This window comes from Streptomyces sp. NPDC043861, from assembly GCF_056435905.1.
This window is the reverse complement of sequence record NZ_JBWKDP010000011.1, coordinates 1-41,240: the sequence shown is the minus strand read 5'-3', so window position 1 is coordinate 41,240 and position 41,240 is coordinate 1. Positions and strand designations below refer to the sequence as shown.

Sequence of the window (41,240 nt, the reverse complement as noted above, 5' to 3'; positions counted from 1 at the left end):
CCGGTGCCACGGGTCCTACCGGAGCGACCGGAGCCGGCGGAGCAACCGTGCGAGCCGTCGTGGCAGCCGACGGCACCCTGATTGCAGGGCAAAGCTTCGGGGCCACAACGGTGACGCGCGTGAGTCCCACCACCGGCACCTATGAGGTCTGCTTCAATGTGCCGATCACCAGCGGCACCTATCTCGCAACCATCGGCCTTCCCGGCGCCAGCGGCTCGTCAGCGCCCGGTGAGATCACCGCGCAGGGTCGGGTTACGACCACTAATTGTCTGTACGTTCAGACGTTCAACTCGGCAGGGCTACTAGCAGACCGCAGCTTCCATGTGGCCGTGTTCTTGTAACCGCGACAGGAGATGTCGGCCTGGGCAGGGGGCTTGTTCTGAGGCCGATCGCTGTCAGGCGTCGGGCCCGGATGCACAGCGCCCCCTGTGAAGATCACTGGACGCTCGGCGCAGCACGGCACCAGAGTCAGGCTCAGCGGCATCAAGTGCCAACTGACCATGTAGGCCACGGCCTTACTATCGTCTCAGAATGAAGTTCTGCTTGAGACGACTCCGAGCCTCATTCTGAAACGATCATTTACTGATCTTTTCGTCTGAGGACGGGGTCTTCGCGTATGTGCAGGCGTATGCCGCTCGGAGCGGCTACATGTCGGGGTCCGTGGACTATTCGTGGACAGGATCTTGCGGCATCGGCGCAGGTCAGCCCCGGGAACGACGAAGACCCTCGGACGGGTTCAAGCGGTAGGGTGCCGGCTCTCAATGGATGGTTGGGGGCTTCGTGTCACTGTTCTACGAGGATCTACGTCATGAGGATCTCGTCGACTGGGCCGGTGAGAGGAACGTCGAGCGGGCAGAAGTCGGGACCGTCTCACGCTGGCGCCTACCGGAGCAGGACAGGACCGTCCTCGTCAGCATCGGCGTGCCGATCGTTGACCACGGTTTGATCTCTCACGTCTGCTTCCAGCCCGAAGCAGAGCCGACTCTGCGAACCGGCGACGGCGAGCTTCTCTATTTGCTGGCCGAGAAGCGGAGCCCCTTCCCGTCAGGGACCATGACATGGTCCTTCGGTGCAGAGCCGGGTACTGGCGTCGTCTATTACGTCATGCCAGACGGCGATGCCTGGTTCGCCAACTCCTCAATCACCTTGTGGGTGCAGTGCCTGCACCACTACGGCCTGCGCGTCGACACCTGTGATCTCCTCCTTAATCCGGATTGCCACGAGGAGGAAGCCGTCCTAGCTGAACTCAACAAGCTTGCTGCCGAACTGGAGGAATTCGACTCAGCCGCATTCGAGGGCTACCGCGGTTCCATCTGGGCGGAGTTCCTCAGCCGCTGGCTCTGGTAGACCCCGCTGCGCAACACGGATCACTCGTACTCTCGCAGCAGTTCTTCGATCCGCCGATTTGCAACTTCCTGCCTGCCGTCGATGCACTTCGCGTACCGGCTGAGCAGGACCTCAACACTGTTGCCCGCGCGCTCGGCCACCTCGGTCACGTCCACCCCGGCGTTGAGCCACGTGGAGAGCGCAGAGAGCCGTAGGTCGTACGGGCGGCGGGCGAGCGGCGAGGCGACCGCGGCCGGCGGAAACGCCAGCATGCACGCTTCCTGCCAGGCCCGGAAATGGGTCGAGGACGAGACCACTCCCCCGTTCTCGCTGAAGAACAGGCGGCTGTCGTCGGCGGTCCCGAAGGTGTCGATGTGCTCGCGGAACATGCTCATGAGCTGGGGAGGAATGGGCGCCCGCCAGACGTCCTCGTTCGGGCGGTTCTTCAGCCCGCGGTCGTCGTGGCAATCCCGGAGTCCGTCCACTGCTTGCCCACGCTTGAACGCTCTCCCCATGCGAGGAATGACGACGAACCTCACGATCGGCGAACGAGTCGCGTGATACCGCCGGAGGCGCGGGATGTCCCAGGAAGTGCTGGCCGGACTCGTCGGCCGCACCGTCAACTGGCTGAGCAAGGCCGAGAACAACCGGTTGGAGCTGGACAGGCTCTCAGTCATCAAGTCGCTCGCCGACGCCCTGGACGTCACCCTTGGCGACCTGCTCGCCGAGCCGACGCTCATGGACTGGAGTGCCGACAGCGGTACTCGAACCGTGCCAGCACTGCGTACAGCCCTGATGAACTACCGCCAGCTCACTCCCCTGTTACAAGTCACCACCAAAGGCGAACCGACGTCTCTCAACGAGCTGCGCAGTAACGTCGCCGAAGTCTGGGACACCTACCAAGACTCCCGGTACGGGTTCGCCACCAGGCGTCTGCCCCTCCTGCTCGCGGACGCCTTCATCTCGACCCAGGCCTACGCTGGCCACGAGCGCGAGAAGGCACACGGACTGATGGCGATGACCGAAGTCCCTCAGCCAGTGGCCTTGGCGATGATGCGGTCCATCAGCTCCCGGCCGAAGGCTCGCAGGGTCGTACTGCGAACGTTGCCCAACGCGCCGGTCTCCAGGAGCACTGCGGTGGCAGTCTCGTCGTCGGATGCCTCTACGACAGCCACGATGTCGTACGGACCGACGGTCCAGTAGAGGTTCAGGACCTTCACCCCGAGCTTCTGTGCCGTTGCGGTGAAGGCTTCGGCGCGTTCCGGAGTGGCCTTGTAGCCGCGGATCCCCTGGTCGGTCCAGTTCAGCAGCGCAACAAACGTGGGCGTGATCTTTATCCCTGTAAATAGACACGACAAGTCGTGGTCAATCGTGGGCATCATGCGGGCAATGCGCATGAGAGGCGCATCTGAAGGAGTGATCGGAGCCGCCACATGCTGCCTCGAGCGGCGGGCAGCCCGTCGACGCGAATGAAGGTGACACGGCAGCGAACGCGGACGGCAAAGGCATTCAGCAGTGCCCCCGGTGACCCTCGGCCGTCGGCCTGACTTCATGGCTTTGCCCGACATACACGCCCAGTGCTTCGGCATAGTCGAGCGGCGTCCGATTTGTACTCAAGCGATGCCCACTTCGACAAGATCAAGCCGGCTTGCCCAACCGCCATGCCATGCGAGAGGCGGCGGCGTCCCGCCCTGGTGCGGGCCCGCCGCCCCACCCTCCTCCCCGACCCTTGCTTTACCTATCGATATTCGATAGATTCCCATCGCAACTCGATGGAAGGGTGGGTCATGGGAAAGCTGACAGTGCGTGCGCTGCGCGCCGTGCTCGCGGTGGTGCTCGCCGGCACCGTGTTCGTGCAGGCATTGATGGTGTGGGCGTTGGCCACCGACCCGGAGGACGGGCCGCTCCCGCTGACCCCGCTGCGCGTGATCACGATCCTGGGCATGGTGTCGGCGCAGGTCGCCCTGGTCAGCGTATGGCGGCTGGTGACGATGGTGCGACGCGGAACCGTGTTCTCCCACGCCGCCTTCCGGTACGTGGACATGGTGATCGGCGCGATCATGGCGGCTGCCCTCCTGTGGTTCGCGGTCACGGTCCTCAATGCGCCGGGCCAGCGGGACGACCCGGGCGTCACCGTCATCATGGGCGGGGTCGGCGTGGCCATCCTGGGGGTCGCGCTCATCGTGCTCGTGCTGCGGATGCTGCTCGCCCAGGCCGTCGCGCGCGACGTCGAAGCGGCGCAGATGCAGGCCGAGTTGGACGAGGTGATCTGATGCCGATCGCCGTGGACATCGACGTGATGCTGGCCAGGCGGAAGATGTCCGTCGGCGAGCTCGCGGACCGCGTAGGGATCACGCCCGCCAACCTGGCGGTACTCAAGAACGGCCGTGCCAAGGCGGTACGCTTCGCGACGCTCGCCGCGCTCTGCGAGGTGCTCAAGTGCCAGCCGGGCGACCTGCTGCGCTGGGAGGCCGAGGACGCCGCCGGCGGATGACGTGCCCCAGGACTGGCGTGAAAACGCCTGGCACCACCGGCCCGTGACACGACACGTGGACCGTTCGCCTTCCTCGGACCACCCCCGGAGCCACCGGCGCGGAGTTCCTGGCCAGGAACGCCGGTCTCGGCCAATGGCGATGCCCTCGGACAATTCCGGGGGCATCGGAGCTACCGTCGCCTGCGGTCACTCGTACTCGCGCAACAGATCCTCAATGCGGCGGTGGGTGACCTCTTGGCGGCCGTCGAGGCACTTGGCATAGCTACTGAGAAGGACCTCCATGCCGTTGCCCGCACGCTCTGCCACCTCGGTCGCGTCCACCCTGGCGTTGAGCCATGTGGAGAGCGCGGAGTGCCGTAGGCTGCTCGATGCACTGGACGGCCAAGGCCCTCATGTCCGGAGCCACGACGGTAGGCGGCTCATCCATGCCGGCTGAGGAAGCCCTGTCAAGCGTCCAGCCAGGTCCGTCGATCACGGGCGACGCTGAACACCCGTTCTATCTGCGGTGCGTCGAGCACGCCGGCCAGCGGTCCGAGGGCCGCGACTTGGCGCTCCTGGTAGACCCGCACTTCTAGTTGCGTGGCTACGACTTCCAGCCTGGCCACTCCGACGAAGACGAGGACCGACTCGACCGGCACCGTGAAGTCACAGTGCGTTTCAAGTACTCGTCGAACTCGCTTCGCCTCGGCGCGGCTCTTCAGCGCACGCGGGGCTGCGGCTTCCCATGATTGATCCTTTCCATGTCGTCCCCGGCCCACACCGCCTTGTCGAATGCGCATGACCGACCGGCAGACCCGGCTCTGGGTGGGGACCCTGGGCGCCGAGTTCATCGTCGCCGCCGGTGACCTGGCCGCCTACCCCGACGCAGGCCACCTCGCCTCCGCCGCCGGCCTCGTGCCCGTCCCCAGAGACTCCGGACACCGCACCGGCAACCTCCACCGCCCCAAGCGCTACAGCCGACGACTGCGCCGGGTCTTCCACCTGTCCGCCCAGACCAGCGTCATCCGCGCAGGCCCCCAACCGCGACCAACCGCGACCAACCGCGACTACTACCTGAAGAAGCGAGCCGAGGGCTGCAAACACGTCCACGCCGTCATCGCCCTCGCCCGCCGACGCGTCAACGTTCTCTGCGCCCTGCTCCGGGACGGAAGGCCCTTCCCCACGCAGCCACCATCCGTCCGCCCGGCCTGAGAAGGGCCTCAGTAAGCAGCCATCCGACCAGGAGGAACACCAGAGCCGGGGTCGCAGGGGTGAGTGAGGACCTACCCGTCGACGGGCACCATGACGTGTCCTTCGGCGCAGCAGCCGGTACTGGCGTCGTCCATTACGCCACGCCGGACGGTGATGCCTGGTTCGCGAGTTCGTCGGTCACCCTGTGGGTGCCGTGTCTGCGCCACTACGGCCTGCGTGTGGACACCTGCGACCTCCTCCTCAATCCGGATCTGTACGAGGAGGAAGCTGTACTGGCTGAACTCAATGAACTTGCTGAGGAGTTGGAGGAGTCCGACCCAGCCCCTTTCGAGGGTTACCTCGGCTTCATCCGGGCAGATTTCCTCGTCCGCTCGCTGTGGCAACTCTCGCCACATCACGCTGCTTGGCACTCACTCCCTCAGCAAGTCCTCAATCCGTCGATTCTGCAACTTCCGCCAGACGTCGAGGCACTTGGCGTACCGACCGAGAAGGGTGGAGCAGCAGCGCGAGTCGGTGGTCAAGTGGCCGCGGAAGCCCCGCGCGTGGGTCCAGGCCGTGAGCCTCCGGTCGAGCGGAGCGCAGTACGGCCGAGACGGGCAGGCTGTCCGACCATTCGCCTGATTGTTTTCGACCCGCCCGGTCCAGGCGGTGCGGTGTGGGGGTGCGGCTTCGGTCCGGACGGGGCGGAACGGGTAGTACCGGGGGCGGCCGTCCGGGATGGGACAGGGGCTGGATCCATTTGAGCCGGAGCGGAATGACACAGACCTCGTTCCGCCCGAAATGTGCGATACGAATGGACTGGACCTGAATTACGCCCCCATCGTCTGATCGCCAGTCCGTGATGCGCCACCCCGGGACCGTAGATCCCAGGAGCCTCCTCGCGCGAGGATTCCCAGGTAGTAATCGATTCGGGAGGCGACTTGTCCGCTCACTCTGCAAGCAGGGTTCTCCATGCCTGCTCGATGCGGACTGCGCCTTGGAACTCCGGTGCTGTGATGTACGGCTCCTCGGCGGCGCACATGACGACCCGTGTGCCGTTGCCGAAGACCACATGCGCAGGCGCTGCATCCTCGGCGGCAAGGGCCGGCTCGAATGCACACGTCTCCGTTTTCTTCGCGCCAAGTTCCAGGAAAGCATGAGCCCGACCGAACCATGGTGCGGCCCGCGGCATGATGCGGATCCGCGCGTGGAGAGGCAGCACGTCATCACTGCGGACGAGGGCCGTGGGTCGCGGACGTGAAGTGCTTGCGTCTCACACATCGCGATCGGGCCCGCAGGCCGCGCACCAGCGTGCGCTTGCGGTCCTGCAGACCCCGGCAATGCCGGGTTCGCCGCGGATGACTTCACTTACCGGCCGGCGGCACGTTGCCCTGGCCCCATTGATCGATGGGGCCAGGCCCTGAATCTCCGGGCGTTGTTCGGGGACGTCATGACCTACGACGTCGCCGAGGCCGAACAGTACGACACTCAGGTTCATGGGGGGTGGACCCTGGCATGGCACGATTCGCTGTGATCTCCGACCTGCACGGAGACTACGGGAATTTTCAGGCCATTCTGACGTCAGTCGAGGGACGCGTCGACGCGGTCGTCATGACGGGCGACTATCTCGAGGCAAAAGTATCCAAGAGGGATATGCATCGCGGCCTGGAATGGTCGCTGGAAGACGTCGTGGACCACGATCCGATTCTGTGGGAATCCCTCTCTTCCTGCGTCCTCGTGCGCGGTAATCAGGAGGAACGCATCGCCACCGTGCTCGGCAACCGGGAAATCCCGGGGCTGTTGGCACCGCTGCTGGCCGCGCCGCCGGAGTGGGCGACCCCCGTCACCCGGTTCGTCCACGGCCACGGCTTCGAGTGGGCCCGGGCGGGGGAGCAACTGCAGCATCCGGTGCTCCGCGAGCCTCCCGACAGGCCGGTCGTGCTCCATGGCCACAGCCACCGGAGGTCGCTCACCTTCGGCCCCGGCAGTCCCGGGCATCCGCCCCGCATGCAGACCGTGCCGGTCACCGGGCAGCCCTATCAGCTCCCACGCCCCGACACCTGCTTGATCAACGCAGGTGCCGCGAGGGACACCGCAGCGCACTGGGTGCTCTACGACGAGGACGCCCGCACGGTCACGTTCGAAACAGCCCGCACGACAGGAGTTCGGTGATGAAGAAGAAAGACGGCCGCAAGCAGCGGGTGCTGGTGATCGCCGGACGGGCGGGCAAACTCAAAGTGGCCGCGGACGCCGGCTACGAGGTCGTGTACCTCCAGTCCCCGCAGTCGTTCACCGACGCGCACCGCGACGCTGTCGGCGAGGCGCTCCTGATGGACTACGAGCAGACCGACCGCGTGCTGCCCGTCGTGGCCGGTCTGCACGCGGCCGACCCCCTCGACCTCGTCGTCTCCTTCACGGATCCCGGTCTTGAACCAGCCGGGGTCATCGGTGAGCGGCTCGGGCTGCCGGGCAACCCGGCCTCCGTGTCCGCAGTGCTCCGCGACAAGTACGCGCTGCGCCGACGGCTCGCCGATGCGGGTGTCGAGGCCCACCCCTGCGCGCAGGTCCGTACGGCGACCGAGCTGCGGGACTTCTGCGACACTCACGGCTACCCGGCCATCCTCAAGCCCCAGGACGGCACCGGCAGTCAGGGCGTGCGGCGTGTCGACTCCCTCGAGGACGTCGAGCGTGCCTTCGAAGGCCATTCCCCGGAGCAGCCGCTTCTCGCCGAGCGGTTCCTCTCCGGTACTGAGATCAGCGTCGAGACGATCTCGCAGCACGGACGCCACCAGGTCATTGCCATCACGGAGAAGTTCATCGACGAGAACTTCGTGGAGCGCGGCCATGTGGTGCCCGGCCGGATCGGCGCGGAGCACCGCCCCGCCGTCGAGAAGCTCGTACTCAGCGTGCTCGACGCGATCGGACTCGTCGAGGGCTGCGCCCACACCGAGGTGATGCTCACCGACGACGGGCCGGTGGTCATCGAGTCGCACAACCGCATGGGCGGGGACCGGATCTACGAGCTCGTACGGCTGTCCCACGGTACGGACTTGGAGAAACTGAGCTACACCCTGCCGCTGGACGCGGACGTCCTGCCCGCCGCCCCCACGCCTGACGGAGCCGCCGCGATCTGGTTCGTGAAGGCCGATCCGGGCCGGGTCGTGGCGGTCGAGGGTGCGGAGGCGGCAGAGGCCGTCCCGGGCGTGTGCGAGGTCGTCGTCACAGCAGCCCCCGGCGCCGAGGTGCGTTCGGTGCGCTCCAGCGCCGACCGGATGGGCTACGTCATCGCCACCGGCACCAATCCTGACGAGGCCCTCGCCCGCGCCCGGCAGGCGGCGGAAGGGATATGCGTCCGCACCGAGCCCGTGCCTGCCGGTGCGACCGCGACGGTCGGCGAGGGTGCGTCGTGAGCGCACACCGCACCAGCATCCCGGAGACCGTCACCCATGTCATGGTCGGTTTCGGCGCCGCCCTGCTGCCGGACCTGGACCGGCTGTTGCCTCCCCGGTCGCTGCTCGTCATCGAGGAGCCGGACGTCGTAGCGGCGCGGGGCCTCGACACCCGGGCCGCCGTTCACCCCTGCTTCGCCGCCCTGCTGACCGCGCCGATCCACGACGAGGACGATCTGTCCGGCGTACTCGCCGCGGTGCCCCGGCCGTCGCACGTACGGGCCGTTCTGCCCGGCGTCGAGTACGGCGTCTCGGGCGCCGCTGCACTTGCCGACCACTGGGGCCTGCCCGGTGCGAGCCCTGCCGCCGCCACGATCCTGCGTGACAAGGCGCTCCTTCGGGAGGCCGCCGATCAGGCCGGGATCCCCCAGCCGGCGTGGCAACGGGTCACCGGGTCCGCCGAAGTCCGGGACTTCCGCGACCGGTTCGGCGGCAGATGCGTGCTCAAACCCGCGAACCGGCAGGGCAGCCTGGGCGTGCAACTCCTCGATGCCGATGACGATCTCTTCGAGGCCTGGGAGCGTACGGTGGAGGCCGACGAGCCCCGGCTGCGGGCCAGGCGCCGGCTGCCGGCGTCCTTCCTCGCCGAGGAGCGGCTCGTCGGCCCCGAAGTCAGCGTCGAATGCGTGGTCGTCAAGGGGCAGGTGCTGTTCCACAACGTGACCGGCAAGCTCGTACGGCCGGGTCGCCATCCCGTGGAGGTGGGCCACCAGGTGCCCGCCGGTCTGCCGACCGGCGTCCACGCGCGGATCGTGACGGTCATGGAACGGCTGGTCGCGGCCACGGGGTTCCGGACCGGCGTCCTGCACGCGGAGTGGATCCTGCGGGACGGTGAGCACCCGTACCTGGTCGAGTGCGCGGGCCGTGTCCCCGGCGACAGCATCCACGAACTCGTCGACCTCGCCCACGGCGGCTCGCTCGTCGCCGATTTCCTCACTGTTCTGACCGGCTCCGGCGACGTGGCCCCGCGCACCATTCACCGGCACGCCGCGATCCGCTTCCTCGACTGCCCGCCCGGGACTGTGGAATCGGTTGAGGGCACCGGGGAGGCCGGAGCCCTGCCCGGGGTGGTGAAGGTCCACATCGCCACGTCATCCGGCCGACGCGTCGGAGCGGTCTCGAACTCCCACGAACGCGCCGGATACATCGTGGTGACCGGTGACAGCGCTGCGCAGACCGCCGAACGGCTCGAGTCGGCTGCGGCTCGGATCCGTTTCTCCGTACGGCCGGCGACGGACGCGCATGACGGCGAGGAACGCGTATGACCGAGCACGTCCTCGTCGTCGGCAGCGGGCGCGACCTGCCCGGCCGGGTCCGCGCCACCGCTCCCGGCACCCGTACCTCGGTGATCTGCCGCGTCGACTACCTCTCCCGGCTGCAGGAACGCACCGAGCACAGCAGGATCCTCGCGGTACGCCACGACGCGCCCGACACGGAGTGGGTGGCGCTCGCCGCCGCCGCGCACGCAGTCGACCCCTTCACCCGGATAGCCACCTTCGGTGAGCGGGACCAGGACCGGTGCGCCGAGATCGGGCGCGCGCTGGGCCTGCGCACACACAGCCCGCAGACGGTCGCGCTGGTGCACGACAAGGCGGCCATGCGCACCCGGTTGCGCGAGACCGGGGTGGACCCCACGCCCGCGGCCGTTGTGACGGACGTGGAGTCGCTGAACGCCTTCGTGCAGAAGTACGGTCTCCCGTGCATGGTGAAGCCTGCCCACGGCTCGGCCAGCGTCGGCATCGCCGTCGTCCGTACGGCGGCCGAGGCCGAGCTGGCCGCAGCCTTCGAGCGAGCGAGCGGGGACTTCTACGGGCTCGCCGGCACCGGAGTGCTGGTCGAACTCTTCCACGAAGGACCGCAGTTCAGCGTCGAGGCTTTCTCGGAGGACAGCGAGCACGAGATCGTGGCGATCACCCGCAAGTACTCCGACCCGGAGCACTTTGTGGAACTGGGTCACGTCGTGCCCGCCGGGCTGTCATCGGAACTGCAGGACGGCTTCCACCACTACGTGACCGGGCTCCTCGACGCGCTGGGCATCGAGTCGGGCGCCACGCACACCGAACTCGTCCTGACGGACTCCGGCCCGCGCGTGATCGAGACACATCTGCGCATGGGCGGCGATGAGATACCCGCTCTGGTGCTGGCGGCCACGGGAGTGGACCTCGGCGACTGCGCGGCCCGGCAGGCGGCCGGCGACATCGTCCTGCCCGGTCTGCGCAAGACTCTCGCCGCCGCGCGGACGCCGGAAGACGGCAGGCCGCGGCAGAGCGCGGCGATCTGGTTCGCCGCGCCCCCGGTCGCGGGCGTGCTCATCTCCGTCGAGGGGGTGGAGCAGGCCCGGCGGTCCCCGGGAACCGACGAAGTCGGGGTGCTGGCCGAGCCGGGCACGGTGTGCGCCGGGTTGCAGTCCTCCGACTCGCGGCTCGCCTTCGCCCGCGCCCGCGGCGCGACCGCCGAGGAGGCAGTGCGTTCCGCGCGGACCGCGCTCGCCGCTCTCGCATTCCATGTCAGGACCGGCCCAATGGCCGAGGAGGCAGTGTGACGTACGCAGAGCAGGGCGGGGGCGCGCTGCGCACCGCCGCTGCCGAACTTGCAGCAGAGATGCGCCGCCGGGCCCCGCAGGGCGCCCGGCCGTCCTCCGGAGCCGTGCAGTCCTGGCAGCGGGTGAGCGGGCGGTTCGCCGAGGGCCGGGTCAGCGACCTGAGCCTCCAGGAGGGACAGGCGACCTCGGCCCGCTACCTGCTGCGCCAGGGGTTCCGGCACCGGGCCGTGTCCGGCCTCGATCCCACGGCCGCGCGGCTGGACGGATACTCCGGCACCACCGCACTCCGCTCCGGCGCCTACACTGCCGAGACTCCGGCCTGGCTGCAGATCCCGGCCGTCCTGCACACGCTGCAGGCACTGGAGGAGGCGGCCCGCAGCCATGACCCGAGCATCGCCCAGGTGGTCGTCGACTTCGAGCTCAGCGAGCAGGACATGTGCCTGGTGGCCGGGGACGATGTCGGGATCATGCGCGACGAGCGCCGTTTGCTGAGCTATCTCTCCGTACGGGTCATCGCGCGCCGCGGGGGCCGGGTGTCCACCGGCTTCTACACACCCGGGGTCAGCGGCCGGCTCGACGGCATGGACGCCCGTGCCTGCGGTGTGGAGGTGGCCCGCCGGGCCGTCACCGGGCTCGACGCCCGTCCCGCCCCGGTCGGCCGGATGCCGGTCGTCGTGGCGGGCGGCCGGGGCATGGTCCTGCTGCACGAGGCCTGCTGTCACCCCCTGGAGGGAGACGAGGTCGTGCGCGGCTCGGTCTACGCGGGGCGGCTGGGCGAGCGGATCGGTTCGCCGCTGGTCAACGTGCGCGACGACGCCACGGTCCCGGGCGCGGTCGGCTCGTACGGCTGCGACGACGAGGGTGTTCCCGGCGGGTCCACCGCGGTCATCGAGGAGGGCCGGCTCACCGGCTATCTGACGGACCAGGACTCGGCGGCCAGACTCGGCACGCTCTCCAGCGGCAACGGCCGGTGCACGACCGTGCTGCAACCGCCGCTCCCCCGGATGACCAACACCTGTCTGGAGGCCGGGACTTCGAGCGTCGACGACATCATCGCCGACACTCCCTTCGGGATCTATGCCGAGCACGTGGGCGGCGGTGAAGTCATCGAGGCCACCGGCGAGTTCACGTTCCGGGTGACCAACGGCCGGCTGATCGAGAACGGCAGGGTCACCGATCCGATCGAAGAGACGACCATCGCGGGGCTCGGTACGCAGGTGCTGCGGGACATCGATGCCGTGGCGGACGACGTGACAGTCGGGGCGGCCAAGTGCGGCAAGTTCGGCCAGTGGGTGCCCGTCGGGGTGATCGGGCCGACACTGCGAGTCGGCTCCCTGCTGGTGGGAGGAACGCAGCGATGAGCGAGGGTATGCGGGTGCTGATCGACGCGGCGGCGCGCGAGGGCGCCGACTGCGAGGTGTGGTCTGCCCACCGGGAGACCGAGGAGGCCGTTTGTCGGGGCGGGGCCGTCGAGCGGCGCAGCGACGTCGACTCGGGGGTCACCGCCGTCACGGTGTGGCAGGAGGGCAGCGAAGGGTACGCGGTACAGGCCCTTCCGGACTCCGCCGACCCCTCACTGGTGCGGACCGCACTGGCGATCGGCCGTGCGCTGCCCGGCCGGGTCCCGTCCCCGCCGCGCCCCGGTCCGGCGTCAGCCACCGCCCCGGAGCAGGCGGCTGAGCGGCCCGCACTGGACGACGAGACCGTACGGACCGTGCAGCGGCTCAGCGAGGGCCGCCCGGGACTGGACATCGAGCTGCGCGCCAGGGCCGAGCGGGCCTCGGTGCGCATGCAGCGCGCGGGCTGCGAGCCCCGCACGTACCGCACCGGCCTCTTCCAACTGCAGGCCCGGGTGACCGCCACAGCGACCGGCACCGGATTCGTCGCACACCAGATGTACGGCGACTCGGCGGGCGCGCTGCTCGACCGTGCGGCCCGCGAGGACCTGCCCGAAGTATGTGCCCTGGCCGATGTTCTGGCCGGCGTCCCGGTGGACGCACTGGACCACGACGACGTCCTCGTCACCGGCTGGGTGATGGTGAAGCTGCTCTCGCTCGTCGTACCCGCCTTCCAACTGGACACCGTGCTCGAGGGGCGGTCCCCGCTGGCTGGACTGATGGGGCAACAGGTCTGCGCGACCGGCGTGGACATCGTCGACGATCCCGCCGCGGCGGAGTATCCGCTCGCGGCACCCTGGGACGACGAGGGCACGCCCACCCGGGCCACGGAACTGGTCCGTGACGGACGGCTTCTGGGCTTCCTCGGGCACCGGCGCAGCGCGCAGCTCGCGAGCGCCGAGGGCATCGGGACCGCCGGTTCCGGACGACGGGGCCCGGCCGGCGAAATGCCGCGGGTCCAGCCGAGTCATCTGTCCTTGCGATCGGGTTCCGCGCTCGGTTGCGGCCCCCGCTCCGGCCGACGGCTCCTGAAGGTCGTGCAGGCCAACGGCGCCCACACCTCCAACGGCATCACCGGGGACTTCTCCATCGGCGCGAACGCACTGCTCGAGGACCCGGACGGGACACGCCGCAACGCCGGGAGCATCACCCTGGCGGGCAACGTCTTCGACCTGCTCCGGAACATCGAGGGCCACGACGGGGTGGTGCGGGCCAGCCGCTCGCACACGTCCTTCGTCGCCTGCCCCGGTGTCTGGGTCCACGGTCTGACCATTGGGCACTGAGCGCCATGACGGAGAACAACACGCAGATCACAAAGGTGCCGGAATTCCGGCTGTTGTGGGCTTCGCAGGCCCTGAGCATGCTGGGTACAGCGGTCAGCCGAACCGCCGTACCGCTGCTCGCAGCCACGGCGCTGGCCGCCTCGCCCTTTCAAATGGGCCTGCTCCAAGCCTCGTTGGCAGTGTCGTTTCTGGTACTGGGCCTGCCTGCCGGCGCTTGGGTCGACCGGATGCGCCGCCGGCCCATCCTGATCGTGTGCGACCTGGCCCGAGCGGTGCTGATGGCTTCCCTGGCACTCGCCGCGCTGCTGGACCGGCTCAGCTTCTCCTTGCTGATCGCGGTGGCACTGCTACTCGGCGTCGCCCGGACCTTCTACGAGATCGCATACCAGTCCTACATCCCGGCTGTGGTCGGACGGAACCGGCTGGTCGAGGGCAACTCCAAGCTGGAGAGCACCACTTCGGCTTCCCAGACGGCCGGCCCGGCCGTCGCCGGTGCGCTCGTCCAGGTGGGTGCCGCGGCGGCCGTCTCGGTGCAGGCGGTGAGCTATGTCGCCTCCTTCCTGCTGCTCCTGCGCATCCGCAAGCCCGAGTCCCTCCCCGAGCGGCCGTCGTCCACGAGCATGCGTGCGGAGATCAGGAGCGGGCTGGCCTTCGTCCTCGGCAATCCTCTGATGCGCGCCGTTGCAGGTTCAGCGGCCACCTACAACTTCTTCTACGCCGTCCAGTCGCCGCTCGTGGTGCTGCTGCTCGTCGACGAGGTGGGCCTGTCGGGGGCCACGGCCGGTGCGCTCATGACGGTGGGCGGGATCGGCGGGCTGCTGGGGGCGGTGACCTCGGGGCGCATCGCACAGCGTGTGGGGCAGGTGAGGGTGATCTGGCTTGCGTATCTCGCGACCATCCCCACAGTGGTGCTGATCCCGCTCGCGGGTCCGGGGTGGCGGGTGCTGTTCTTCGCCGTGCCCTGGTTCACCGCGGCATACGGCCTGGTGGTCTACAACGTCGCACAGGTCAGCTTCCGGCAGGCGATGTGCCCCGACCATCTGCTCGGGAGGATGAATGCCAGTGTGCGGTTTCTCATCTGGGGCATCATCCCGGTCGGCGGGCTGGCCGGCGGCGTACTCGGCGAGTGGGTCGGGGTGCGTGGTGCGCTGCTGGTTGCCGGGGTGGGCATGGCCTCCGGTGCACTGTGGCTGGTCTGTTCGCGCCTGCGTGGCATGCGCGACATGCCGTCCGGGTCCCCGGCGGAGCCTCACGCGAAGTCCGTGTGAGTTCTCCGAGCGCGGGGACCGACATCCGTCAGGCACAGGACTGCTTCAACTGACCGTTCTCGTCAGGAGCTTCTGGTCACTGATCAGATAGCCGGCGTGCGCTCGGTTGCGCGCACCGATGCTCTGCATGATGTCCGAGATATGACGCTGCAGCGTACGTGGGGAGATGCCGATCCGCCGGGAGATGACCTTGTCCTCCTCACCCTGGACAAGCAGCCGCATGATCTCGGCCTTCACATCGTCCCCCGCCGACCGAACGCGCTCACGGTCGTAGTCGGTCGGAAAAGGCACCGCGGCCAGCCAGGACTGTTCGAAGGTGGCCGCCATGTAGTCGACCACGCTCGGCTCGCGGATCAGCGCCGCCCCGTTGGGTGAGTCGCGAAGTTCGATCAGAGCGACTTCGCCGTCGAAGACGATGAGGCGGGTCAACGCGCCGGCAATGGTGCGGACTGCGGCCCCACGAGCCGTCATGTCCTCCACAAAGGCGATGGTGGGCAGATCGAACTGTGCCGAGTACTGATAGATGGTACGCATTCCAACGCCGCGTTCGAGCAGCACGGACGTCCGCTCGGCGGACTCGGCCAGCACCTCCTCCGACCTGCCACCACCCGGTTGAGAGGTGAGGACTTCGGTGCGACATCGGGCCGACAGCTCCGTGATCAGCTGCCGGACGGTACCCAGATCGTCGATCAGCTCGACGGCTTGGCTGCTCATCCGCCGAAGGAAGCTGTTCTCGTACAACTGCGCCAGGGTCGACATTTCATAGCACACCCGGTCGACCTCACGGCTCCAGCGGCTGAGCTCACGGACCGGCTCGCCGAGGAGAAGCGTGCGCGCCAGATCGGGTGCGACCGCTTCGAAGAGATTCGATTCCTCGCCGATGCTGCGGACCAGCCGGAAGCTGAGCAGCTGGTCCAGCGCTTCTCGGGCTTCGGCGGGCGTAAAGCCTTCGTCCTCGACGAGGTCCGCCGCTCGAAGGGACTTCCTGCTGACGGCGTACCGATAGGCGTGGGTACCCAGCCGCCCGATCCGTGACAGCCCGTTGGAACCAGGAATATCCGATATCGACACTCTTCATCTCCCTGTCGTGTTGGAGCCGGACAGAACGATGATCCCCTCGGGGGCCCGGGGGTTGACACCCGGATTCGTGCGACGAGCGACAGCCTGCGTGACGAGATCAGCCGTCGTGCGGGGCCCGGCCGGCGCGAGGCGACGGAGGACGGATTCAGGGCACGGCTGCTGCAGTCGACGGCAGTGACGCGGCTGACCCCAACGCCCGCCTGTACATGCACAGTTGCCTTCCGACCGGACCCGGCCGACGACGCGAGCGCATGCGTCGGGCACAGAAGGCAGGACCCCGGCGCTCGGTCCGGTTGGCAACCGCGATCCGCCGGGCGGCAACCCCGATCCGCCAAGAGGCCCTGCCGTCATGCGCCGGCCACTGCACGATCGCCTCGCGAGAAAGTCCCGGTCGCCCAGATCGCAGGCCGCTCCAGCAAGTTCATGAGTCGGACTGTGCGAAGCCATCTCTTGTTCACCTCGGCGGGGCAGGGTATTGAGTGCGCCCCAGGAGATACCCCGCATGCAAGCGGTTCGCGGCCCCCAAGTGCTGCATGATCTCTGCGACATGGCGCTGCACGCTGCGCAGAGACAGCCCCAGTCTGCGTGCGATGACCCTGTCGTCCTCGCCCAGCACCAAAAACTGGATAATGGCCTGCTTGATCTCATCCGAGATGGCCCGCACGCGTTCCTGCTGGTACTCGACAGGAAAGACACCTGCGGCAACCCAGGCCCAGTTGAAGCATCGCGTTATGAAGTCCACAACGCAGGGAGAGCGCACCAGCAGCGCACCCTGTGCATCCATCTGTGAGTCTATGAGCGCCAGCTTCCGGTCGAACACGATCAGTCGGGGGAAACCGTCGGCCAGGGTTCGAACCTCCGCACCCAGGCCGCTGACCTGCTTGACGTAGGCGATCGTCGCCTGACTGAATTGTGCCGTGTGCTGATAGAGAGTCCGCATCTTGACGCCACGTGCAAGTAAAAGCTCTGTTCGCTCGAGAGACTCCGCCAGCACCTCCTCCGGCCGCCCGCCACCGGGTTGCGAGGTGAGCACCTCGGTCTGGCACGCCTCGGACAGCTCTGTAATGAGGTCACGCACCTGCTGCAGGCCGACGATCGTCTCGGTGCGCTGATCCTGGAGGCGGTCGGACATGGCCTCCGTGTAGGTCGGCGCAAGGCCCATGAGATCACGGCGAACCTGACTGACCTGCAGCAGCACTTGCGTGATCTGCCGGTCGACACCCCCGAGAAGAAGAGTCTGGGCAAGGTCCGGCGGCAGCGCGGTGTACCGCGCCGGCGCATCGGAGACCTGAACGAGGAGGCGCAGCTCCAGCAACTGCCGCAGCGCCTGCTCCAGGTCCGGTTCGGCGAATGCGGCAAAGTCGGGATCCCTTCGCAACTCACCGAGGGAAATCACAGCATGTTCCACGGCGGCGGAGTAGATGCGTACGGCAACCGGGCTCAATTCCCCCTGGGGTATAGACATTGATATGTCCGATATGCTCATGTTTGCCACCCCTTCATGTCTCCGCCAGACGTAACTACGATACCTGGCCCCTCATCTGAACAGCCCTGGCGTCGTGCATCATTATGCAATGCAGTCGACGGGCATCTTAAAAGCCCGGTAAAGCATCAGAGGGGGGCCCTGATGAACGTAAACGGGATCGACGGGGAGAAGGGGAAAATGACCGGGGGAAAGTATTCGGCGCGGACGGGATTTTCGTTCATTCTGGCGCTTTTCTGTTTCTTGGCCGCAGAGTCGCTCGACATCGCAGCGCACCAGGTCAACGCAGCTTCCGTCGATGCTGCTGTCCCCGCTGACCTGGGTTGGGGATGACCTCGACCAGCTAAAGAGAATCATCCCGACGGCAAGGATGCTGCATGTCCTCTTTCAATGACGCGATCCGATGTTGGCGCGTGGCGGTCATCGGTGGCGGGTCTGCTGCCACCATTCAAGTCCGGCAAGGAGATGTTCCCCCTCAGGACACCATCGTCATTGCCGAGCGCTGGGGTACCGGGATGGAGTTCCTGGGCAACTCCATCCTTCAGTCGTACAGCGATGAGCTTCACGTATCGGATTCGCAAGAGAAACTGTGCGATCTGACTTCACCGGGCCAGCTCCGGCCCAGCGCGGACCAGTTCGACGCCTATGTGCGGGGCAGCCTGCTCTCTTCAGGGGCCACCTTCAAATTGGCGCGGGTCCTCGAAATCGAGGGCGAGCCGGGGAACTTCCTCATCCATATGTTGAACGGTGACGGGACGGTCTCGTACGTGTGCGCCGAGGCCGTCGTGCTGGCCACTGGGAGCATCCCGCGCCCGCCTTCCCCCTTCTGGGCGGAAGCCGGTGCCGTGTCACACGACGTCATCCACCGCGAGATCGCGCAAGGGCGCACGGAGCGCTGGGCCGGAAGGACCGCGATCGTCGTGGGGGCGGGCAACTCCGGGATGCAGGTGGCGTCGCTGGTTGCGCCTGAGGCCGCCGAGGTGGTGGTCCTCAGCAACCGCTACGTCGGCATGTTCCCCACCGAGAACCCGGACAAGTACAGTTGGCGTGCGCCGTCACAGCTCACGTACGAACTCGTCGGCAAGTCCGCGCTGGAGTGCGGGAAGCAGAAATGGCGCATGCCGTGTGTGCGTTACCTGGTCTACGACGGCCTCGACATCGAGGGCGAAGCGATCTCGTGGACGTACTCTGCGTCGCGCAACCGGAACCCCCTGGGTTCCCGCTCCCTTCCGGGGCGCTGCAGGCATGCCCGCGGCCGGCTGTCGGGCGCCGGGAGCGCGATCTGGGAGGAGAGGCGCCCGGTCGACCAGACCGCGGTGATCTGGGCGACCGGCAATGACCCAGTCCTGCCCGGCGGAGAGCTGATCTCCTCTCTGGCGCGGGACAGGAAGGGTGCACTGGCCACCGACGAGTCCGGCTGCACCTCGATGCCCGGCGTCTACGCGCTCGGCGCCTGCGCCGGCCAGCCCGCAGTCAACGAGACCGTCCCTGCGCTCGTCCGCGGCAAGCGCATCCTCTTCCAGCCGGTGCTGCCGCCCCATGGCGTCCCCGTCGAGAACGAGGTGCTCGCATGACGGTGCACCGTCCCTATCGGCTGATCGCCATCGAGGGAATAGACGGTTCCGGAAAGTCCACCCTGGCGGCGAACCTTGTGAGACATCTCGGACCCGGCGCCCGGTCCGAGCGGCTCTCGCCGCGTATGGCGACTGTCTTCCGGGAGCTCGTTGACGAGCCCTCGGGTCACGAGAAGCGCTACCAGGACGTCATCCCCGACGACTTGCGCCGAGGGGCCTACCTGATCGACGCGATGGCCCAGTTCCACTACCTGGAGCAGGAGTACGACAACTTCGACTGGCTCGTCTTCGACCGGTGGCTCACCACCTACCAGGTGTACTGCCCCGGCCAGAGTGTCCATGACGACTGGTACGCACGCCTGGCGGCCGATCTGCCACGCCCGGACCTGCTGCTGCATGTGCAGACACCCCCGTCAGTGGCGTTCGAACGCATCACCCAACGCGGGGACTGGACTGTGGACCACTGGAGTTCGTCGCAGCTCATGGCGGATCTCGAGCGGCTTGACGCCGCGTACACCGAGGCACTGGTCGATGTGCCGCACACCGCCGTGGACGGCTCGCTGCCCGCCGAGGAAGTGGCACGGCAGGTGCTCGCCCTGGTGCTGTCGCTGCCGACGCCCGGCACAACGGAGGCGGTCGCATGAGCAGGATGCCCACCCAGACCCTTCTCGCAGTCGCCGATGCATGGCCGAGATCACAGCTGGACCCCTTTCTCGCGCACGAGGGCTGGCTGGCGGAGCGGGGCGTCACCATTCGCCTGCACACCTACGCACAGGTGCGGAAGGGGGTCCAGGACCTCCTCGGACCGGTCAGCGTCGTCCTGTTCTTCCCCCATCAGTTCTGGGACGCCAGGATCGAGGACCGGGTTCCGGGCGCCTACGGCACGCAGGCCTACGCCGAGGCGCTGACCACCTATCTGCTGAGTACGGGTCAGCGGCTGCGCCGGACGACCCACAGCATCGACTACCTCAACACGCCCGAAGCGGTTGCCTGCACCCGTGACAAGGCGGTGGTCAGGAAGCTGCTCGCCGAGGCGGGAGTCCCGGTGCCGCCGGCGGTCGAGGATCCGACCCCGCAGCGTCTGCTCCGGACGCTGGCGGCCGGGCAGGCCGTCTACGTCAAGGCCGTCTGCGGTTCGATGGGCAAGGGAATCACCCACCTTGCGCCTGAGCGTTGGCGCACCAACTACCTTTATGCAGGCGGACGACTGCAGTCGCCGGGCAATGCGGCCGGAGAGCAGTGGACGTTCGAGGACGTCGAAGTCGGCGACGAGAAGTTCCTCGCGGCCCTCTGCGAGGAGTCGGGATTCGTCTTCGAGCGGGAGATCGGTACGAACCTCGAAGGCGCCAAGGTGGAGCTCAGGGTCACCGTCGCGAACGACTGCGTCATCGATGTCGAGGAACGGCACGCGCCCGCTGGCTCCGTCACCACCCGCTCGGTCGAGCACGGCCGGAAGGTGACCGACGGCCCCGTCGCCGCAAGGTGCGCCACGGCAGGCCAGACCGCTCTGAGCGCGGCCAAGGCCCTGGGGCTGCGCTACGCGGTCTTCGACATGGTCACCGACGAGTTCGACTGTTCCTACGTCCTCGACGCGCAGGCATTCCCGGCCACGGGAACGACGGAGGACTTCTGGCGAAGGATCGTCCACGGATTCGCTCCCGCGCCTCTCCCGCAGCCAGGTCCTGAACACAACCCGACACGATGACGAGTGGAACGGCGATGCAGACAGGCAATGGGGACGGGCTCAGTCGTGCGTGGTCCGGCGAGCCGGCACCGATCAGCACGGAGGTCGTGACCGAGGACGGTGCAGTCTTCGCGTGGCAGGGCTTCAGCACCGGCCCGCGGGTGCTCACCGGAGCGGAGGTCGACGAGCACTGCCGCCTGCTGCTCGGTCACGGTATCGGGCGCGTGGCGGAGAGGGCTGCGACGGAGCTGCTGCCTTTCGTGGAGGAGCCCTCTGCCCGGTGCGCCGTTCCGGCGGTGATCATGCACTCCGCCACCCGGACCACGCGGGGCTTCGAGGGCGACCTGGCCGATGTCGTCTCGGGGCGGAACCCCTACGACGTGCCCGGATACCTGGAGAGCCGGGCCGTCGCGCTGGCCGGGGACGGTGACCTGGCAGTGGGCCGCATCGCCCCGTGGCGAGAGGCCGTGGAGCACTACGGCGTCGCGGCGGTGGACATCGGAACACGGGACCACTACTACCTCTCGGACGCGCTGCTGACGGTCGCCGCCCGGCCCGGCGACAGTACCCTGCAGCCGCTCGTCGACTGGGTCCATGGGCACCCCGACGCCGTGGTCCGGCTCTATGCCCTCGACCTGGAGACACAGGTCTTTCTGCTCTGGCTCAAGGAGCGGGCCGGGCTCGCCGCCCTCCGGGTCGACGCGAACGGCCCTGTGGTCTCCGACCGCTGGAACCGCAAGGACCACATCCACCCCACGGTCGCCGACGCCCTCCGGGTCGGGGCACAGGGGCTGGAACCCGATGAACTCCTGATCCGCGAGCAGCACATGTCGGCCGCCCACCAGCTGCTCGGCATGGAGGTTCCGGTCCTCCCCGGCTATCTCGTCCCCCGCGACAACGACAGCGAAGTCTTCGTCGAGGGTGTGCTTGCGGCGGCCCGGCTGCTGCTCGATCGCTACGGCCTGGAACGCGGTTGCCTCAAGCCGTGCGAGGCCGGCGACGGGGCCCGTATCGTGACCGGTCTGAACCTCCTCGACGAGGAGGTCCTGGCCCGGTGCGCCCGAGAGGCCCACAAGCACGGCGACTCGTATCTGCTGGAAGCCCATGTCGACTTCGTCACCTGTGACATCGCCGGACGCCGTTTCATCGTCACGCCCTCCGGCCACATCAGCGGCGGGCGGGTGGCCGAAGGTCTGACCCTTCAGCTGATGAACGGTTGTTCCTGGGAAGGCAACGCGACGCTGCTCGCCGATGACTGCGCCGCACTGGGTGTGCCCGAGGAGCAGTACCACTCCATGACAGCAGCGCTCCGGGCCGTTCTGGACTCATTCCAGGGGCCGGCGAGCGCGGCACAGGGCTGCGCGAACAGCCTGGTGACGGGCGGGATCGACTTTGCCGTGGGGAGGATCGGCGGCAAGTTCGGGGACCGGGTCGTCAGCGGGGTCATTGACTTCAACCTGTCGTCCCACGGCGCCGTCTACATGCGCCGGTTCCAGGACGCGCTCTCGCAGTCCAGTGGCCCGGTACATGTGGCCACCCGGGTCTACCGCCCGGCGCCACAGGCCGACTTGACGACCACCGCACGATGCGCGCAGCGATGGGCCACCCCGGGGAGGACGGTCCAGGTCGTGGCCAGCGTGCCTGGTCGTTGGGGCATGGTCGGCGTCTCCGGTGCCTCGACGGCGGACGCGGTGACCGCCGTCGAGGATCTCGTCTCCGGGCTCGGCGACGCGGGCCTAGTGCTGGACGGATCGCAGTGACGCGGCCTGGACCAGTGCTCGGAAAACCCCTCCCCCTGCCGGCGATTCGGCGGGCAGCTCCTCGGGATGCCACTGGACACCGAGCGCGAACCACGGTCCGCGGGTCTCGATTGCCTCGACCACCCCGTCGGGAGCGTGTGCGACGGCGTCCAGGCCGGTCCCGAGCGTGGCAACCGCCTGATGGTGCCTGCTGTTCACGAGGCTCCGCTCCGCGCCGACGACCTGCCGCAGCCGGCTCCCCTCCTCGATGACGATCTCGTGGAAGTCGGTGCCGGCTTCGTCTGCGCCGTGTCCCTCGGCACCGAGCTGGGTCGGCAGATCCTGCCACAGCTTGCCGCCCTTCGCCGCGTTGAGGAGCTGCGCCCCCCGGCAGATCCCGAGGACCGGCTTGCCGTCCTCCTCCGCCCAGCGCAGCAAGTGCAGCTCCATGGCGTCCAGTTCCGGCTGAATCTCGGTGACGGTGTGTCGCGAATCGCCGTACAGCTCCGGAGCGATGTCCATTCCGCCGGGCAGGACAAGGGCGTCACAGAGGTTGTACGCGGTGCGCAGGGCCGATTCAGCAGTCGGGGCGATTCCCAGTGGAACCGCTCCGGTGGCCTCCACGGCGGAGAAATAGCCAATGCTCTGCATCCATCTGTCGGTCTTACCGGGCCTGCGCCAAGGCCGGAGGGATATTCCGACGATCAGTTCTCTCATGGCAAGGAAACTAGCATGAATTCTGCACAGGAAAACAAGCGGGCAGAAGTCGCTTACCGCATCGTGGCCGTCGAGGGGGTTGACGGAAGCGGTAAGTCAACCTTGCTCGACGGCCTGGCGGAATCCCTTTCGGAAACTGGGAAGGTAATTCGCGCAAGGCCTGCGAGGGCCATGTCGAACGCATTCCGGAGAATTGCAGAGGGCGGTCGCCCGGAAACGCTTTACCAGGAAGTCGTCCCGGCCGGTTTCCGGCACGCCGCATACATGCTCGAAAGCGCGGTCCAATTCCGCTACGAGCAGCCGCGGTTCGAGGGGGCGGACGTCGTCCTCTTCGACCGGTGGCGGCACACGTGGCAGGTGTACTGCGGGGAGATTCACGAGCACCGGAACTGGCTCGACGACATCGAGGCGATGCTCCCTGACGCCGATGTGCTGTTCTGGCTCCGCGTGGACCCCGAGGTTGCCTACGAAAGGCTCGTCGCCCGGCACGACCGATGGGTCGACGTCTACACGCCCGCTCGGCTGCGCGCCAAGATCGCCGGGCTCTGTGAGCGGTACGAGGAGGTCATGCGGGACTCCGGCGCCGTGGTGCTCGACGGTACCGAGCCCGCCCCGCAGGTGCTGGCCGGGGCCCTGCGGACACTGGAGGGCCCCGGCGGCGCCTCAGTCGGCCAGTAGTTCCGTGATCTCCCGGCGGAGCGCAGCGCTCCCGTCGAAGAGCACGGCCGTGATCCCGAGTGCACGGGCAGCCAGCACGTTCCGCTCACGGTCGTCCACGAAGAACGTCTCGCCGGCAGTGGCCCCGAGCAGGTCCAGGACTCCGGCGAACGCCTCGGGAGCCGGCTTGACCGCTCCGAGGCCGCAGGAGAACAGGAGCGAGTCGAAGCGGTCATTCACTTCGGGCAGGTGCTCGGGGAACGCGTCGAGCAGCAGCGGGTCGTTGTCCGTGAACAGGGCGGTGCGATACGGGCGCACGAGGTCGACCGAGGCAAGGACGTCCGGATCGGGCTCGAATGCCAGGCACCAGATCTCACGGAGTTCCCGGGACGTACCGGAGAAACCGAGCCGTCCTCGTATTTCCCGCTCCACCCCCTCCGAGGAATTCATACCGCTGTCCCAGGAAGAAATCAGACCCGACGCGTAGAGCTCTTCGTCCACCTGCTCCGGCGTCAATCCGCAGGCCTCACCAAGAATTCTCATTCTGTGCTCGCGACGGAAGCGGCAGACAACACCGCCGAGATCGAAAAGAAAGACCCGTGGCTTCATACGGGAACCCTAGCAGGCCCATAAATGCCGTGGGAAGCGAAGAGATTGCATAATGGCGTGGATCGCAGTGGTGACCGATCCCTGCAAAAGGCTTGGAAATCTGCGGAACATCTCAGCGGTCGGCGACGACACCAGCCGGGTGTGCCAGCGGTTCGATGATTCTTCATCGGTCGATGACCCCGGGATTCGGGATGGCCATGAGCGAGCTTCCGGACCTTGACCTGCTGATCAGCGATCGAGCGGCACCTTCCGAGCGGCCGCGCCACGAGAGAAGCGGTTCTCAGCCGCCGCAGCGACCTACCGGCCGAACCCACGGCGCACAGGGACGAGTTGCCCCGCGGCCCGTCCGCCCTGCCGCGACCTGATCCGCACGGAGACCGCCGGCACCCGCACAGCACCTGCGCCGTCTGTACCCGCATGCCGGACGGACGGCGCCGGCACGGCGTGCGACGAGCACCTGCACGAACCCGCGCGAGGCGCGGGGGTCCCCGGATGTGCGTTCTTCATGTCCCTGAACGCGCCGGCCCGGACGGGGTCGATATGGTCCCGCAGTGGACGCGTGGCCTCGCCGAACGTGGCGCCCCTCCCAACCTCCGGGCCCGGCCCATCGACCCGGCCGACTCCGAGCGGCGATCCCGGTCACCGCCCGGTCCGGTGAATCCGGTCGCAGCGCGACAGCCACTGTGGTGCACTTCTGCATCTTTGTGGCGAAGTGCCCGACTCTGCCCACCTGTCGTCCTTCTGCCAGTGCCAGTTCCGAGGGCTCGCGGAGCTGGCGGGGCCGACCTTGGCTCGATGATGATGAATGCGTCCGGCCGACGTTGCGGGTTCGAGCCACCGGCCGGTGATACCAGCGACCTGTTCGGTGCTGGTCTCTGCGCTCAGCGCCTTTCTCCGCAGGCAAGCCGCCGTCGTTCGGCTTCCCGTGCGACGCACTCCGTCATGAAAAGGATTAGAGACAATGGGTCACGAGGTCGACGCCGGTAACGAGGTCATCGCACGTATCAAGCAGATGATCGAGGACTCCGGAATCAACGAGAACTCGTTCTACCAGACGCTGCGCAAGGAGCCGCTGCCCAAGGAAGTCCTCAAGGAGGTCTTCCAGCAGTACTACTACTACATCCGTACCTTCCCGCAGATCCTGGCCGGCCTGGCCGCCCGTGTGGACGACGAGTTCATCCGGCTCAAGAGCGCCCGTACCGTCGTCTCCGAGCTCGGTGACGGGCGTGGTGACGCGCACTACGTCATGTTCGAGAAGGCGCTCAAGGGCGTCGGCGTCGAGCTGGACGACTACCGCACGGTGCAGCACGCGCCGGAGGCCGAGCAGCTTGTCGCCAATCTGCGGCGGCTGTTCCTCGAGGAGTCGCCGAACTACTCGGTCGGCGCGCACTACGTGATCGAAGAGTTCGGGTTCCCGATGATCGTGAACCTCTACGAGGGCTTCCGTCTCTACGACGGCTGGGAGCACGAGGACTTCAACTACTTCTACCTGCACATCCTCATCGAGGCCAACCACGTGGACTGGGTCCATGACGCGCTGCTGGCCGCGGCGAAGGACGAGTCGGCGCGAGAGGAGCTCATCCAGGGCGCCTCCCAGGTGCTCGAAGCGCTCACCACCTTCTGGAACGGACTCAACCGCATCGCCACTGCATGACCCCTGGCGTCCCACGGCAGGCCCGGCGCGAACCCGCCAGGGCCTGCCCTGACGCTCAGAATAGAGGAGCGGACGAAGACGGTGAGTGTGTCCACCGAGCACGATGCCCATGTCGTGGATGTCTACCAGCGGATGACCGCGCTGGCCGGCGAATTGACGGCGGTCAATCTCTCCCAGGGCATCCCGGAGCCCGTCTACGATCCGGAATGGCGCCGCGCCGTCGCTGCCGAGCTTCCCCACGCCCATTTCCAGTACACACCGACGCGGGGCACACCGGCCTTGCGCGAGGCGATCGGATCGCTGTACGGCCACGGGGTGCCGGGCCCGGTGGTCACCTCGGGTTGTACGGAGTCGCTGGCGTCCCTCCTGCTCGGCTTCGCGGGCATGGGCTGTGACACGGCGGTGTGGCTCGAGCCCTTCTACTCGTACTATCCGGGGCTGGCGAGAATCGCGGGCCTGGAAGCCTGCAGTGTTCCGGTCGACCTCTCCACCCATGCACCGCGTCTGGACACCGAGCGGCTGGCCGCCGTGCTGGCGCCTCTGGGCCCCCGGGGCGTCCTCGTGCTCAACTCGCCGCACAATCCGACCGGCCTCGTCGTGGACCGCGACGCATGGTCCGAAGTGCTCGGTCTCGTCGACCGGTACGGCTGCCACGTGGTGGTGGACGACGCCTACCGGGACTTCCGGTACACGGGGCCGTCCATTCCGTACGCGGCGCTCCTGGAGACGGGACGCGCCGCGATCGCGGGTGGGATGTCGAAGTCGTACGCGGCCAGTGGACTGCGGCTGGGGTGGCTCCTGGCACCGGACCGGCTCGCGCGACATGCCGAGACCGCCCACATGCACCTGTCCAACTGCGCGCCCGATCTCCTTCAGCGGGCGGCGGTACGGCTCATGGCGGAGGTCAACGGCCCTCGTACGGCACAAACGGCCGACTCCTATCGGAGCAAGCGGGATCTACTGGTGACCGCCCTCACCGAGAGCGGCTTCTCCGCGCTGGTACCGGACGGCGGTCACTTCGTCATGGCCCGTCCGCCCGCCGACACGGTACGGAGCAACGATCCAGCGGTGGATCTCGTGCAGGCCGCCCGCGTGGCCGCTCTGCCGCTGGATTCGTTCTTCACCGGGTCCCAGCCGTCATGGCTGCGGTTCTCGTTCGCGGTTCCCATGGAACAGGTGGTGGAGGCGAGCCACAGGCTGCGGCAGTGGCGGGCGAGGGCGAGCGCCTGAGACCGGGCGAAAGTTGACGTGTTCACCAATGCAGAGGCTGACGAAATGCTGGTCCGAGCCTCCCGTCGAGAGCGGGGCGAATGAAAGCAAGACCACTGGGTGTCAATGAGTTCGTCGGAGAGGTCACCGACTTCGACGCCGCATCGGCCACCCGAGACGAGGCCGAACAGCTCAGGGAACTCCTGTACCGGCATCGCGTTCTCGTACTGCGTCGTCAGAACCTGACGCCGAAGCGCTACCAGGAGTTCATGAGCTTCTTCGGCGAGCCGATCCCACATGTGCTGCAGAACCTGACCGTGAGCGGGTTCCCTTCGATCCTGAAGATCTCGGATTTCGTACCGGCGGACGGTACCCCCTTCGGGGTGCTCGACGGCGGCGCCTATTGGCACGCCGACATGTCCTACCTGCAGGATCTCGGCATAGCCACGTCGCTCTACGCAATCCGGGCCGCGGAGCGCTCCGGGGGCACCGCCTTCATCGACCTGGCTTCGGCCTGGGAACTCCTCGCGGCCCGTCCGGGCCTGCTCGGCTGCGACTCGGCGGACGACGCGCTCGGCGTGGAGGTGGTGCACCGGTTCGGGAACCGGCACGCTCTGCGGGACAACACCGCGGCCAGCCAGGACCTCTCGCCGGAGCAACAGGACCGATTGGACGGTGCCCGGCATCAGTTGTTCGAACGTCATCCGGCGACCGGGGTCCGCGGCCTGTTCGCTCCGTCGGGAAGCGCCATGGCCATCGCCGGGATGCCCGCCGAACAGTCGGACCTTGTGCTGGACCGGCTCGAGGAGTTCATGCTGAACGAACTGCCCGGGTACACCCATCAGTACGAGCCTGGGGACCTGGTGATCTGGGACAACATGAGCACCCTGCACCGAGGCACCGACGTCAGTGCGACACCGGACTTCGAGGCCAGCCGCTTGCTCTACCGGATCAATGTCAAATACGCCGGAGCGACCGTGGGCGCACGCGACTGAGGCATCGTGGCCGCTGGTCAGGTCCGTCGATGGAGGGCGGACCTGCCCGGTCGCGGCCGGTCTGCCCCCTGGGCCGGGGCAACGACGTACCGCTACCGCTCTCAGGGCTCGACGGCAGCCGACCTCGATCCACTGGCGATCAGGCTGGCCGGCGCCCGGGCTCACCTGTCACCCCGGGCAGTACATCGAGGAGGAGTCCGCTCCCCCGCTCTTGCCGAAGAACAGGCGGCCGCCGTCGGGAGTACCAAGGGTGTCGATGCGCTTGCGCAGGGTGCTCACGACATGAGCGGCCCCCGGGAACCTCTCAGCTCGACGGCGTGGTGTCGGTCTGTACGAGAGTGGCCGCCGCTTGCGCCGCGGCGCCGAGCCCGGCCCTGGTCAAGGGCATGCCGTCGACAGTGGGTGTGCGACCTGAACCCACGGTGACCTCGTCGCCGTGAGCTGTCACGATCACTGATCGCGTCGACCCACCCCTTGGACTCCGCCGACCTGGTTCGTCCACTGGCCGCAGACGTGGCCCCGTACCAGGGGCGCTTCTCCAGAGTCACTCCGAGGCCCGCCGGAACTCGCCCATCCCGCGGCCCTGCAAAGCGGCGTCACGGTCGAGAGCAGGACGCGTTCGCCCGGGTCGGGCGGTCGGGAGGCCCATGCACAGACGATGGCCGCCGGGACTCCGGGACTTTCCCCGGGACTCCGGGCCTTTTCTCCCGGGCCACCTCGTCCCTGTAGCCGTACAACTCCCCTCAGTGATCACCGCCAGGCCGGGGTCACGAAAGGGCCCCGTGACACGCCTGTGACAGTCGAGGGACACCGCCATGAAGTCCGCCGAGCAAGCTTTTCGAAAGAGGGACAAACAGAAGGAATCGGGCATATGCCCCCTGCTTCCGAGGGTGTGAGCAGTGATGATCAAGCCGATCTGTCGGAGGAGATCCCATGAGCCTCACACTCGCCACCCCGCACGTCGAAGCCCCCACGCCTACGCTGGCTCCGCGTGAGCGGGAGACACTGCGGCATATCGCCGCAGGGCGCACGTACCTGCAGACGGCCCGCCACATGGGGCTCTCCAAGCACACGGTCGACGCCTATCTCCGCCGCATCCGGGCCAAGCTCAACATCAACAGCACGGCCGAACTCACCCGACTGGCCATCTCCCTGGGGCTGTGACGCCCGACCACCCGAATCCGACCGGGCCGGGCGGGGGGGGAGACAGTCGATCCGCGACTCCAGGATCGCCATGCATGCTCCGCCAGACCCCGAAGTGCCCGACAACGAGAGCTGGACCCAGTACCACCGGGTCCGGCTCTTTGCCGTTGGAGCGCACTGGCGGCGTACGATCAGGCCTCCAGGGGCACGGACACCCACGAGGTGCCGGAGCCGCAGAGCCCGGTTCCACCGCTCCAGCCGTTGCTGGAATGGGCGATCCGGTCAGAGCGGCTGGCCCGTACGTGGACAGGAGCGTTGGCGCGGTCGGTCGTCCGTTGATCGGTGGCCCCCGGGATGCTGCTCCTCGGGCGTATCGGACCGGACGTCTCCGTCCACATGAGCAACTCAGTTCCCGCCCGCGCTCACCGAGTCGGCCACCCACGCTCCGATTCCCGGACCGGTCGACCACGGGTCGCGTTTTCAGACAGATCGCGGTTGCCCGATCGGCGCCCATGTGCGGCCGCGGGCTGGACACGCGCTGGGCAGAGCGCGTGATCAGACGAACTCCTCGGGTCCGTAGTGGGCGACAGCGGCTCCTGTCATGAGTGCCCAGTAGCGGTCGCCATAGGACCAGTGCCACCACTCCGTGGGGTAGTTGACCAGGCCGACAGCAGTAAGCACGGCCCCCAGGACATTCCGATGCGAGCGGGCCTCGTCGCTGATGTTCTCGGCCTGTGTGCAGCAAGCGCCTGCGCTCTCCTCCGGGTTCGCATTCATGCGGGTGCCCAGATCGAGTTCACGGCCGTCGGCGTCGGTGAGCGTGAGGTCGACGGCGTCTCGCACCCCGGGTCGGGTGTGCTTTTCGCGTCGTGGCGCACCTTCCCCACAGCGGCAAGCCGTGACGCGACTTCGCCGTCCGTGCACGTTCCGCTGCACGGGATGTGCCTTAAGCCCGGCGGTTTGTTGCAGGCTCTGAGGCTGCGCCGGTGACTACGAATCGGCTGATCCGGAACCTACTGCTGCTCTTGGGGCTCGACCGGCTCTTGGGGCTCTTGGGGCTCCTGCTGTTCCTGCGGCTGTGCCGGTGACTGCGGAAGCGGCTGGTCCGGAACCTGCTGCTGCTCCTGTTCCTGCGGCTGCTCCTGCTGCTGTTCCTGCTGCTGCTCCTGCGGCGGCGGCTCGTTGGGTTGTTCCTTCTTCTTCGGCTGCTCCTGTTCTTTGGGCTTGTCCTTCGGCTGCTCCTGTTCTTTGGGCTTGTCCTTCGGCTGCTCCTGTTCCGTGGGCTTGTCCTTCTTCTCCTGCTCGTTCTGCTTCTTCTGTTCCTGCTCCTCCTTCAGCTTGCCCTTCTCCTGCTCCTTCTTCTCCTCCTTCTTCTCCTCCTTCTTCTCCTCCTTCTTCTCCTTCTGTTCCTGCTTGTCTTTCTTCTCCTGCTCGTTCTCCTTCTTCTGTTCCTGCTCCTCCTTCAGCTTGCCCTTCTCCTGCTCCTTCTTCTCCTCCTTCTCCTCCTTCAGCTTGCCTTTCTCCTCCTTCTCCTCCTTCTCCTCCTTCTCCTCCTTCAGCTTGCCCTTCTCCTCCTTCTCCTCCTTCTCCTCCTTCTCCTCCTTCTCCTCCTTCAGCTTGCCCTTCTCCTTCTCCTCCTTCAGCTTGCCCTTCTCCTTGTCCTTGTCCTTCTCCTTCTGCTCCTCCTCGTCCTGCTGCTTGTCCTTCTCCTTCTGCTCCTTGCTCTTCTCCTTGTCGTGCTCCCTCTGCTCCTCCTGCCTGCCCTTCTCCTTCTGCTTCTCCTCGTCCTCCCGCTCCTCCTCTTCCTTGTCTTCCTTACCGGTGTTCTCCGGGAACTCCTCCACTGATCCGCGCGAAGGCGCAGGCAGGACCGGGTACACCACGTCCTTGGGCTGGCCCTTCGGGGTGGGGACCTGCTCGTCGTTCCTGCCCGACTGGTCTCTGCTCGGGCGCTCGAACCAGACCTTGCGGTCCTGGTCGAACATCGTGATGGCCTTCATCGGCTTGTCGGCCGGTTTGACCACGACAAGGGCCGAGGGGCGGAAGGACGACCACTCTCGTCCCGCGTACTTCGGTGTGCCCTCGACGGCCATGGGCGGAGCCAGGGGGTTGCCGCAGGCGCAGCGCACATGCGGTACGCCGCGGTCGTCTATCAGGACAGCCGTGCCGGCCTGCAGGATCGCCTGGTAGCGCGTGAACGTGCCGTTCTTGTACCCGTGGTTGGTGACCCTGGTGTCGAAGCCCAGCCGAACAGGCGTCAGGGACCGCAGGTGGACGGGAATCTCGGCCTGCTGGATGCTCAGCGCCTCGGCGAAGGCCTTGCCCTTGGCCTTGTTCGCCGACAGATAGGCGATCTGCTTCTCCACGTCGCAGCTCGCGATATTTTGCGTCCCCCCGTAGAGACCGGGATGAGCGCCGCTGACCTGAAGAGTGCGCCCGCCGTCCACACCGCCCTGTGCCTCAGCGGCGGACGCGGGATGGGCGGCCTCGGCCTGAATGGCTGTCGAGGGGGTGAACGGATCGGGGCCGGCCGCCGAGGCCGTCTGGAGGAAGACTTCGCCCGGGCCCTTGCTCCCGCCCATGAGGGTGAAGGAAAGGATCACTGCCAGCACCGCGACCACCGCTGTGCTGGCGCTCACCAGCGTCCTGCGGGCCCGCAGCCAGGAGGACGGCCCTCCTCGGCCCCGGCCCGGCTCGCCGGGCTCCTCGAGGGGGAAAGGCGGACCGGGGGGCCCTGGTGGAGGCGGGGGTCCGGTCGGTGGCGGAGGCACCGGTGGAGGTGGGTTCGCCGACAGGTCGAGCGGCTGCTCACCTGACGGCCGACCGGACAGCGGACCGGACGGGGGGCCGGTGGGGCGCTCGGACGAAGGGGGTATGGAACTCACGGTGCTCCCCCAAACTCAGGGCATCGGGAAAATGATGGTTATCCTCGTTTGCCCTCCCCGTAGCCATTGTGCGCTTCATATCCGGCGGAGTGAATCATGCGTGTGCACTCCTCCCGGGGAAGGACAATCAGGTTGCCGGAAGCCCTTGTGGATTCAACCTGTGAATCCAGGAAGCCGTCGGCCATGGGCTGCACGCGTCGCAGGTCGAACCCCACCGGGACGCCCCGGATGATGCGCGGCTGCTCTGCATGAGCCCACGCCTCAATGGAGCCTCATCCGGCGGATCACGTCATGCCCCTGGCTTTCGGGACTTGACAGCCGAGCAGGGCCCTGCCCGCTGCCCACCACCAGGCATGACGGCTCTCCCCGGCCCCGCCCAGGAAAATGAAGCTCTCCCGGTCCGCGCACAGGAACTTTGAAGCTCTCCCGGTCCCACCCGGGAATGTGAAGGCCCCTCCTGTCCCGGCCCGGCAATGTGAAGCCTCCCTGCCTGCCGCGCCCGTGAGTGCGGGCAGGCGGGGAGGCGGGCAGGCGGGCCCTACCAGGCGACGGGCAGCTCGGTCGGGAAGCGCCGAATGGTCTCCGTGTCCCAGCGCACGTCCTCTGCCGGTACCGCCAGCCGGAGATCCGGGAACCGTTCCAGCAGCCGCCCGATCGCCACTTCCAGTTCTGCCATCGCCAGTGGGACGGCGATGCACCGATGCCCGCCCCAGCCGAAGGTCATGTGCGGCGTCGTGGGCCGGTCCGGATCGATGGCGCCGGGGTCCGAGAACCGTTCGGGGTCGCGGTTCGCCGTCAGATAGGACACGTGCACGAAGTCCCCTGCTCTGATCCGGGCTCCGCCGATCTCCACATCCTCGAGGGCCACCCGAGGGATGCCGACCCCCTTGCGGAACGGGATGAAACGCAGCAGCTCATCGAGGACCGCGGCCAGCGTGTCCGGCCGGGTCCTGACCCGCTCCATGAGCTCGGGGCGGGTCAGCAGGAGGTACGCGACATTGCTGATCTGGCAGGAGCCCGTGTCATGCCCGCTGAGCATGAGCGTCAGCGCCATCACGGCCAGTTCCTGGTCGTCGAGTGCGTCCTCGCCGTCCTTCGCCGCGGCCAACGCGCTGATCAGGTCCTTTCCGGGGGTGCGCCGCCGCTCGCTGACCAGTGCGCCGAAGTACGCACGCAGCTCCGCCTTGGCCGTGGCCTCGGTCTGCTGCGTGTCCGGGCCGGTGGCGAGCAGCTGATGCACGTACTTCTGCATCCGGGGCCGGTCCTCCCGGGCGATCCCGAGCACCTCGCAGATGGTGTCCTGAGGGAGCCGGTTCGAGAGATGGTGCACCAGGTCCGCGGGAGGCCCCTGCTCGGCCATGTCGTCGAGCAGCTCGTCGGCGAGCCCTACGATCGCCAACCGCATCTGGTCCACATGTCGCCTGGTGAAGGCATGCGACGCGAGCCGCCGCAGGCGACTGCTGTGCGGCGGATCCATCACATTGATCGACTCCGGGGAGACGATGGGTTCCGGTGTCAGCCGCGGATAGTCGTGCCCCATGATCTCGGCCCGGCTGAAGCGGTGGTCCGTGGTCACCTGGCGCACCCCGTCGAACCCGGTGACCAGCCAGGCGTCCGCCTCGCCGTACGGGAGCCGGATCCGTGTGATGGGACCACGGGCCATCAGCGCCGTGAGCGAGGGGTCGAACTCCAGGGCCTCACTGAAATCGAACGGACAGATGACTGCATCGCCGGTTTCGGCCATGGCACTCCACTCCAGCTCCAGGTCGACAAACGCTGCTGACCGCATGGCGGATGGCCGGGAAGCAGCCGCCCTCGCCATTTCCTCCCTATGTCTTGGTGCACGCTGCGTCGACGCAGGACACCTCTACGGGCCTTAATTGGCCCTCGTGGAGTAGGGGAATCGGCATTCCCCGTGTCGGACCGGGGATGCGACGGCGAAAGCTGCTGCTCTGCGCGGTCACACGGCTCGCCGTGTTCCGGTGGGGCCGGCCCGCGACGGGCGCCGCACGAACACGTTTTCCGAAGAAACTTTGTGCGATGGGAGTCGGTCGACGATCGGTGCACGATCTGCACGGGATGCCGTGTCACCCCATTGGTCGAGGGGCCGGGGCAAATCGCCCGTGCCGCCGGCAGGACGTGAAGTCCGCACCGGAAACAGCCCGATCGGACAGGGCGTTTCGCGATTGCGCACCGCACCGCACCCCCCATTCGACACCGGGCCGCATCGCATCGTGGACGGGCCTCGTCCAGAACGCCGGCGCCCTTCTCCAGGGCGGAAAATTCGGCACCGAGTGCATCTGAGCCGCAAGGAATCCGCGTCGCATCCATGCGAATCAGTTCAAGTGGCAACCTGACGATGGGCGGCGGAGACTGGACATCGTGGTTCTGTGAAACCCGAAAAGAGCTCACGACCTCGTGGCTTCGGGATGCTCGCTCCGGCTGTGACCGGAGGACGGAGGCACTGAGGCACTGGGTGCCGGCCACAGTGGCCGACGGTGGCCGAAATTTCCTCAAGGAGCTCGGATGGTGGAGAAATCTGTCGAGGTCTTGACGCCCGGGCCGGACGAATCTGCGATCACCAAGCGCAGGGACGCCGGCCCGACGACGGACACGGAGAGGGACCTTGCCGAGGTGCTCGCCGGGGTCGTGGACGTCGAACAGGTGTCGGTCGACAGTCACTTCTTCGACGACCTCGGCGCTAACTCGCTGGTCATGGCCCAGTTCTGTGCCCGGGTCAGGAAGCGGGCGGACCTGCCGTCGGCCTCGATCAAGGACATCTACCGCTACCCGACGATCCGAAGCCTGGCGACCGCGCTCGCGGACGCAGCGCCCTCCCCCACCGGGTCGGGGGAGGAGTCCTCGGTCCCGCCTCCGGCCGAGCCGGTGAGACGTGCCGGCACACCGGCATACGTCCTCTGCGGGACGGTGCAGTTCCTGGTCTTCGCCGTCTACTCCGTGCTCACCGGATTCGTCGCTGCCCGGGGGTACGAGTGGGTCGCCGCCGGCTCGGATCCGATCGACATCTATCTGCGGTCGGCGGTCTTCGGCGGCGCCGGCTTTGCCGCTCTGTGCATCTTTCCCGTGGCGGCCAAATGGATCCTCGTCGGCCGGTGGAAACCCCGCGAGTTCCCGGTCTGGGGTCTGACCTATCTGCGCTTCTGGACCGTAAGAGTGCTGATCCACGCCAACCCGATGATCTTTTTCGTCGGCAATCCGCTGTATGTGCTGTATCTGCGCGCCCTCGGCGCACGCATCGGCAAGGGAGTCACGATCCTCTCCCGGACCGTCCCGGTCTGTACCGACCTGCTCACGATCGGCGCCGGAACGGTGATCCGCAAGGAGGCGTACTTCCTCTGCTACCGGGCGGATGCGGGGCGGATCCGGACCGGCCGGGTCACCCTCGGCCGTGAGGTGTTCATCGGCGAGAAGACCGTCCTCGACATCGACACCTCGATGGGGGACGGTTCCCAGCTCGGCCACACATCCGCGCTGCAGACCGGCGAGACGGTGCCGGAAGGCGAACGGTGGCACGGTTCTCCCGCACAGCGCACGGAACTCGACTACGTGCGGGTCCCGCCTGCGGAATGCGGCACGCTGCGCCGCGCCGGCTTCGGCCTGGTCACCGTGCTCCAACTGTTCTTCCTGTACATACCGCTGACGGTCGGCGGTGCGTACATTCTGCTCACCGAGGTTCCGGCCGTCGGCAGGATGTTGGCCCCGGGCACCGTGAGCTTCACAGCGGCGCCCCTCTACGTCGACGCGCTGGCACTCTCCTTCGTGCTGTTCTTCGGTTCCACCGCCCTGGGCATCGTCTGGATGTTCACCGTTCCGCGTCTGCTGAATGTGATGGTCAAGCCGGACAAGGTCTATCCGCTGTACGGCTTCCACTACTCGGTGCAGCGCGCCATCGCACGCATGACCAACGTCAAGTTCTTCAAATGGCTCTTCGGCGACAGCTCCTACATCGTCCACTACTTGCGCGGACTCGGATACGACCTGTCGCGGGTGGAGCAGACGGGGTCGAACTTCGGCACGGAAGTGCAGCACGAGACGCCGTATCTGACCTCCGTCGGCAGCGGAACGATGGTCGCCGACGGACTTTCCGTTGTGAACGCCGACTTCTCGAGCACCTCCTTCCGTGTCTCCCGGGCATCGATCGGGGCCCACAACTTCCTCGGGAACAACATCGCCTATCCCTCGGGCGCCAGGACGGGTGAGAACTGCCTGCTCGCGACGAAGGTGATGGTTCCGCTCGACGGCGAGGTGCGCGAGGGCGTGGGGCTGCTCGGCTCGCCGTGCTTCGAGATTCCCCGGTCGGTGGAGCGCGACACCCGGTTCGACCATCTCCGGACCGGGGACGAGATGCACCGCAGCCTCACGGCGAAGAACCGCTACAACGTCCGCTCGATGGGCCTCTTCCTGTTCCTGCGATGGGTGCACTTCTTCGCGGTCACCGTGGTGGGGCTCGCCGCGGTCGATCTGTACGGCACGGTCGGGCAGCTGGTGATCGCCCTGTCGCTGATGTTCACGCTCGTCTTCACCCTTCTGTACTGGGTGCTGGTGGAGCGCTGCGTCTTGGCGTTCAGCGCGCTGCGCCCGCAGCTGTGCTCCATCTACCAGCCCTACTTCTGGTGGCACGAGCGCCTCTGGAAGGTTCCCGACAGGCACCTCGCCATCCTGAACGGCACCCCCTTCAAGAACGTGATCTGGCGGCTTCTGGGGGTCCGGCTCGGCCGCAGGGTCTTCGACGACGGCTGCTACCTGACGGAGCGGTCGCTCACCGCAATCGGGAACGACTGCACGCTCAATGCGGGAAGCAAGATCCAGTGCCACTCGCAGGAGGACGGCACGTTCAAGTCCGACCGCAGCACGATCGGCGACGGCTGCACGCTCGGTGTCGGCTCCCACGTCCACTACGGCGTGACGATGGGCGACGGCGCGCAGCTCGCCCCCGACTCCTTCCTGATGAAGGGCGAAGAAGTCCCGCAGCACGCCCGATGGGGCGGAAACCCCGCAGCGGAGTTGCGCAATGCCCACTGCCGGCCCGCGGCGACGCGACAGGGCTGAGAGGACGCGGCGACCGATGGGACCACAGATGGATTCCGGCCGGGAGTTCTGGCGCGGTGTGCTTGTCGCCGGTGGAGCCACCGCCCTGCCGCGGTGGACGCTCGATCCCGAGCCGGGCTCGACCGAGTACGCGGTCTCGGTGCCGGACGAGGTGACGGGAGTGCTGCGCCGGCTGGCGCGGGAGTGGGGAGTGCCGCTGCGGTCGTTGGTGCTGGCCGCGCATGCCCGGGTGCTGGCCGCGATGTCGGGCGAACGTGAGGTGGTGACGGGTTACGTCAGCGGTCGGGGTCGTGCGCCGTTGCCGTGCCCGGTGCCGACAGGGCACGGGTCGTGGCGGTCGCTGGTGCACGAGACCCACCGGGTGGAGTCGGAGCTGCTGGCCCACCAGGACTTTCCGGTCGACGACCTCCGGACGGAGCTGGGGGCGTCCGGGCCGGTGTCCGACACGGTGTTCGATGCGTTCTCCGATGCCGACGGCTCCGGCGGGCCTGCTGGGTCCGCGGCACTGGGAGTGGGCTTTTCGGAGGAGGCCGACGGCCGGCTGGTGCTGCGGCTGCACCACCGCACCGACGTCCTCGACGCGGAATGTGCCGCACGGATTGCGGGCTACCACCTGTCGGCGCTTGCTCTGATCGCCGACGACCCGGACGGTGAGCACACGGGGCGGAGCCTGTTGTCGGCCGGGGAGCTGCGGTTCCAGCTGGAGGGGCTGGCCGGGCCCCGCCGTGAGTTGCCGGACCTGCGGGCGCACGAGGTGTTCGAGGAGCGGGTGCGGTCGCATCCGGATGCGGTCGCGGCGGTCCAGGGAGGCCGGCAGTGGACGTACGGGGAGCTGAACGCACGGGCGAACCGGCTGGCCCGGGTACTTCTGGCAGGGGGCCTCGGCCGCGAGGACGCGGTCGCGGTGGTGATGGAGCGCAACCTCGACTGGCTGGCCGCGGTGCTGGCGGTCTTCAAGGCCGGCGGGGTGTACCTGCCCATCGAGCCGCATTTTCCCGCCGGGCGGATCGAGGCCACGCTCTCGCGTGCCGCATGCACCCTGGTACTGAGTGAACCGGGCAGTACCGGCACGCTGGACGAAGCGCTCCGCTCGCTGCCCGGGGTACACACGCTGTTCGTCGACGAGGCCCTTCGTCAGGAGCAGGCCGAGGAGGATCTCGGCCTCGGCATCGGTCCGGATCAGGCGGCGTACATCTACTTCACCTCCGGTTCCACCGGTGAGCCCAAGGGTGCGATGTGCGAGCACGCAGGCCTGCTCAACCACCTCTTCGCCAAGATCGACGATCTGGAGATCGGCGAGGGGCAGGTGGTGGCCCAGACCGCGCCGCAGTGCTTCGACATCTCGCTGTGGCAGCTGGTGGCGGGCCTGCTGGTGGGCGGGCGGACCCTGCTGGTCGAGCAGGAGGTGATCCTGGACGTCCCCCGGTTCGTGGACACGGTCGCCCAGGGTGAGGTGGCGGTGCTCCAGGTCGTGCCGTCGTACCTGGAGGTGGTGCTGTCCCATCTGGAGCGGCACCCGCGGAAGCTGCCGCACCTGCGGTGCGTCTCGGTGACCGGGGAGGCGCTGAAGAAAGAACTCGCGGAGCGCTGGTTCGGCGTCCAGCCGGACATCCGGCTGGTCAATGCCTACGGGCTGACCGAGACCTCCGACGACACCAACCACGAGGTCATGGACCGGGCACCGGAGGGGGACCGGGTCCCCTTGGGGCGGCCGGTGAACAACGTGCGGGTCTATGTCGTCGACGAGGAACTCTCCCCGGTGCCGCTGGGTGCCCCCGGCGAGATCGTGTTCTCCGGGGTGTGCGTGGGTCGCGGCTACGTCAACGACCCCGAGCGCACCCGTCAGGCCTTTGTGCCCGACCCGCACCACGAAGGGGCGCGGCTCTACCGCAGCGGCGACCACGGCCGCTGGCTGCCCGACGGAAAGCTGGAGTTCCTCGGCCGGAAGGACACCCAGGTCAAGATCCGCGGGTTCCGGATCGAGATCGGCGAGATCGAGAACACCCTGCTGCGCCTGCCCGAGGTCCGCGACGGCGCGGTGGTGGTCGCCGAACAGGCCGGCCACGTCAAGCACCTGGTGGCCTTCTACAGCAGCCCCCGGCCCCTCGACTCCGGCCTTCTCGCGGACCGGCTGGGCGACTGTCTGCCTCCGTACATGGTCCCTTCCGCCTTCCACTGGCGGCAGAGCCTGCCACTGACCGCCAACAGCAAGATCGACAAGAAGGCGCTGACCGCACTCGCGCAGGAACTCCAGGCCGCTTCGACCGCCGAGGACGGCCACCAGCCGCCCGTGACACCGGCCGAACAGCGCCTGGCGGCCGCGTGGGCCGCCGTGCTCGGGATCCCCCGGGGCCGGATCGGACGCCACGACCACTTCTTCGACCGCGGGGGCACGTCCCTGTCCGCGGTGAAGCTCGCCATCACCCTGGACCGGGCGGTGTCCCTCAAGGACATCACCCGTCACCCGCACCTCGCCGACCTCGCCTCCCTGCTCGACAACAGGTCCCGGCCCGGCTCCGGGCTGCTGCAGTCGCTCTCGGAGGCGGACGGTCCGCACACCGGTGCTCTGGTCTGTTTCCCCTACGCCGGTGGCAACGCGGTGAACTTCCAGGCCCTGGCCAGGGCGTTGCCCAGCGGCGGACCCGCGGTCCACGCCGTCGAGCTGCCCGGTCACGACCCGACCGCGGGAAGTGAGCCGTTCGCCCCGTTGGCAGAGGTGGCCGAGCAGCTCGCCGACGAGATCGCCGGGTGTGGCCTCTCGGGGCTCATGCTGTGGGGTCATTCTTCGGGCACGGCGCTGGCCGTGGAGACGGCGCGGAGGCTGCGGGAGCGCGGGGTGGACGTGCAGCGCGTGTTCCTCGGTGCTCAGTTGCTGGGTGACGCCGTCGAGCGTCGCGCCGCCATCGCCGAGCTGACCGGGCGGAGTGATGCCGAGATCGCCGCGGAACTGAGCACTGACAGCGGCTACAGCGGGCTCGCCGAGCTGGAAGCGCGGCAGGCCGAGCGTGTGGGTGCCGCCTACCGGCACGACTGTGTGTCCGCGCACCGCGCTTTCGCCGATGTGCTCGACGCCGCTGGTGCCCGCGCCGACGCCGCGCCGGCGGTGAAGCTGACCGCCCCGGTCACGGTGGTCGTCGCCGCCGACGACCCGATCACGGCGGACTACCCGGACCGGTATCACGAATGGCGGCTCCTAGCCGAGGAGGTCGAGCTGTACGAGCTCGCCGACGGCGGCCACCATTTCCTGCGCACCCGCCCGGCCGAGGTGGCGAAGGCCGTACTGCACGCAACCGAACAGCCGACTTCCTCCTGAGCCACGACCGAAAGGACTTCACGATGCCGATCCCACCGACGGCGGCTCCACTTGATGTGGAGTCACAACCGGGCAGGCCTGCGGTACTGCAGGCCGGAGCGGTTGACGACGCGGTCTCCTGGGCGGCCGGGCACCGTGATGCGCTGCGTGCGGTCGTTGCGGAGCACGGTGCGGTTCTCGTGCGTGGTCTGGGGCTGCGGGACGCCGGTACGGCCGGTGCGGTCCTCGGCCGGCTGGGCGGCGCGTTGATGACGGAACGGGAGGCCTTCGCGCCGCGCGAGACGTACGCACCGGGTGTGTACTCCTCGACGGCCTGGCCGGCGAACCAGCCGATGTGCATGCACCACGAACTGAGCTACACACTCGAGTTCCCCGGCCTGATGATGTTCGCCTGCCCGACCGCACCCGACACCGGCGGGGCGACCGCGGTGGCCGATGCGGCAGGCGTGCTGGAGGCACTCCCGCCCGAACTGGTCCAGCGCTTCGAGAGGGACGGCTG

32 protein-coding genes and 7 pseudogenes are annotated in these 41,240 nt (G+C 67.7%); 27 read left to right on the top strand and 12 right to left on the bottom strand.

Features of this window, described 5'->3' with window-relative positions; all coding sequences use genetic code 11:
- A pseudogene (locus AC068D_RS24055) lies at window positions 1-341 on the top strand (hypothetical protein); the annotation flags it as partial.
- 439 nt (window positions 342-780) lie between these two features.
- Window positions 781-1,347: an SUKH-4 family immunity protein gene (locus AC068D_RS24050; RefSeq protein ID WP_478825104.1), complete on the top strand. Its 567-nt coding sequence runs from the start codon at window positions 781-783 to the stop codon at window positions 1,345-1,347.
- 20 nt (window positions 1,348-1,367) lie between these two features.
- Here the strand turns inward: AC068D_RS24050 and AC068D_RS24045 are convergent.
- Window positions 1,368-1,831, bottom strand: a pseudogene (locus tag AC068D_RS24045) (tyrosine-type recombinase/integrase); the annotation flags it as partial.
- Between the two features lie 68 nt (window positions 1,832-1,899).
- On the opposite strand from AC068D_RS24045, the pseudogene AC068D_RS24040 reads away from it, so the two are divergent.
- A pseudogene (locus AC068D_RS24040) lies at window positions 1,900-2,040 on the top strand (helix-turn-helix domain-containing protein); the annotation flags it as partial.
- Window positions 2,041-2,357: 317 nt separating this feature from the next.
- On the opposite strand, the gene AC068D_RS24035 reads toward AC068D_RS24040, so the two are convergent.
- Window positions 2,358-2,705, bottom strand: coding sequence for a GYD domain-containing protein (locus AC068D_RS24035; protein ID WP_478825312.1), 348 nt, complete (start codon window positions 2,703-2,705; stop codon window positions 2,358-2,360).
- Window positions 2,706-3,113: 408 nt separating this feature from the next.
- On the opposite strand from AC068D_RS24035, the gene AC068D_RS24030 reads away from it, so the two are divergent.
- Both AC068D_RS24030 and AC068D_RS24025 read left to right on the top strand, forming a co-directional pair.
- Window positions 3,114-3,599 (top strand): DUF2975 domain-containing protein, encoded by a 486-nt coding sequence (locus AC068D_RS24030; RefSeq protein WP_478825103.1) that lies wholly within the window; start codon window positions 3,114-3,116, stop codon window positions 3,597-3,599.
- Window positions 3,599-3,820, top strand: coding sequence for a helix-turn-helix domain-containing protein (locus AC068D_RS24025; protein WP_010981499.1), 222 nt, complete (start codon window positions 3,599-3,601; stop codon window positions 3,818-3,820). Before AC068D_RS24030 ends, AC068D_RS24025 begins: the two co-directional genes overlap by 1 nt.
- A 186-nt stretch (window positions 3,821-4,006) precedes the next feature.
- Here AC068D_RS24025 and AC068D_RS24020 read toward each other — a convergent pair.
- Window positions 4,007-4,180 (bottom strand): annotated as a pseudogene (locus AC068D_RS24020) (tyrosine-type recombinase/integrase); the annotation flags it as partial.
- Between AC068D_RS24020 and AC068D_RS24015 the strand changes: the two are divergent.
- Both AC068D_RS24015 and AC068D_RS24010 read left to right on the top strand, forming a co-directional pair.
- A pseudogene (locus AC068D_RS24015) lies at window positions 4,179-4,256 on the top strand (NUDIX hydrolase); the annotation flags it as partial. The pseudogenes AC068D_RS24020 and AC068D_RS24015 overlap by 2 nt on opposite strands.
- Window positions 4,257-4,633: 377 nt before the next feature.
- Window positions 4,634-5,011, top strand: a pseudogene (locus AC068D_RS24010) (transposase); the annotation flags it as partial.
- A gap of 71 nt (window positions 5,012-5,082) precedes the next feature.
- Here AC068D_RS24010 and AC068D_RS24005 read toward each other — a convergent pair.
- Window positions 5,083-5,421: a hypothetical protein gene (locus tag AC068D_RS24005; protein ID WP_478825102.1), complete on the bottom strand. Its 339-nt coding sequence runs from the start codon at window positions 5,419-5,421 to the stop codon at window positions 5,083-5,085.
- A 518-nt stretch (window positions 5,422-5,939) separates the two neighbouring features.
- The gene (locus AC068D_RS24000; RefSeq protein ID WP_478825101.1) at window positions 5,940-6,212 is read right to left on the bottom strand and encodes a hypothetical protein; all 273 of its coding nucleotides are present in this window, start codon (window positions 6,210-6,212) and stop codon (window positions 5,940-5,942) included.
- A 308-nt stretch (window positions 6,213-6,520) separates the two neighbouring features.
- Between AC068D_RS24000 and AC068D_RS23995 the strand changes: the two genes are divergently transcribed.
- The 7 genes from AC068D_RS23995 to AC068D_RS23965 are packed head-to-tail and all read left to right on the top strand — an operon-like array spanning window position 6,521 to window position 14,929.
- A complete protein-coding gene (locus tag AC068D_RS23995; RefSeq protein ID WP_478825100.1) occupies window positions 6,521-7,162 on the top strand; it encodes a metallophosphoesterase in 642 nt (213 codons plus the stop codon).
- On the top strand, window positions 7,162-8,400 hold the full coding sequence (locus tag AC068D_RS23990; RefSeq protein ID WP_478825099.1) for an ATP-grasp domain-containing protein: 1,239 nt from the start codon (window positions 7,162-7,164) through the stop codon (window positions 8,398-8,400). Before AC068D_RS23995 ends, AC068D_RS23990 begins: the two co-directional genes overlap by 1 nt.
- Window positions 8,397-9,704, top strand: coding sequence for an ATP-grasp domain-containing protein (locus AC068D_RS23985; protein WP_478825098.1), 1,308 nt, complete (start codon window positions 8,397-8,399; stop codon window positions 9,702-9,704). The genes AC068D_RS23990 and AC068D_RS23985 overlap by 4 nt, the downstream gene beginning before the upstream one ends.
- On the top strand, window positions 9,701-10,981 hold the full coding sequence (locus AC068D_RS23980) for an ATP-grasp domain-containing protein (protein ID WP_478825097.1): 1,281 nt from the start codon (window positions 9,701-9,703) through the stop codon (window positions 10,979-10,981). Before AC068D_RS23985 ends, AC068D_RS23980 begins: the two co-directional genes overlap by 4 nt.
- Window positions 10,978-12,342, top strand: a complete 1,365-nt coding sequence (locus AC068D_RS23975; protein ID WP_478825096.1) for a TldD/PmbA family protein — start codon at window positions 10,978-10,980, stop codon at window positions 12,340-12,342. Before AC068D_RS23980 ends, AC068D_RS23975 begins: the two co-directional genes overlap by 4 nt.
- Window positions 12,339-13,661: a metallopeptidase TldD-related protein gene (locus tag AC068D_RS23970; RefSeq protein WP_478825095.1), complete on the top strand. Its 1,323-nt coding sequence runs from the start codon at window positions 12,339-12,341 to the stop codon at window positions 13,659-13,661. Before AC068D_RS23975 ends, AC068D_RS23970 begins: the two co-directional genes overlap by 4 nt.
- A 5-nt stretch (window positions 13,662-13,666) precedes the next feature.
- Entirely contained in the window at window positions 13,667-14,929 is a 1,263-nt protein-coding gene (locus AC068D_RS23965; RefSeq protein ID WP_478825094.1) for an MFS transporter, read from the top strand.
- 45 nt (window positions 14,930-14,974) lie between these two features.
- Here AC068D_RS23965 and AC068D_RS23960 read toward each other — a convergent pair whose 3' ends face one another.
- A complete protein-coding gene (locus AC068D_RS23960) occupies window positions 14,975-16,000 on the bottom strand; it encodes a helix-turn-helix transcriptional regulator (RefSeq protein ID WP_478825093.1) in 1,026 nt (341 codons plus the stop codon).
- Window positions 16,001-16,463: 463 nt separating this feature from the next.
- The gene (locus tag AC068D_RS23955; RefSeq protein ID WP_478825092.1) at window positions 16,464-17,495 is read right to left on the bottom strand and encodes a LuxR C-terminal-related transcriptional regulator; all 1,032 of its coding nucleotides are present in this window, start codon (window positions 17,493-17,495) and stop codon (window positions 16,464-16,466) included.
- 141 nt (window positions 17,496-17,636) lie between these two features.
- Between AC068D_RS23955 and AC068D_RS23950 the strand changes: the two genes are divergently transcribed.
- Genes AC068D_RS23950 through AC068D_RS23930 form a run of 5 tightly spaced genes read left to right on the top strand, consistent with a single transcriptional unit; the run spans window position 17,637 to window position 22,510 of the window.
- On the top strand, window positions 17,637-17,825 hold the full coding sequence (locus AC068D_RS23950; protein WP_478825091.1) for a hypothetical protein: 189 nt from the start codon (window positions 17,637-17,639) through the stop codon (window positions 17,823-17,825).
- A 44-nt stretch (window positions 17,826-17,869) separates the two neighbouring features.
- A complete protein-coding gene (locus AC068D_RS23945) occupies window positions 17,870-19,066 on the top strand; it encodes an FAD-dependent oxidoreductase (protein ID WP_478825090.1) in 1,197 nt (398 codons plus the stop codon).
- Window positions 19,063-19,710 (top strand): dTMP kinase, encoded by a 648-nt coding sequence (locus tag AC068D_RS23940; RefSeq protein ID WP_478825089.1) that lies wholly within the window; start codon window positions 19,063-19,065, stop codon window positions 19,708-19,710. The genes AC068D_RS23945 and AC068D_RS23940 overlap by 4 nt, the downstream gene beginning before the upstream one ends.
- A complete protein-coding gene (locus AC068D_RS23935; protein WP_478825088.1) occupies window positions 19,707-20,771 on the top strand; it encodes an ATP-grasp domain-containing protein in 1,065 nt (354 codons plus the stop codon). The genes AC068D_RS23940 and AC068D_RS23935 overlap by 4 nt, the downstream gene beginning before the upstream one ends.
- Before the next feature lie 14 nt (window positions 20,772-20,785).
- Entirely contained in the window at window positions 20,786-22,510 is a 1,725-nt protein-coding gene (locus AC068D_RS23930; RefSeq protein ID WP_478825087.1) for a hypothetical protein, read from the top strand.
- Here the strand turns inward: AC068D_RS23930 and AC068D_RS23925 are convergent.
- On the bottom strand, window positions 22,487-23,206 hold the full coding sequence (locus AC068D_RS23925; protein WP_478825086.1) for a gamma-glutamyl-gamma-aminobutyrate hydrolase family protein: 720 nt from the start codon (window positions 23,204-23,206) through the stop codon (window positions 22,487-22,489). The genes AC068D_RS23930 and AC068D_RS23925 overlap by 24 nt on opposite strands.
- A 15-nt stretch (window positions 23,207-23,221) precedes the next feature.
- Between AC068D_RS23925 and AC068D_RS23920 the strand changes: the two genes are divergently transcribed.
- A complete protein-coding gene (locus AC068D_RS23920) occupies window positions 23,222-23,884 on the top strand; it encodes a nucleoside/nucleotide kinase family protein (protein ID WP_478825085.1) in 663 nt (220 codons plus the stop codon).
- Here the strand turns inward: AC068D_RS23920 and AC068D_RS23915 are convergent.
- Window positions 23,870-24,472 (bottom strand): HAD family hydrolase, encoded by a 603-nt coding sequence (locus tag AC068D_RS23915; protein WP_478825084.1) that lies wholly within the window; start codon window positions 24,470-24,472, stop codon window positions 23,870-23,872. The two genes, AC068D_RS23920 and AC068D_RS23915, sit on opposite strands and share 15 nt — an antisense overlap.
- Window positions 24,473-25,433: 961 nt before the next feature.
- Here AC068D_RS23915 and AC068D_RS23910 point away from each other — a divergent pair.
- From AC068D_RS23910 to AC068D_RS23895, 4 genes are all read left to right on the top strand, one after another.
- Window positions 25,434-26,126, top strand: coding sequence for a TenA family transcriptional regulator (locus tag AC068D_RS23910; protein ID WP_478825083.1), 693 nt, complete (start codon window positions 25,434-25,436; stop codon window positions 26,124-26,126).
- 81 nt (window positions 26,127-26,207) lie between these two features.
- Window positions 26,208-27,356 (top strand): pyridoxal phosphate-dependent aminotransferase, encoded by a 1,149-nt coding sequence (locus tag AC068D_RS23905; RefSeq protein ID WP_478825082.1) that lies wholly within the window; start codon window positions 26,208-26,210, stop codon window positions 27,354-27,356.
- Window positions 27,357-27,436: 80 nt separating this feature from the next.
- Entirely contained in the window at window positions 27,437-28,330 is an 894-nt protein-coding gene (locus tag AC068D_RS23900; RefSeq protein ID WP_478825081.1) for a TauD/TfdA dioxygenase family protein, read from the top strand.
- A gap of 933 nt (window positions 28,331-29,263) precedes the next feature.
- A complete protein-coding gene (locus AC068D_RS23895; protein ID WP_478825080.1) occupies window positions 29,264-29,494 on the top strand; it encodes a response regulator transcription factor in 231 nt (76 codons plus the stop codon).
- Between the two features lie 534 nt (window positions 29,495-30,028).
- Here the strand turns inward: AC068D_RS23895 and AC068D_RS23890 are convergent.
- From AC068D_RS23890 to AC068D_RS23880, 3 genes and pseudogenes are all read right to left on the bottom strand, one after another.
- Window positions 30,029-30,307: pseudogene (locus AC068D_RS23890) on the bottom strand (M15 family metallopeptidase); the annotation flags it as partial.
- 179 nt (window positions 30,308-30,486) lie between these two features.
- Window positions 30,487-32,112, bottom strand: a complete 1,626-nt coding sequence (locus AC068D_RS23885) for a DUF6777 domain-containing protein (protein ID WP_478825079.1) — start codon at window positions 32,110-32,112, stop codon at window positions 30,487-30,489.
- Between the two features lie 784 nt (window positions 32,113-32,896).
- Window positions 32,897-34,102, bottom strand: a complete 1,206-nt coding sequence (locus AC068D_RS23880) for a cytochrome P450 (protein WP_478825311.1) — start codon at window positions 34,100-34,102, stop codon at window positions 32,897-32,899.
- A gap of 782 nt (window positions 34,103-34,884) precedes the next feature.
- Between AC068D_RS23880 and AC068D_RS23875 the strand changes: the two genes are divergently transcribed.
- From AC068D_RS23875 to AC068D_RS23865, 3 genes are all read left to right on the top strand, one after another.
- Window positions 34,885-37,428 carry a Pls/PosA family non-ribosomal peptide synthetase gene (locus tag AC068D_RS23875; protein ID WP_478825078.1) on the top strand — a complete coding sequence of 848 codons (2,544 nt, stop codon included), beginning with the start codon at window positions 34,885-34,887 and terminating at the stop codon, window positions 37,426-37,428.
- A gap of 16 nt (window positions 37,429-37,444) precedes the next feature.
- Window positions 37,445-40,741, top strand: coding sequence for a non-ribosomal peptide synthetase (locus tag AC068D_RS23870; protein ID WP_478825077.1), 3,297 nt, complete (start codon window positions 37,445-37,447; stop codon window positions 40,739-40,741).
- Window positions 40,742-40,764: 23 nt separating this feature from the next.
- On the top strand, window positions 40,765-41,240 hold a 476-nt coding region (locus AC068D_RS23865; RefSeq protein WP_478825076.1), incomplete at its 3' end, for a TauD/TfdA family dioxygenase.

Coding starts and splice junctions, on each gene's coding strand:
- AC068D_RS24035 (WP_478825312.1), bottom strand. CDS start 2,705: ATGCCCACGATTGACCACGACTTGTCGTGTCTATTTACAGGGATAAAG.
- AC068D_RS24030 (WP_478825103.1), top strand. CDS start 3,114: ATGGGAAAGCTGACAGTGCGTGCGCTGCGCGCCGTGCTCGCGGTGGTG.
- AC068D_RS24025 (WP_010981499.1), top strand. CDS start 3,599: ATGCCGATCGCCGTGGACATCGACGTGATGCTGGCCAGGCGGAAGATG.
- AC068D_RS23990 (WP_478825099.1), top strand. CDS start 7,162: ATGAAGAAGAAAGACGGCCGCAAGCAGCGGGTGCTGGTGATCGCCGGA.
- AC068D_RS23980 (WP_478825097.1), top strand. CDS start 9,701: ATGACCGAGCACGTCCTCGTCGTCGGCAGCGGGCGCGACCTGCCCGGC.
- AC068D_RS23970 (WP_478825095.1), top strand. CDS start 12,339: ATGAGCGAGGGTATGCGGGTGCTGATCGACGCGGCGGCGCGCGAGGGC.
- AC068D_RS23965 (WP_478825094.1), top strand. CDS start 13,667: ATGACGGAGAACAACACGCAGATCACAAAGGTGCCGGAATTCCGGCTG.
- AC068D_RS23955 (WP_478825092.1), bottom strand. CDS start 17,495: ATGAGCATATCGGACATATCAATGTCTATACCCCAGGGGGAATTGAGC.
- AC068D_RS23950 (WP_478825091.1), top strand. CDS start 17,637: ATGAACGTAAACGGGATCGACGGGGAGAAGGGGAAAATGACCGGGGGA.
- AC068D_RS23945 (WP_478825090.1), top strand. CDS start 17,870: ATGTCCTCTTTCAATGACGCGATCCGATGTTGGCGCGTGGCGGTCATC.
- AC068D_RS23940 (WP_478825089.1), top strand. CDS start 19,063: ATGACGGTGCACCGTCCCTATCGGCTGATCGCCATCGAGGGAATAGAC.
- AC068D_RS23935 (WP_478825088.1), top strand. CDS start 19,707: ATGAGCAGGATGCCCACCCAGACCCTTCTCGCAGTCGCCGATGCATGG.
- AC068D_RS23930 (WP_478825087.1), top strand. CDS start 20,786: ATGCAGACAGGCAATGGGGACGGGCTCAGTCGTGCGTGGTCCGGCGAG.
- AC068D_RS23925 (WP_478825086.1), bottom strand. CDS start 23,206: ATGAGAGAACTGATCGTCGGAATATCCCTCCGGCCTTGGCGCAGGCCC.
- AC068D_RS23920 (WP_478825085.1), top strand. CDS start 23,222: ATGAATTCTGCACAGGAAAACAAGCGGGCAGAAGTCGCTTACCGCATC.
- AC068D_RS23915 (WP_478825084.1), bottom strand. CDS start 24,472: ATGAAGCCACGGGTCTTTCTTTTCGATCTCGGCGGTGTTGTCTGCCGC.
- AC068D_RS23910 (WP_478825083.1), top strand. CDS start 25,434: ATGGGTCACGAGGTCGACGCCGGTAACGAGGTCATCGCACGTATCAAG.
- AC068D_RS23900 (WP_478825081.1), top strand. CDS start 27,437: ATGAAAGCAAGACCACTGGGTGTCAATGAGTTCGTCGGAGAGGTCACC.
- AC068D_RS23895 (WP_478825080.1), top strand. CDS start 29,264: ATGAGCCTCACACTCGCCACCCCGCACGTCGAAGCCCCCACGCCTACG.
- AC068D_RS23880 (WP_478825311.1), bottom strand. CDS start 34,102: ATGGCCGAAACCGGCGATGCAGTCATCTGTCCGTTCGATTTCAGTGAG.
- AC068D_RS23875 (WP_478825078.1), top strand. CDS start 34,885: ATGGTGGAGAAATCTGTCGAGGTCTTGACGCCCGGGCCGGACGAATCT.
- AC068D_RS23870 (WP_478825077.1), top strand. CDS start 37,445: ATGGGACCACAGATGGATTCCGGCCGGGAGTTCTGGCGCGGTGTGCTT.